General features: G+C 29.9%; 54 protein-coding genes and 1 pseudogene (1 of these 55 running past the window's edge). 14 read left to right on the top strand and 41 right to left on the bottom strand.

From position 1 onward, the window contains the following. A protein-coding gene (gene thiH / locus F553_RS0105735; RefSeq protein WP_018999350.1) for a 2-iminoacetate synthase ThiH crosses the window boundary here: on the top strand, positions 1–276 show its end. Its footprint begins 942 nt before the window's first position; only the last 276 of its 1,218 coding nucleotides appear in the window; the start codon falls outside the window, past its left edge; the stop codon is at positions 274–276. Positions 277–378: 102 nt separating this feature from the next. After that, positions 379–1,026 carry a hypothetical protein gene (locus tag F553_RS0105730; RefSeq protein ID WP_008537883.1) on the top strand — a complete coding sequence of 216 codons (648 nt, stop codon included), beginning with the start codon at positions 379–381 and terminating at the stop codon, positions 1,024–1,026. A 45-nt stretch (positions 1,027–1,071) separates the two neighbouring features. Here F553_RS0105730 and F553_RS0105725 read toward each other — a convergent pair whose 3' ends face one another. Beyond that, positions 1,072–1,308, bottom strand: a complete 237-nt coding sequence (locus F553_RS0105725) for a DUF1653 domain-containing protein (RefSeq protein ID WP_018999349.1) — start codon at positions 1,306–1,308, stop codon at positions 1,072–1,074. 32 nt (positions 1,309–1,340) lie between these two features. Continuing rightward, positions 1,341–1,961 (bottom strand): N-acetylmuramoyl-L-alanine amidase, encoded by a 621-nt coding sequence (locus F553_RS0105720; protein WP_018999348.1) that lies wholly within the window; start codon positions 1,959–1,961, stop codon positions 1,341–1,343. 316 nt (positions 1,962–2,277) lie between these two features. Between F553_RS0105720 and F553_RS0105715 the strand changes: the two genes are divergently transcribed. Continuing rightward, on the top strand, positions 2,278–4,284 hold the full coding sequence (locus F553_RS0105715) for a phospholipase D family protein (RefSeq protein WP_018999347.1): 2,007 nt from the start codon (positions 2,278–2,280) through the stop codon (positions 4,282–4,284). 28 nt (positions 4,285–4,312) lie between these two features. On the opposite strand, the gene F553_RS0105710 is transcribed toward F553_RS0105715, so the two are convergent. Beyond that, on the bottom strand, positions 4,313–5,356 hold the full coding sequence (locus F553_RS0105710) for a tyrosine-type recombinase/integrase (protein ID WP_244263935.1): 1,044 nt from the start codon (positions 5,354–5,356) through the stop codon (positions 4,313–4,315). Positions 5,357–6,002: 646 nt separating this feature from the next. Here F553_RS0105710 and F553_RS0105705 point away from each other — a divergent pair. Continuing rightward, positions 6,003–6,269 (top strand): TIGR04076 family protein, encoded by a 267-nt coding sequence (locus tag F553_RS0105705; protein WP_018999345.1) that lies wholly within the window; start codon positions 6,003–6,005, stop codon positions 6,267–6,269. A 195-nt stretch (positions 6,270–6,464) separates the two neighbouring features. Next, a complete protein-coding gene (locus F553_RS0105700; RefSeq protein WP_018999344.1) occupies positions 6,465–7,886 on the top strand; it encodes an Eco57I restriction-modification methylase domain-containing protein in 1,422 nt (473 codons plus the stop codon). Between the two features lie 33 nt (positions 7,887–7,919). On the opposite strand, the gene F553_RS11725 is transcribed toward F553_RS0105700, so the two are convergent. The 3 genes from F553_RS11725 to F553_RS0105685 are packed head-to-tail and all read right to left on the bottom strand — an operon-like array spanning position 7,920 to position 11,363. Next, positions 7,920–8,606 (bottom strand): HNH endonuclease, encoded by a 687-nt coding sequence (locus F553_RS11725; RefSeq protein WP_018999343.1) that lies wholly within the window; start codon positions 8,604–8,606, stop codon positions 7,920–7,922. Next, entirely contained in the window at positions 8,590–9,213 is a 624-nt protein-coding gene (locus F553_RS0105690) for a hypothetical protein (RefSeq protein WP_018999342.1), read from the bottom strand. The genes F553_RS11725 and F553_RS0105690 overlap by 17 nt, the downstream gene beginning before the upstream one ends. Continuing rightward, positions 9,210–11,363, bottom strand: coding sequence for an ATP-binding protein (locus F553_RS0105685; RefSeq protein ID WP_018999341.1), 2,154 nt, complete (start codon positions 11,361–11,363; stop codon positions 9,210–9,212). The genes F553_RS0105690 and F553_RS0105685 overlap by 4 nt, the downstream gene beginning before the upstream one ends. A gap of 155 nt (positions 11,364–11,518) precedes the next feature. Between F553_RS0105685 and F553_RS0105680 the strand changes: the two genes are divergently transcribed. Next, positions 11,519–12,715 carry a tyrosine-type recombinase/integrase gene (locus tag F553_RS0105680; protein ID WP_018999340.1) on the top strand — a complete coding sequence of 399 codons (1,197 nt, stop codon included), beginning with the start codon at positions 11,519–11,521 and terminating at the stop codon, positions 12,713–12,715. An 81-nt stretch (positions 12,716–12,796) separates the two neighbouring features. Here the strand turns inward: F553_RS0105680 and F553_RS12745 are convergent. From F553_RS12745 to F553_RS0105635, 7 genes and pseudogenes are all read right to left on the bottom strand, one after another. Continuing rightward, positions 12,797–13,241, bottom strand: a pseudogene (locus F553_RS12745) (IS30 family transposase); the annotation flags it as partial. Between the two features lie 1,148 nt (positions 13,242–14,389). Next, positions 14,390–14,986 (bottom strand): cytidylate kinase-like family protein, encoded by a 597-nt coding sequence (locus F553_RS0105660; protein ID WP_008537874.1) that lies wholly within the window; start codon positions 14,984–14,986, stop codon positions 14,390–14,392. Positions 14,987–15,017: 31 nt separating this feature from the next. After that, positions 15,018–16,361: an L-fucose:H+ symporter permease gene (gene fucP / locus F553_RS0105655; RefSeq protein WP_018999337.1), complete on the bottom strand. Its 1,344-nt coding sequence runs from the start codon at positions 16,359–16,361 to the stop codon at positions 15,018–15,020. A 46-nt stretch (positions 16,362–16,407) separates the two neighbouring features. Next, positions 16,408–16,848 (bottom strand): RbsD/FucU family protein, encoded by a 441-nt coding sequence (locus tag F553_RS0105650; RefSeq protein ID WP_018999336.1) that lies wholly within the window; start codon positions 16,846–16,848, stop codon positions 16,408–16,410. Continuing rightward, positions 16,842–18,317 carry a rhamnulokinase gene (locus F553_RS0105645; protein ID WP_018999335.1) on the bottom strand — a complete coding sequence of 492 codons (1,476 nt, stop codon included), beginning with the start codon at positions 18,315–18,317 and terminating at the stop codon, positions 16,842–16,844. The genes F553_RS0105650 and F553_RS0105645 overlap by 7 nt, the downstream gene beginning before the upstream one ends. A gap of 226 nt (positions 18,318–18,543) precedes the next feature. Continuing rightward, complete coding sequence (locus F553_RS0105640) at positions 18,544–19,227, bottom strand: class II aldolase/adducin family protein (RefSeq protein ID WP_008540268.1); 684 nt, start codon at positions 19,225–19,227, stop codon at positions 18,544–18,546. 39 nt (positions 19,228–19,266) lie between these two features. Beyond that, complete coding sequence (locus tag F553_RS0105635) at positions 19,267–21,060, bottom strand: L-fucose isomerase (RefSeq protein ID WP_018999334.1); 1,794 nt, start codon at positions 21,058–21,060, stop codon at positions 19,267–19,269. Positions 21,061–21,278: 218 nt separating this feature from the next. Between F553_RS0105635 and F553_RS0105630 the strand changes: the two genes are divergently transcribed. Further along, positions 21,279–22,157 carry an AraC family transcriptional regulator gene (locus tag F553_RS0105630; RefSeq protein WP_018999333.1) on the top strand — a complete coding sequence of 293 codons (879 nt, stop codon included), beginning with the start codon at positions 21,279–21,281 and terminating at the stop codon, positions 22,155–22,157. Positions 22,158–22,221: 64 nt separating this feature from the next. On the opposite strand, the gene hfq is transcribed toward F553_RS0105630, so the two are convergent. From hfq to F553_RS0105530, 20 genes are all read right to left on the bottom strand, one after another. After that, on the bottom strand, positions 22,222–22,479 hold the full coding sequence (hfq, locus tag F553_RS0105625; protein WP_008537868.1) for an RNA chaperone Hfq: 258 nt from the start codon (positions 22,477–22,479) through the stop codon (positions 22,222–22,224). 102 nt (positions 22,480–22,581) lie between these two features. Next, entirely contained in the window at positions 22,582–23,526 is a 945-nt protein-coding gene (miaA, locus tag F553_RS0105620; protein ID WP_018999332.1) for a tRNA (adenosine(37)-N6)-dimethylallyltransferase MiaA, read from the bottom strand. A 1-nt stretch (position 23,527) separates the two neighbouring features. Beyond that, complete coding sequence (locus F553_RS0105615) at positions 23,528–24,205, bottom strand: metal-dependent hydrolase (RefSeq protein ID WP_018999331.1); 678 nt, start codon at positions 24,203–24,205, stop codon at positions 23,528–23,530. 21 nt (positions 24,206–24,226) lie between these two features. Beyond that, entirely contained in the window at positions 24,227–25,933 is a 1,707-nt protein-coding gene (gene recN / locus F553_RS0105610) for a DNA repair protein RecN (RefSeq protein WP_018999330.1), read from the bottom strand. Between the two features lie 14 nt (positions 25,934–25,947). Further along, entirely contained in the window at positions 25,948–26,400 is a 453-nt protein-coding gene (gene argR, locus F553_RS0105605; RefSeq protein ID WP_008537864.1) for an arginine repressor, read from the bottom strand. Further along, positions 26,397–26,987, bottom strand: a complete 591-nt coding sequence (gene mnmM, locus F553_RS0105600) for a tRNA 5-(aminomethyl)-2-thiouridylate-methyltransferase MnmM (RefSeq protein WP_018999329.1) — start codon at positions 26,985–26,987, stop codon at positions 26,397–26,399. The genes argR and mnmM overlap by 4 nt, the downstream gene beginning before the upstream one ends. Before the next feature lie 47 nt (positions 26,988–27,034). Further along, positions 27,035–27,889, bottom strand: coding sequence for an NAD(+)/NADH kinase (locus F553_RS0105595; protein WP_015562223.1), 855 nt, complete (start codon positions 27,887–27,889; stop codon positions 27,035–27,037). Between the two features lie 14 nt (positions 27,890–27,903). Then, positions 27,904–28,713 (bottom strand): TlyA family RNA methyltransferase, encoded by an 810-nt coding sequence (locus tag F553_RS0105590; RefSeq protein WP_018999328.1) that lies wholly within the window; start codon positions 28,711–28,713, stop codon positions 27,904–27,906. Between the two features lie 17 nt (positions 28,714–28,730). Continuing rightward, positions 28,731–30,608 (bottom strand): 1-deoxy-D-xylulose-5-phosphate synthase, encoded by a 1,878-nt coding sequence (gene dxs / locus F553_RS0105585; protein ID WP_018999327.1) that lies wholly within the window; start codon positions 30,606–30,608, stop codon positions 28,731–28,733. Between the two features lie 21 nt (positions 30,609–30,629). Further along, positions 30,630–31,508, bottom strand: a complete 879-nt coding sequence (locus tag F553_RS0105580) for a polyprenyl synthetase family protein (protein WP_018999326.1) — start codon at positions 31,506–31,508, stop codon at positions 30,630–30,632. Then, on the bottom strand, positions 31,509–31,748 hold the full coding sequence (xseB, locus tag F553_RS0105575; RefSeq protein ID WP_008537857.1) for an exodeoxyribonuclease VII small subunit: 240 nt from the start codon (positions 31,746–31,748) through the stop codon (positions 31,509–31,511). Between the two features lie 10 nt (positions 31,749–31,758). Further along, positions 31,759–32,961 carry an exodeoxyribonuclease VII large subunit gene (xseA, locus tag F553_RS0105570; protein ID WP_018999325.1) on the bottom strand — a complete coding sequence of 401 codons (1,203 nt, stop codon included), beginning with the start codon at positions 32,959–32,961 and terminating at the stop codon, positions 31,759–31,761. 57 nt (positions 32,962–33,018) lie between these two features. Then, positions 33,019–33,414, bottom strand: coding sequence for a transcription antitermination factor NusB (nusB, locus tag F553_RS0105565; RefSeq protein WP_008537854.1), 396 nt, complete (start codon positions 33,412–33,414; stop codon positions 33,019–33,021). An 18-nt stretch (positions 33,415–33,432) separates the two neighbouring features. Continuing rightward, positions 33,433–33,684, bottom strand: coding sequence for a DUF2273 domain-containing protein (locus F553_RS0105560; protein ID WP_018999324.1), 252 nt, complete (start codon positions 33,682–33,684; stop codon positions 33,433–33,435). Positions 33,685–33,704: 20 nt separating this feature from the next. Then, complete coding sequence (amaP, locus tag F553_RS0105555) at positions 33,705–34,280, bottom strand: alkaline shock response membrane anchor protein AmaP (RefSeq protein ID WP_008537852.1); 576 nt, start codon at positions 34,278–34,280, stop codon at positions 33,705–33,707. A gap of 20 nt (positions 34,281–34,300) precedes the next feature. Next, complete coding sequence (locus tag F553_RS0105550) at positions 34,301–34,690, bottom strand: Asp23/Gls24 family envelope stress response protein (protein ID WP_008537850.1); 390 nt, start codon at positions 34,688–34,690, stop codon at positions 34,301–34,303. 212 nt (positions 34,691–34,902) lie between these two features. Then, complete coding sequence (efp, locus tag F553_RS0105545) at positions 34,903–35,460, bottom strand: elongation factor P (protein WP_015562232.1); 558 nt, start codon at positions 35,458–35,460, stop codon at positions 34,903–34,905. A gap of 73 nt (positions 35,461–35,533) precedes the next feature. Then, complete coding sequence (locus tag F553_RS0105540) at positions 35,534–36,613, bottom strand: M24 family metallopeptidase (RefSeq protein WP_018999323.1); 1,080 nt, start codon at positions 36,611–36,613, stop codon at positions 35,534–35,536. A gap of 3 nt (positions 36,614–36,616) precedes the next feature. Beyond that, the gene (aroQ, locus tag F553_RS0105535; protein WP_018999322.1) at positions 36,617–37,066 is read right to left on the bottom strand and encodes a type II 3-dehydroquinate dehydratase; all 450 of its coding nucleotides are present in this window, start codon (positions 37,064–37,066) and stop codon (positions 36,617–36,619) included. Between the two features lie 305 nt (positions 37,067–37,371). Next, complete coding sequence (locus tag F553_RS0105530; RefSeq protein WP_015562237.1) at positions 37,372–37,650, bottom strand: acylphosphatase; 279 nt, start codon at positions 37,648–37,650, stop codon at positions 37,372–37,374. 312 nt (positions 37,651–37,962) lie between these two features. Between F553_RS0105530 and F553_RS0105525 the strand changes: the two genes are divergently transcribed. Then, entirely contained in the window at positions 37,963–38,916 is a 954-nt protein-coding gene (locus F553_RS0105525; RefSeq protein WP_018999321.1) for a beta-propeller fold lactonase family protein, read from the top strand. Positions 38,917–38,964: 48 nt separating this feature from the next. Then, positions 38,965–40,356 (top strand): glucose-6-phosphate dehydrogenase, encoded by a 1,392-nt coding sequence (gene zwf, locus F553_RS0105520; protein ID WP_018999320.1) that lies wholly within the window; start codon positions 38,965–38,967, stop codon positions 40,354–40,356. A 66-nt stretch (positions 40,357–40,422) separates the two neighbouring features. Here zwf and F553_RS0105515 read toward each other — a convergent pair whose 3' ends face one another. The 3 genes from F553_RS0105515 to F553_RS0105505 form a co-directional block, all read right to left on the bottom strand. Continuing rightward, positions 40,423–41,712 carry an aspartate aminotransferase family protein gene (locus F553_RS0105515; RefSeq protein ID WP_018999319.1) on the bottom strand — a complete coding sequence of 430 codons (1,290 nt, stop codon included), beginning with the start codon at positions 41,710–41,712 and terminating at the stop codon, positions 40,423–40,425. 143 nt (positions 41,713–41,855) lie between these two features. After that, positions 41,856–43,775 (bottom strand): peptidase U32 family protein, encoded by a 1,920-nt coding sequence (locus tag F553_RS0105510; RefSeq protein ID WP_018999318.1) that lies wholly within the window; start codon positions 43,773–43,775, stop codon positions 41,856–41,858. An 87-nt stretch (positions 43,776–43,862) separates the two neighbouring features. Continuing rightward, entirely contained in the window at positions 43,863–44,192 is a 330-nt protein-coding gene (locus F553_RS0105505; RefSeq protein ID WP_018999317.1) for a DUF5713 family protein, read from the bottom strand. Positions 44,193–44,390: 198 nt separating this feature from the next. Here F553_RS0105505 and recA point away from each other — a divergent pair, with 198 nt between their 5' ends. Both recA and F553_RS0105495 read left to right on the top strand, forming a co-directional pair. Beyond that, positions 44,391–45,461, top strand: a complete 1,071-nt coding sequence (gene recA, locus F553_RS0105500) for a recombinase RecA (RefSeq protein ID WP_018999316.1) — start codon at positions 44,391–44,393, stop codon at positions 45,459–45,461. Continuing rightward, entirely contained in the window at positions 45,445–45,912 is a 468-nt protein-coding gene (locus F553_RS0105495) for a regulatory protein RecX (protein WP_018999315.1), read from the top strand. The genes recA and F553_RS0105495 overlap by 17 nt, the downstream gene beginning before the upstream one ends. A 54-nt stretch (positions 45,913–45,966) precedes the next feature. Here the strand turns inward: F553_RS0105495 and F553_RS0105490 are convergent, their stop codons facing one another. Continuing rightward, on the bottom strand, positions 45,967–49,401 hold the full coding sequence (locus F553_RS0105490) for a DNA polymerase III subunit alpha (protein WP_018999314.1): 3,435 nt from the start codon (positions 49,399–49,401) through the stop codon (positions 45,967–45,969). Positions 49,402–50,029: 628 nt separating this feature from the next. Here F553_RS0105490 and F553_RS0105480 point away from each other — a divergent pair. Together F553_RS0105480 and dapA are read left to right on the top strand one after the other, a co-directional pair. Continuing rightward, positions 50,030–51,445 (top strand): alanine/glycine:cation symporter family protein, encoded by a 1,416-nt coding sequence (locus F553_RS0105480; protein WP_018999313.1) that lies wholly within the window; start codon positions 50,030–50,032, stop codon positions 51,443–51,445. A 249-nt stretch (positions 51,446–51,694) separates the two neighbouring features. Then, positions 51,695–52,591 carry a 4-hydroxy-tetrahydrodipicolinate synthase gene (gene dapA / locus F553_RS0105475; RefSeq protein WP_018999312.1) on the top strand — a complete coding sequence of 299 codons (897 nt, stop codon included), beginning with the start codon at positions 51,695–51,697 and terminating at the stop codon, positions 52,589–52,591. A 64-nt stretch (positions 52,592–52,655) separates the two neighbouring features. Here the strand turns inward: dapA and F553_RS0105470 are convergent, their stop codons facing one another. The 3 genes from F553_RS0105470 to F553_RS0105460 all read right to left on the bottom strand — a co-directional run bounded on the left by F553_RS0105470 (position 52,656) and on the right by F553_RS0105460 (position 55,680). After that, positions 52,656–53,516, bottom strand: coding sequence for a DUF4261 domain-containing protein (locus F553_RS0105470; RefSeq protein ID WP_018999311.1), 861 nt, complete (start codon positions 53,514–53,516; stop codon positions 52,656–52,658). Between the two features lie 101 nt (positions 53,517–53,617). Next, a complete protein-coding gene (locus F553_RS0105465) occupies positions 53,618–53,962 on the bottom strand; it encodes a DUF1292 domain-containing protein (RefSeq protein WP_008537831.1) in 345 nt (114 codons plus the stop codon). 104 nt (positions 53,963–54,066) lie between these two features. Continuing rightward, the gene (locus F553_RS0105460) at positions 54,067–55,680 is read right to left on the bottom strand and encodes an MBL fold metallo-hydrolase RNA specificity domain-containing protein (protein ID WP_018999310.1); all 1,614 of its coding nucleotides are present in this window, start codon (positions 55,678–55,680) and stop codon (positions 54,067–54,069) included. A gap of 233 nt (positions 55,681–55,913) precedes the next feature. On the opposite strand from F553_RS0105460, the gene F553_RS11715 reads away from it, so the two are divergent. After that, positions 55,914–57,464, top strand: coding sequence for an HAD-IC family P-type ATPase (locus F553_RS11715; RefSeq protein ID WP_018999309.1), 1,551 nt, complete (start codon positions 55,914–55,916; stop codon positions 57,462–57,464). A gap of 14 nt (positions 57,465–57,478) precedes the next feature. Here F553_RS11715 and F553_RS11710 read toward each other — a convergent pair. Further along, positions 57,479–57,671: zinc ribbon domain-containing protein (locus F553_RS11710; RefSeq protein WP_018999308.1), on the bottom strand; the 193-nt coding region annotated here is incomplete at its 5' end.

The raw sequence follows: 57,671 nt of genomic DNA, 5'->3' as shown, positions 1-57,671 counted from the left end.
TTACAAGTTGTATGTGCTTATCGTTTATTTATGCCATCTGCTAGTATTACTATATCTACTAGAGAATGTGCTAGAGTTCGTGATAATCTTGTAAATATCGCTACTACAAAAATTTCCGCTGGTGTAAGTACCGCCATCGGTGAACATAGTCAAGAAAGCGAAGATAAAGGTGATGCTCAATTTGAAATTGCCGATACTCGTTCTGTAGACGAAGTATATCATGATTTAATTCATAACGGTTTACAGCCAGTTATGGCAGATTATTTATACGTATAGAATATTTTATGAATTAGACACTAGACAAAACTATATTTCTAAAGTACACTTTAATCAAAGTAAATATTTCTCTTTAATAAAATTTAGGAGGATTTGATTCGTATGCTAATATTAAAAAAGCTATCTTTGCTAGTACTTTTAATATGTTGTTTATGTTTAGTGCCAACTCCTGCTAAAGCAGCGCCTACAGATACTAGTAATTTGGCAATCAGTACGATTACTGGCTTTTTAAATCCCGAAAATGCTGCTATAAGGGATGATTTACTAGAATTATTGAAGGATTCACAGCATAGACAAGAGTTGATTGATTATATTGAAGCTACTAGACCTGTAATTGAAAAATATAAAGGCTATTTTGATACAGCTTCTAATGTAGCTATATGGTCAGAAGAAAATATACCTATTATCGGTCATTTAATAGGTAATGTAGCTATCAGTGTTACTAATTATTTTTATCAACAAGAATTGCAAGAATTAGCGACTACAGAGGTAGCACAAAAATTTGCTGAGCTTCGTCAATCAGGTATAAATATCGAGATAGATATTTTTCAGAGAGCATTATCTAATTATGTTTTAAATGATGGTATAGATTTATCTTTGATTATGAATTTACAAGAAATTATCAATGAAAGATTAGAAGTTCATAATTTTTTAAAGTCTATAATTGAAAGTTCAGATTTAGAATATAATATCATTGATGATGGTAATATCATTCCTAAATTAGATACTAGAATTAATTTTAATAAATAAAAAAATCCTATCTTTAAGTGATTTCTTAGAGATAGGATTTTTTTGTTAAATCAATTTTTCAAAACGATATTTTTGGGAAACATCAGGGTATTTTTGGCGGTCAACTTCACTCATAAACATATCTAAAGGTCTAATATAATCTTTAAAATCACCATATAAAGCTTTATAAACTACGAATTGTTCATGAGTTTCTGTATGTGTAGCTACGGTAATAATCAAATATTTTTTATCTTCACCTTTGAAGTGAACCCATATTTCCCCTGATTTAGGTAAAGCTCTCATTATATTGTGTTCTCCTTTTTAATTTTTAATTATCAAATGAAATTACTAGCCATATGGCGGAGATGATATAAATCTGCATATAGATTTTCACCAGGACAAGCAGTGGCATTAAAATCACGATGACCAAATACTGTATTTTCATTTGGACTTAAACTATACATTTGGCATAATAAACCAATCAATTTACTTGCAGAAGCAATTTGCATATCTGTAGGCATTTCATCATTAAAATTACCAGATAAACAAATACCAATACTACTATTATTATGTTGATAAGTATGTGCGCCAATATCTTCTAACGGTCTGCCAGTTTCAATTAAACCACTTTTACGAATAAACATATGATAACCTATACCAGACCAACCATTTTGCAGATGAATGCGATGGATATCTGCAGCTGTGATATCGTCGTTTCCGCCAATAGCAGAATGATGAACTATGATTTGTGATGTTCTAGGTCTAGTAGATAAAGAAGTAAAATTGAAATAATTTTCAACAATTGGTAAATCAGAAGCATATAATGTATAATCAGCTGCTTTAGCTATATTATTATTAATATTTGCTATAGAATTTAAAAAAGTGGAAATATTTGCTCCTGCAAGTAATGCTCCACCTAATTTTAATCCTTTAATTATAAAATCACGTCTATTCATATAATTTGTCCTTCCCTAAGTAGTGTATCTATAGTATAGCATCTTGAGTTAACTATAAGTCTAGTAGAAAATTTCTCTAATATAATATATTAATTGTATTGAAATGTATTTTCAAGTGTTTTAGAGAATATTTCTCAATTAATTGCAAAAAATAAAACTAAAAAGTATCTTATTTACTACACTTTGAAATTTGTAGTTGCTTATGATACAATAAAAATTAGTTTTTATAAAGCCTTGAAATATAAGGATTTATTTCTAATTTGGACTCATTTATAATTGATTATTTTTATGTTAAATTTTTAGGAGGAATTTTTTAATGGCACACCGTAAGACTAAACAACATACTGTAAATGTTGTAAAAGCTCAATTTTGTGCACCAGAAAACATATCATATTTGGATTTATTTGAAGGATTTAATGAATTATATACTATAAATATAGCTACTAATATAGATTTTTTAGCTAATCTTTTAGAATTATTCACTAAAGTAGAGATTATTTTTGGCAACCTTGCACTTGTACCATCTACTTTAGAAAATACATTTGCTATGCAAAGAAATACTTTGCAAGAATTATATAAAACAGAACATTATACTAATTTTAAAGAAAAATATGCTCAAGGTAATTTAAATATATATTTGGCAGATGCGCCATTATATCCTGAAAAATTATTTTGCTTGAAAAATACGCAGACAGGAGCAACTAGAGTAATTTTAGGTAGTAATAATCTTGACCAATTACCAGCTAATAGTGACCGCAATCAAGCTTTAGTTTATTTTGATGATGAAAATGCTTTCAATTATTATATGAACATATATAATGATTTTAAACAGAATAATAGCGAAATAGTAAATGAAAATGCATGGGAAATAACATATGAAGATACTCAAATGATCGAAAATTTACCTATTTTGCATAAAGCTAAACAAGATAGCGAACATATCTATCCAGCAGTTAGTAAGACAACTATCGTAAAAACAGCAGAATATATCTCCGATATTGAGCGTTTAGCGAAAGATTTTGTAGATATTCCTAAGGCAGACCGCAAAGGACAGGCTAAAATCACAAATGATAAGATAGATACTATTAAACGTAAAACATTAGAAAATATTCAAGTTCGCCGTGCTAAATTTGAAAAATTTATGCCACAATTAGTTATTGAACCAGAACGCAATCGTGCTTTTTATAATGAACGCGAATTTAATTTCCGCCCTTATCGTGGCGATGTAAAACGTGATGCTGAAACTTATTTACAATATATGGAAGGATTTAATACAGCTGTACCAGCTAAAAATATTGAACCATTAAAATTTGAGTATTTCAAATTGATGTCATGGTGCTTTTTATCTCCATTTTTAGCACGTGTACGTACTACAATTAGAGAAGCTACTGTAACTGATGAAGTATTTACATATCCGATAGTAGCTTTACTATGTGGTCAGTCAAATGCAGGAAAAACAATCTATGCTTCTTTATTAATGAAAATGATGACTGATTCTGCTTTATATAAAGCTTTTGGTCAAAATAACTTCACGAAGACACGTATTGATTCACTTCTTTGTGATATAAAAGGTTTACCTATATTAATTGATGATATCACTCAAACTCAATTTACTAATAACAGTGGAAATATCATTAAACAAGAAGAACGCATCATTCGCGAAACTAAACCAGAAAATTTAAATTATTATTCAGCTATTTTACTCACAGCTAATAAAGATTTAAATAGCTTAAAAAATGAGCTTACTAAACGTATGGTCGTTTTCCATGTAAACGCTAGTTGGAACAACGAATTTACACGTCAACAAAAGAGCCCATGCTCTGAATTAATTCAAAAAATGAGAAATAATTTCTATAGCGAATATCTAGCAAAAATCATTCCTCATATTAATTTATATTTAAGTCAAATTAATGATTTAGGTTCTAGTAGTATAGATTTATATAATATAAGCTCTGAAGTAATAATATCTATCTTTAAAGAATGTGGCTTAGATATTCCAAGCTATATGAGACCTCTAACCATGAAAGATTATTTTGATAGTAGAGCTGTAAATGAAATCATGATAAAATTCTTCCAAAGACAGTATCGTCTAAATCGTGATTTCTTTGAAATTAACAAGAAAAATAATCAATTAATCTTTGAAGATAAAAGCTTATCTTCTGTAGGTAAGATGACTCCTATGCGCATTGCTGAATCACTTCCACCTGAATTGGAAGCAGATGTAGTCGGCGATAAAGTGATTATGCGATTGGATAGTGCAACTAAATTCTTTAGTACAGAATTCAAAGAACAAGGTCTTTTAAATAAATTGTTTGGCAGATAAATTAATAATAAATAAAAAAAGCACACATTTATTTGTGTGCCTTTTTTTTATCTTCAGTAGTTATGTTTTCATTTAAATTAATGCCAGTAGTATAACGCTTATCCATTTTATTATAGATGTGAGCATATTTACTAGTTATATTGACATTGCTATGACGTAAAACTTGTTTTACTATTTGTAAATCTTTTGTATCTTTATAAAGTAAAGTGCCACATGTATGGCGGAGCATATGACAACTTATACCTTCTTTTTTTAATCCTGCTTTAGTCAGCCATTTATCCACATTATAGCGAATACCTCGTCTATCCATTCTTTTTCCTTTTACTTGATTAGTCAAAGTTGTAAATACTGGCTCTCCAAATTCATCAATAAAAGCAAAATCAAATGGTCGTATTTTTAAATATGCTTGTAATAAAATTAAAACATCATCACGAGGATAAATAAAATCATTATGCCCTTTACCATGAATATATATTGTCTTCATCTCCCAATTTATATCATTAACAGACATGCGATGAACTTCCACTGTTCTCAATCCTTCTAATGCCATAAGCATAATGATGATTTTATCTCTCAAATATTCAATATGTTTTTCATCGTAATCAGGTATAATATTTAATAAATCTCGTAGTTGTTCTAATGTAAGAAATTTCATGGGAGAGATTTCACTTGCTTCATGTATTTTCACACCTACATCTTTAGCAGGACTATTTTCTATTAATTTTAATTTTACAGCAATATTATAGAATTGTTTTATCGCATTTAGCTTTACCTTAATACTACCTTTTTTCATATTCATTTTTATTAAAAAATCTCGATAGTACATAAATTGATATTCTGTTATCTTTAATGGATGCACTTTATTTGTCAAACACCATTTTATATAACTATCAATAGCAGAACAATAACTTCTTAAAGTGTCTTCTGATGGTTCACCTTGAGAAAGATATCTTTTCAATAAAGTTTTATAATTCAATAATAAAGTATTTTCATTTATCTCTTCTTGTCGTAAATAATCTTTTACTAAAAAATCATTATCATCTATTTTTATTAAATTTGCCAAAAATCTCACTCCTGTTTAAATATAAGATAAAGTTATTTATTATATATTAATTCACCTATTTAATATAAATAATAATAAATATTGATTTAAAATTATTTTTATTACATATAAATTATTATTTTTATACAGCTATCTATTTTATATTAATAATTTATTAATTTTAAGTATTCATAAAAATTATTTATTATAATTATAGCTGTTTTAAGCGTTTTATTTTTCGTTTTAATATAAATATATGCAAAAGAAAATAAAACCTCTTAAAATCGATTTTAAATAAAATTCTTACATATAATGAATTTGTTTTTTCAAAAATAAGTTTTTCCTTTAAATTAACTTCCTATTTTTTATGAAATAGGAAGTTAATTTAATTATATCATCAATTTATATGATTAGTAAATAATAACCAATAAAATCCATCAATAATATATTTAATTTTCTGTATATTTTACTTTTAGTTTATTAATAATAATTATTTAATTAATATATTTATCTAAAATATAAAAATAATATTTAAATAATAGTTATTAAAATTTAATTATTATCGATTTTGAATATATAATAAATTTATGTATTATATAGGATATACCTATATAAAAATAGAGGTAATATTTTATATAATAAACAAATATGATAAAATATTTACGAGGTGATTATTATGGCAAAACGCCCTAAAATAAAAATAACATTAATCGATAGAAAAGGACCTTGCGGTTGTCATCGCGGTCATAAGATAGGTGATAGTTTTGATTTTGATACACAACGTGGTGAATTATGCCCTATGGCGATGCATGTAGCATTTCCTTATATTGATATATTGAGATATGGTGGTTCTATACCTAATCAACCAGAAGGCACAGCTATATTTTGTTGCCCAGACATAGATACCATAAACGTCTTTAGAATAGAGAAGGAAGATATTTAATTTATAAAAAAATGAAATCAAAATACTAATAATTCAAAAAAACATAAATTCAATATTATTATAATGAAAGGATATTTAAAAATTAATAAAAAAACCTTCTCTAATTTTGAGAAGGTTTTTTATACTATTTACAGACTATCAATAAATCTGCTATTATAATAATGTTTTTATTATTTCGCAGGAGCGTGAAAACTTATGAATAAACCTGAAAACTATTATGATAAATGCCAAATATTTACTCCTGCAGAAAATGTTATTGAACTATTAGATGCTGCAGGCTATAAAGAAAATCTATTTGAAAAAAAGGTATTAGAGAATGCTTGTGGTGATGGAAATATCTTAAAAGAAGTTGTAAGAAGATATATCCAAGATGCACTTAATCAAAATAAAACTCTATCAGAAATTCAATTAGGATTAGAAACTAATATTTATGGATTTGAAATAGATTCTAAACATCATCAAAAATGTATTAAAAATTTAGATGATATTGCTAATACATATAATATAAAAGATGTTCATTGGAAAATTTTCCAAAAAGATTTTCTTAAAACAAAGCTGACAAACAAATTTGATTTTGTCGTTGGTAATCCACCATATATTGTTTATAAAGAATTATCTATTGATGATCGCCAATATCTAAAAAAACATTTTGAAAGCTGTAATAAAGGTAAATTTGATTATTGTTATGCGTTTATAGAAGCTAGCTTGAATGCTTTGCATAAAAATGGTATTCTAGCTTATTTAATTCCTAGTAGTATATTTAAAAATGTATTTGCCAAAAACCTTAGACAAATACTCTTAAAACATATAACAACTATTCTAGATTATACTACTAAAAAATTATTTGAAAATGCTCTTATTGCTGCTGCTATTTTAGTATGTAAAAAAGATAGTAATTCTTCTAATTTAACATATAAAGATATCGAAAATAAAAAAACAATCAAAATAAAAAAAGAACTATTATCTGATAAATGGATATTCTCAAATGAAACGTTAATTAATAATAAAAAGCGTTTTGGAGATTATTTTAAAGCTTCTATAACTGTTGCCACATTATTAAATGAAGTTTTCATTTTAAAAGATTATAATTATAAGGATAATTATATTTTTGTTGATGGATATAAAATAGAAAAAGATTTAATCCGTGAAGCTTGTAGTCCTCGTGGTCTAAATTCAAATCGTAAAGAATTAATTATTTTTCCATATCAATATATAAATGATAAATTAATCAAATATACAGAAGATGATTTTGAAAAACTATATCCAGAAGCTACTAAATATTTTAAACATAATATTGAACGATTAAATAAACGAAAAATCGATTCTAATGTCAAATATTTTGAATATGGTCGAACACAAGCTTTATCTCATTTAAATCAAGAAAAGCTATTAACTTCTATCGTAGTAACTAATGAGGTTAAAGTATATGAATTATTAACAAAAGACATTCCTTATTCTGGTATATTTATAATTCCAATAAAAGATAAACCTTTATCAGAAGCAAAAAAATTATTGGAAAGTGATGCTTTCCTTAAGTATGTACAACAAATTGGAATTAATGCTAATGGTAAATCTATTAGAATAACCGCCAAAGATGTTAACAATTTTTATTTTTAAAATAAAAAGGAACAGTGTTTTAACTGTTCCTTTTTACTTTTGGGGTAAAGAATTGTTTCTTTTTGATTTCAACATTTCGATATTTTTTAGTAATGTTAACTCTATTTTAGGTGTTATTTTCTTTGTTTTACGTAAAGTTTCAAGAAAATGTTGCTGTTGCAATATAGAATAATCAATTCTTCTAAATTCATTTGCTAATTTTAATTTATTATAAAATTTGTTAATAAATTCATCATTAATAAATTCATCTTTTATTCTTATATTAGCTTCATCATCTCTATAAAATATATTACAAATAGAATTATCATCTGGGTTTAATAATTTTACATAATTATTTTTAATCAATAAATCACTTTTAAATCTATTACAATTACGACAAGAAAATACTAAATTTTCTATTCTTCCTGCTTCTATTTCTCCCTGATCCTTATCCCTAAAAGATGACTCGCAAATATAATGATCTATTTCATAGGTCTCCAACGGCTGTATATCAGTAGATGTTCCACAATAAGCACATTTTCTATGATAGATATTAGCAAAACCTTCAAAAAAATTATTTTTATTTTTTTTATTAGAAACTACCTTATATATTACCTTTGTTTTAGATAAATCTTTTATTTGTTGCTTTAATCGTTCTTTCTTTTCTGATGTCTGTTCTAACATAAAATTATTATCTACAGTTCTATAATCTAATTGTTTAATATTATTTTGAGTATTCATCTTTTAATTCCTTAAAACTTCGTATTAATTCATCAATATCTGATTTTGTTAATTCATCATATAAATTATTACCTTCTATTGACTCTAAAACTTTATCTTTTAAAGCTTTATCTACATTATCACTTTTTCTTAAATCATCAGCTAATTCTTCAAATTCAACAATTCTTTTTATAGCCATATCTAATACTGGTATAAGATTATCCTCATAATATTTATTTGCGTCATTAGTATCTTTTCCTGAAAATTTTTTAATAATATTATCTCCTTTTAAATTAGGATCTTGTGTTATAATTATTACTTCTATAAAAGGAAATAATTTTCTAAGAATAATCTTAAATTGTTTTCCTGAAAATTTTCCTGTTGTTGCAGAATATTCTTCGAATAAATGATTATCTATCAATATTATATTAGCACTAGATATCGCTTGATCTTTAAAAAGTACTTCATATCCATTTTTATTATCAAACAATATTTCATCATAATCTTTTTTTATAATTCTTCCATCATCTAAAGTATAAAGCCTTTTTTTATAAATTTTGTTAAGAAACCTAGATAATATACTATCCATATTATCATCAATATAAATTATTTTTACACTGGAAATCATATTTTATCACCTATTTCAAATTGAATTCTAAATCCATTATTTCCTGAAATATCTTTTATCTTCCCATTAGTCATTTCTACAGTATTATTGACTATCCACATGCCTAATCCATGACCATCTTTACGTGAAGTTTCATGTACTCCTAATATACGCATTGGATCATTTACATATTTTTCAGGAAGACCTTTTCCATCATCTTGATATATTATACTTAATTTATTAGATTCTTTTTTTACTACTATAGATATATTTATATTTGTTAGACTTTGATTTTGTTGAATAGTATTTAATATTAAATTATCAAAAATAACAAAAAATATATCTTCAGATATATTAAAGTATAAATTTTCATCTACATCTAATTTTATATTTAAACAAGCATAATCATGCTTCCAATTTTTAGATATATATTCTAATATTTTAAAAATACTTTGTTCTTTAGATAAATATCTATTTTTTTCTATTTCTTCAAGCATTATATTCATAAATGTTAAGATTTTATTATTTATATGCTTATTTTGTGCTAATAAATGAGGTACATTATTATATACATATTTAGTATTTTCAGGTAAATTTAATTCATCCCACATATTATAATCTTTTAATGCATCTACAATATATTTATAATTAACATCTATATTATTTCTATCATTTTTTAATTCATGAGCTATAGATGTAGCTTTAAGTCCTGATGTAGCTAATACATTTAATATTCTAACATCATATTTATATCTTTTCTCGGTAGCTTCTTTATCTTGCTTATTTTTATCGGATTCTTTTGTTATATTTTCAATTTCATTAACAAAATTTTGCACTTCTTCTTTCGTAAATTCTTTTATAATATCAGGCTCTTTTATTACCTTAGGAACTATATTTGTCGTTTTATTAGAAGTACTATATGTTATTTTATTTTTTTTATTAATAGCTCTTATAATACTTTGTCTATATCGTTCAAATATACTTACACCTATGCTTATAATTTTTAAAAATAATTTATAATACTCATTTTCATTTATTCCTTGTCTATTTGATAGCTCCTGTAACATATAATTTTCTTTTTTATCAATGAGTACTTTTCCTGAAATTTGATTTTCCCTTACTCTCCAAGCGCCTGTAGGATGTGTTGCTGCTGCTGGAGATTTTCTACTTCTTTTTCCAAAGCCTAACCAATCTTTATCTCCTTCATATGAAGATATTCCAAATGCATTACGATATAATACAACACCTTTTTCATATCGATCTGGTAAATCCTTATATTTATAAAGAAAAGCTTCCATATCCTTATTTGTAGATGATTTTAATGAAAAATATAAGTCAGCTGAAAAATCACCTAAATATGTTAAAAAAGTTTCTAAATGATTATCATCATAATCAATATCTTTATCTCCCATTAATTCATCTTTAATATTAATTGATTGTTTATATGATACTAAATCTATATTTGGACAAAATTTTTTAGCTTCTTCTTTAAATTCATCATTTTCAACTGAACATATTAATTGCATATTATTACTATCATATTCTAAAAATATATAACTTGTATAATTTTTCCCTATTTGAGGAGATTTATAATACGGTATTACTTGATATGTTTCTTTTTCCGATTTAATTTGTATACACATTTTACTATCATTATATGTTATTGATAAATAATCTGATAAAATTTTTATAGATTTTTCAGTCCAGTTATCTCTTAAATTTGTTATTTCAATTATTGTACCTATGTCTAATGATGTATTTTCTTCAAAGTCTAAAATAGATTCATTCCAGTCTGTTTTCCATAAAATAGCTTTGCAGTCTTTCTTTTTACTATGTAAAGATGCATTTTCTCCTAGTCTAGCTAAAGCAAATCTACCTATTCCTTTAGAGCCTGCCAATACACGTGTATTTTCATCTGTTCCTATACTATAATCTTTATCACTTCTTCCTACATGCATCCAATTTTTTCGAATAATTTCTTCATTCATGCCAATTCCATCATCTTCGAAAACTATTTTATTTTTAGTTATTGAAATAATCAGATTTTTAGCATTAGCATCATAAGCATTCTTAACTAATTCTAAAACAGCTGATTCTTTATTATTGAAATTTTGAACGCCTAATAATTGAGCAATTGTTTTATCCTCAACAACATATTTTAAATTCTCCATAGTAAATAACTCCTATTGTTATTTTTTTTCATTATAATAGATTAAAAATTCTTTTGCAATCTAATACCTTATTATAAATATTGTTTTTGACAAAAAGCTTTTTTTCTTACATACTAAAACTGTGTGTAATATAAGCATAGTTAAGGAGTTTAACTATGGCTAGAATTTATAAACAAAAAACCAAGACAAAAGGTTTTTCCTATTACTTTACCATAGAACTAGGAAAAGATAATACAGGTAAACGCAATCGTATAAAACGTGGAGGTTTTACTAGACGCAAAGATGCAGAAAAAGCTGCTTTAGAACTAGAAGCTGCTGCTCTATCTGGCAAAGTAATCAAACAAAATACAAGCATAACACTACATTATTTTATGTGGAATGTTTGGTTAGAATATCATCGTGGTTTTGTAAAACAATCTACGGCATGGCATATAGAATCTATACTTCGTAGAATAGATTGCTTCTTTAGCAGTGATGTTAAGTTAGTAGATGTTACGCCTCAAAAATGTCATTTATTTATAAAGCATATGTTTATTAAACAAAAATTAAGTAGACGAGTTGTTATAGAAACTTTTAATATTTTAAAAGCGGTGTTTACACATGCAATAAAAGTAGAAAAGATATTATCTGCTAATCCATGTGAAAATCTTAGTATCTCTAGATATTCTGCAAAAGAAAAGGAAGCTCAAATTTTAGTTGATGCTAATAAAATTCTTTATATCGAAAAAGATGATTTAGAAAAGTTTTTCATTCAAGCTAAATCTGATAAATATGCTTTCCCTTATTATACAATCAGCTTAATTATGCTCTATACAGGTATGCGTATAGGTGAAGTATTAGGACTTCAATGGGAAAATATTGATTTTGAAAACAATATTATTCATATCCGCCATGATTTATTCTGTCCTGGTGCATTAGATTGGGTATTACAAACACCTAAATCAAAATCTAGTATTAGAGATGTACTAATTTCAGATAAACTAGCTTCGATACTAAAATCGTATCGAAAACAATTCTTAGAATTTAAACTTCAATCACCAACATGGGATCAACTACAATACAATTTTATCTTTTCATCTTTCAAGTATCCTGGTCAGCCGTTGGCTAGACAAAATGTTTACTGGTGGGTTACAAGAATTGCTAAAAAAATAAACGCTTTATACATTCATCCACATTTGTTCCGCCATACACATGTATCTTTATTGGCTGAAGCTGGTGTACCTCTACCAGTAATCACTGAAAGACTAGGTCATGCAAGCACTAAAATAACAGAAGAAATTTATCTTCATATAACTAAAACAACTAAAGAAAACTATCTTCATAAATTCAATAGAATAGTAGAAAACTTATAATGGCACCAAAATGGCACTAAAATAAAAAAAGACATTGGCAATATTTACCAAAAATCCTAATATATAGCTACTTTCAAGCTTTTATACAATAAATATTGTCAATGTCTTTAAAATTGTCAATCCAAGTGCGACAATTCTTTTTGGTCTACTATTTAATAATATTAATTTTTCTATTAAATCATCTTGAATTTTCGTTGCTACCTCTTTGCCATGCTGCATAAGCATCTGCAAAATATACTTTTATATTTAATTTTTCTACTTCTTTGTAACATGCAAATTCTTTTCTTCTATCTGTTGTGAATGTTTTTAATGCCTTTTTTGGTAGTACTTTCACTAACTTTTTTATTGCTTTTAGCATTGATGGGACTGTTCTATCTTTTATTTTTATTACCACATAAAACTTTGTTTTTCTTTCTATAAATGTTGCTAAACAAGCCTTAGATTTTCCGCTACTAGATATTATGGTATCTAGCTCCCATTGTCCAAAAATTCTTCTACTTTTTACATCTTTTGGTCTAAAGGATAATGGAAAAATAAAAAATGTGCTTAATGATAGGTTGAATTATTTATTAAGTTTGTATTCCAATCCAATGATGTCTGCTAGTGAATTTAAAAAAAGTTTATAGCACAGTATATGACGTATTTATAAAAGGGTTTTGTGTTTTATATTGCAAAAATCACAAGATATGTTATACTAATTATAGAAACAGTGAAGTTCATTATAATGCACAAAACCCTTAGGAAGTGGTAGTTCCTAAGGGTTTTTACATTATTACGCTAATGCTGGAGCGTTAGGATAGTTACTCAAAAAAGTGCTTATCTATCCATTTGTAAATGAAGTAAGAGATTACATTTACCATAATAAGCACAACAATATCAGTGAAATTCATTATATGCACCTCCTCTCTGTTACCAGATTGGAGTTGAGTAACGAAAATAGTATAACATAAATTTATTAGTTAAGCACCTAAGAAGGTGCTTTTTTGTACCCATTTTTAAGATATTCAGAAAGGAAAATACAATGAATAAACGATTAGAAGAAATTTTACAAAAAAAAGAAGCAATCCGTTCTTTGTTAGCTGATGAAAAAATAAAAATTTAAATTTTGATGAGCTTGAAAAAGAAGTTAGAGACTTGACGAAGAAGAAAAAGAAATCTCTACAACTACTAGTGAATGGGTAAGAGCTAAAAATACAGGATTTCTAGCTCTTATAGATAGTGCTAATAATAAAATTCTTGATGAAATTGAAAAATCTATAAAAAAATAACTTATTACTACAAAGTAATAAGTTATGCGGTGCCATTTTAGTGTCATATAAGTGCCATAAAAAATATATTAATACATTAATAAAATAAAAAATAATCAATTTATATAATGTGTGTAATATTAAGCATTTTTATTTAATAAAAATAAAATATATAAATTAAATATCTTCCTTCTCTATTCTTTATTAATAAAAAGTATAGTCATCTAACTTAATTATATATTGACAAAATAATATTTATCCTTATATAATTAAACTAGATAAATATAAAAATATAATAGTAACAAACTACATTAATCCCTAAAATACTTGCTTCTACTGACCGCTTTTGTAGAAGCTTTATTTTTTATCTAAATAAAAAAAGATAGACAGAAGATTTTCTGTCTATCTTTTTTCTTTATTGAGAGATTTATTTTTTATTGATATATTCAATAATTACATCTGCAATATCTTCAAGGGATTTATGGCTAGTATTAACACTTAAATCATAATTTTTAGGATTTCCCCATTCTTTGCCTGTATAATAAGCATAATACTCAGCTCTTTTAGCATCTTCTTGATTTAATTCAATAACAGATTTTCCATCATATACTGTTCTACCGCGTTCTTCACGATATTCATCATTTGCACAAACAAATACAGAACATACATTTTCATTGCCTTGTAAAACAGCATCTGCACATCTACCAAGAATAATGCAATTACCATCTTTAGCTAAACGGCGAATAATTTCAGATTCTTGTTCAAACATTTTATGGTTCATTGGCTTAGCACCGCTCATACCAAAAATGTAAAATGGCATGAATTTAAGAGAAAGTGGTGGCACATTATCTTCAAATTCTTTTAATTGACTTTCACTCATGCCACTAATACCTAATTGAGCAGCAGCCATATGCACGATTTGTCTATCATATAATTTATAACCTAATTTTTCAGCTAAAATATTTGCGAGTTCACGACCGCCACTACCATATTGACGACTGATTGCTATAACATTATTTTTCACAAAAAGACCCTCTTTCAAAATTATTTATTAATTAATCATTTGTTTTGCGGAAAACTAAAGAATATCCTAAAACAACTGCAAAACATACTACAGGTAAATAGAATGCTGTTCTAATAGCTGCTTCTGCTGCGGAGAAACCACTAACCATGAAGCTTAATGCACTAGAGTCAACTAACCAACCCATGATAGGAGTGATTATTGCACCACCTAAGATAGCCATGATTAAACCTGCTGCACCGAATTTTACTTCAGCACCGAGACCACGAAGAGCAATACCATAAATTGTTGGGAACATTAAGCTCATGCAACCAGAAATTGCAATTAAACAATATACAGAAAAATCTCCTTTAATATATATTGTACCTAAACAACATAAAATACCTGCCAAAGCAAATACAGCCATCATTTTTGCAGGAACAAAATACTTCATTAGATATACACATATCCATCTAAAAATAATAAATAAAACCATTGCTACAATGAAATAATCTACAGCTTCATGTTCTACCAAACCTTTAGTAATCATTATATATTTGATAGTCCATGTCCAAACTGCAATCTGTACACCTACATAGAAGAACTGAGTGATAACACCACAATAATATCGAGGATTAGAAAATAACTTTTTAAAAGCTTCAATAACAGTCATTGCTACACGACCATCTTTTTCATTTAATTTACTTCTAAAGAAAATAACCCAAATGATAAATGCAATTAAAATCAAACCAACATAAGGAACACACACCCAGAAAAGTTCTGTATGTCGTATTTCTGCAAGTTGTTCAGATGACATAAGTAATCTTTCATCTAAATCAGCAGGATTTAAATTTGCTAATATTAAATATTTAGCTAAAAATAAGCCAGCCATTGAACCTACAGGGTTGAATGCTTGGGCAAAGTTCAATCTACGAACACTTGTTTCTGGAGCACCTAAAGATAATACGAATGGATTACATGTTGTTTCTAATACAGATAAACCACTAGCTAAGATAAAGATTGATATTAAGAATAAATTATAACTTTGTAATAAAGCTGCTGGGATATAACCAAATGCACCTATCATATAAAAACCAAGACCTACTAAAACACCAACACGATAAGAATATTTTCTAACAATAAAGGCTGCTGGCATAGCGAGTACAGCATACGCTCCATAGAAAGCAACTTGTACTAAGGAAGAATCAACTGCTTTAATCATAAAGATTTTAGCAAAAGCAGGAACTAAAGTATCATTCATGTTATTTAACATACCCCAAAGAGCAAAACAAGATACAAGTAAGAAGAAATAAATTCTATATTGGGCAGGAACTACTGGTATACTGTTGCTATTATTTGCAACATTTTTTTCGCTTAATGTATTTGCATTATTTTCCATGATAAAACCTCTCTTAAATATTTATACACGAACAAAAATCACATAATTAATCTACTACAACACCTTTTTGCAACATGATATTAGCATAAAGAGCTTTTTCACTTGTAGCGATAATAGCATAAGCTGTTTTTGCTTCTTTGTAGAAAGCAAATCTTTCAATATTGCCGATAGCATTTGCTCCACGTTCATCATGTTTAGCTACGATTTCTTTATAAGTATCCCAAATAGGAGTTTCTACTGTATCACCAGGCATTACTTCCATGAGATTAACAGGTTTATCAACATAAATATCTAATGGGAAAACTTTTAAAATTGCATCTAATAATTCAGGAACACCATGACCATCACATCTGATTACTATTGCATTTTTACCCATGGACTCTGCTGGAAAATTTCCATCAGCGATAACAATTCTATCGCTATGACCCATTTCACAAAGTACTTTTAATAATTCAGGTGATAATATTTTAGGAATATTTTTTAACATAATAGACTCTCCTTAACATTTTTATATATTTCATCCCAATTTTCATCTTTTTGAGGTTCATAAACAGTAACATTTTCAGAATTAGCAATTATCTTGCGTGCTTCTTTGATATCTTTTATTTCACCTAATGCCATTAACTGAAGTGCAATATTTCCCATTACTGTAGCTTCTACAGGGCCTGCCACTACTTTTCTACCACAAACATCAGCTGTTAATTGACATAATAATTTACTTTGGATACCGCCACCAATGATGTTTAAGGTATCATATTTTTTGCCAGTAGCCATTTCAATTTGTTCTAAAGCAAATCTGTATTTAACAGCTAAACTCTGATCTATACAACGAACGATTTCTGCTTCATTTTGAGGAACGTATTGACCTGTGCGTTTGCAATATTCTTGAATTCGTTTTGGAATATTACCTGCTGGAATAAATTCTTCATTATCTGTATCAATAAAGGAATTTATCATGCCCACTTTACTAGCCATCTGTTCGAGTTCACCGAAGCCATATTCTTTACCTTCTCTAATCCATTGACGGCGACTTTCTTGAATGAGCCACAATCCGATGATATTTTTTAAGAAGGAAGTTTTATTATCTGCTCCGCCTTCATTAGTAATATTCAAACTTGCGGAAGTTTCGTTGATTATAGGTGTTTTTAATTCTGTTCCTAATAAGGACCATGTACCACAAGATAAGAATATAAAATCATCTTCTTGAGTTGGTACTGCTACCATAGCTGATTGAGTATCATGTCCTGCTACAGCAATTACATCTATTTCATTTATTCCTAATTCTTCACTGATTTGTTTACTCAACTTACCAATTTTTGTTCCTGGTTGAACGATTTTGGTGAATATATTTTTCGGTAAATCCAAATTTTCAATAATTTCTGAAGACCAAGTTTTGTTTTTAGCATCTAATAATTGAGTTGTGGATGCTATTGTATATTCCGTACATTTTTCATTAGATAAGAAATAATTTAATAAATCCGGCATTAATAATAAAGTTTCAGCTTTTTGCAATAATTCAGGTTGATTTTCTTTCAATGCCATCAATTGGAAAAGAGTATTTAATTCCATAAATTGGTTACCTGTAATGCTATAAACAGTATCTTTATCCAATTTAGCAAAAACTTTTTCCATCATACCTTTTGTTCTAGCATCTCTATAATGAACAGGATTTTCTAAAAGTTTGCCATCTTTATTTAAAAGACCAAAATCCACGCCCCATGTATCTATACCTAGGCTTTTTATTTCACCTTCTTGTTTTGCTTTAATCAAACCAATCTTTATATCATGAAATAATCTTAATACATCCCAGTACATAGTATCTAGTAAAATCACAGGATCATTTGTGAAGCGATGTATTTCTTTTAAAGAAATTTTTTCACCATCAAAACTACCAATGATAGCTCTACCACTAGAAGCTCCAAAATCTAAGGCTAAAACCTTAACATCTTTTTTCATGTTTTCACTCCTCACTGTTAACTTTTAACCTTATTATATCAACACCTAGATATTAAATCTTGTTATATTATCACCAAAAATAGAATAATATTCACTTTTAATAAATTATTTGAAAATTTTATATAAAATCATAAAACAAAATAAATTAACAAAATAATACATAATGTTTAAAGTTAATATATATAAAAAAAACAGCCCAATGATATATTGGGCTGTTCGTAAATAATTAGTCTTCTTTATAATGTTTATAACCTGGGTGTCTGCCTTTTACGCCATAGTAGCTGCGTAAGTTGATGAGTTTATCAATATTTTCACGAGAAATTTCTTTTGGTCCACCTAAAAGATAAGCATTTAAGTTGATTTTAGCAAATAATTCTAATGTTTCCATTTTGTAATAAGCTTCCACCAAATTAGAACCAACAGTTAATGCACCGTGATTTTCTAATAATACAGCATCATGTTCTTGAATGTAAGGTGCAATAGCTTCAGGTACCTCGTAAGTAGAAGGTGTTCCATAAGGGGTGATAGGAATAGAACCTAATGCTACTACTGTTTCAATCATATCATATCTATCTAAAGGTACATGAGCTACAGCAAAGCCAGTAGCTGTTGGGGGATGTGCGTGAAGCACTGCACCTACATCTTCACGGTCAGCATAACAACGTAAATGCATTTTGATTTCAGAAGATGGTCTATATCCTTCATTAGCTTCTAAAATTTCGCCTTCTGCATTAATACGTACTAATTTTTCAGGAGTGATGAAACTTTTGCTAATTCCTGTTGGTGTAGCAAGGAAAGTACCATCATCTAATTTTACTGTTATATTACCATCATTAGCAGCAACCCAACCTAATTGCCACATTTTATGACAAATATCGCATATCTGTTCTTTTATTTCTTCGTAAGCCATAATAATAAGCTCCTCCAATTAATCTATATTATATCCTAATTATTTATATAAAGGACCATAGTTTTTGCAAGCTCTATAGTCTTGACCTTCTTTATCCATACCAAAAGCATTCCAAGCAGCAGGACGGAAGATTTTATCTTCAGGAACGTTATGCATGCATACAGGAATTCTGAGCATAGAGCATAATGTAATGAGGTCTGCACCGATATGACCATAGCTGATAGCACCGTGATTTGCACCCCAGTTATTCATTACATCATAAGCAGATTTGAATGCACCTTCACCAGTTAAACGTGGAGCAAACCAAGTGCAAGGCCAAGTGTAGTCAGTACGTTTCCAGAGTTTATCAGATACTTCATCTGGTAATTTTACAGTCCAACCTTCTGCAATCTGTAATACAGGGCCTAAGCCTTTTACAAGATTTAAACGAACCATAGTTACAGGCATTTCGCTATTTGTTAAGAAACGGGAGCTAAATCCGCCACCTCTGAAATAACCATTATCAGCAGGGCACCATTCAGTTGCATCGAGGCAAGCTTTTTGGTCTTTTTCAGTCATTTCCCAGAATGGTTTAATTACGCCATTACCATTTTCATCTTTTGCTTCACCACAAGCATCGATACAAGCAGCACCGGAGTTGATTAAGTGAATAAATCCTTTGGATTCTTTAGCAACGCCTTCTAATTCATAACCAGTAGCCTGTTTAACTGCTTCAGGGCTCCAGTATGTTCTAACGTCAGCGAAGATCTGTGCAGTATTTGTTAATAATTTACCAAAGAGCATACCTACGCCGTTTAATGTATCATTTTCTGTAGCAAGTACATATGGTTCTCTTGCACCATTCCAGTCGAAGGAAGAGTTCATCATTGCTTCTGGGAAGTCGCAGTTTGGATAGAAGTCTGTCCATTGTCTTTGACCTTGGAAACCACCAGCGATTGCATTATGACCTAATTGTTCTTCTTCGCAACCTTCTGGTAAGTTTTTATTACCATTGTAAAGGTCTTTAATGATACACATCATTTTTACAACAAATTCCCAAGCTTCTTCTTTTTCAGCATCTGTTTTACGGCAAAAATCTGGGTTTTTATCAAAGCCTTGTTTGCAGTTTTCTTTAGTCCATTTTAAAGCTTTTTCAAATTCTGCATGGTCATAAATACCTTCTGTCATACGACGGATAATTTCAACTTCATCTACAGATTCAACTCTCATACCAAGATATTCCTCAAAAAATTCTGTACTAATAATAGAACCTGCAATACCCATACAAATAGAACCAATTTGTAAGTAAGATTTGCCTCTCATTGTAGCAACAGCTACAGCTGCGCGACCAAATCTTAAAAGTTTTTCTTTAACATCTTCCGGAATTTCTGTAGCATCTGCATTTTGTACATCATGACCATAAATACCAAAAGCTGGAAGACCTTTTTGCGCATGGCTTGCAAGCACAGAAGCAAGATATACAGCACCAGGACGTTCAGTACCGTTAAAACCCCAAACGCCTTTGATTGTTTTTGGGTCCATATCCATTGTTTCAGAACCATAGCACCAGCAAGGAGTTACTGTTAAAGTGATATCTACACCTTCTTTTTTGAATTTTTCTGCACAAGCAGCACTTTCTGGCACACGACCAATTGTTGTATCAGCGATAACTACTTTTACTGGTTCACCATTAGAATATTTGAGGTTTTCTGTAAATAATTTAGCAGCAGCTTTTGCCATGCCCATAGTTTGTTCTTCTAAAGATTCTCTAACTTTTAAAACGCCTCTACGTCCGTCAATTGTAGGGCGGATACCAATTACAGGATAATCTCCAATTAATCTGTTTGTTGCCATTGTAAAATTCCTCCTAAGAAATATTTTTAATATATTTATTTTATGTTTTGGTTTGTTGTTTATTTCATGATTAAATTATAACAACTAAATATTAATAATACTTGTTATATTATCACTAAAAATATAATAATATTCACTTTTTAAAAATTGTATGAAACTTTACATTTTTAGAAATATAAGTATAATAATAATATAAAATTTTATTAGGAGAATAAATTATGAAACGTGATAGTTATAATGAACAAAGAGAACGTGGTAATTTTTCATTTCCTGTAGAATATCATTATGTAACTAATCATCATCCACGCTATAATATGCCATATCATTGGCATATTCAATATGAAATTATTCGTGTATTAGAAGGAAAAATTGTAATTTCTATAGATGAGAATGAATATATAGCTAATGCCGGAGATATAATTTTTATCACAGATGGTTGTGTTCATGGAGGAAAAGCTTTTTTAGAAAATACTATATACGAATGTATGGTATTTGATAAGAAATTATTTGAAACAAATGTAGGTGATAAAAATATTCTTCAAAAATTTTTTGAACATCATTTAATTATCAATAGTTACTTTAATAATGAATATACCGATATTCACCGCACTATATGGACTATATTTGATGCTCTAAAAGCAAAACCAAATGGATATGAATTTATCGTACTTGGCTGTTTATTTAATTTCTTTGGTTTAGTTTTAAAACACAACCTCTATACAAAATCTTTTACAAATTTTATAAGTAGTAATCAGAAAAACATTCACAAATTGAAAAAGGCATTTCATCTTATTGAAACTTCATATAGTCAACCATTAACTTTAGAAGATTTAGCTAATACTTCTGGATTATCACCGAAGTATTTTTGCCGATTTTTCCAAAGTATGACTAATAAAACACCTATTGCCTATTTAAATTATTATCGAATTGAATGTGCTTGCAGTAAATTAATCAGTGATAAAGACCAATCTATCACTGATATAGCTTATAGTTGTGGATTTAATGATTTATCTTACTTTATAAAAACATTCCGTAAATACAAAAATACAACACCAAATAAATACATCAAATCTTATTTTGAATTAACCAATAAATAGAAAAAGCTCTTATTAACCTTATAATCAAAGTTAATAAGAGCTTTTTTATTTAATAAAATCATTATTATTCGCTAACAGTTTCTGTTCTTTTATTATCTTGAAAAGAATTTTTCAATGGCTGTAAAGGGCTAATAGTAGAAATAGCATGTTTATAAACCATCATCTGTTTTCCAGCAGAATCCAAAATAACTGTGAAATTATCAAAACCTTTTACATTTCCACGTAATTGGAAGCCATTTGTTAAATGGATAATAACTCCTACATTTTCTTTTCTCACTTGATTTAAAAAAACATCTTGTAAATTTATTGTTTTGTTTGGCATCTTAAGGGTCCTCCAATTAAAATATAATTCTTTTCTTAACTAATTTAATTAGTTTATTTATAGTGCTTTTATTATCTCAATAATAAAATTATATGTCAATTATTATAAGATATTAAAATGTGCCTTGCAATCAGTCAATACAGTAGCTAACAATTCATCTTCACTTAAATGCTCTACATCATACCAAGAAATATATGGCATTTTCTTATACCATGTAAACTGTCGTTTAGCAAAATGACGAGTAGCTTTTTTCATTTCATAAACAGCAGTATCTAAATCAATATCTCCATTTAAATAACTAGCGATTTCTCGATAGCCAATTCCTTTCATGGATTGCCAATCAATCTTCGCGCCATTTTGTAGTAGAGATTTTACTTCATCTACAAATCCACAGTCCATCATAATATCAACGCGTTGATTAATTCTATCATATAAATTTTGACGACTGCGGTTCAAACCTACAATATAGGCATCATAAATTAATTCACCTGTCAATTCATAATGATTTTTTTGTGAAATCTGCTCTTTACCTAAATGATATACCTCTAAAGCACGAATAATGCGATTGAAATTATTAATATGCAATCTTTGAGCCGTCTGTGGGTCTACTTCTTGTAACATTTTATAAACATATTCTTTGCCATGTTCGCTTGCTAGTTTTTCTAAATGCTTCCTATATTCAACATCGCCAGAAGTTTCGTTAAAAATATAGCCTTCAAGCAAGGATTTTACATATAAGCCTGTACCGCCAGCTAAAATAGGAATTTTCCCTTCATTATTTATCTGTTCAATTAAAGGTTTAACCTTATCATGAAAATCACTTACATTAAAATTTTCCCAAGGCTCTAAAATATCAATGATATGATGTTTTATTCCCTTCATTTCTTCTAATGTAGGTTTAGCCGTACCTATATCAAAACCCTTATATACTAACATACTATCGCCAGAGATTATTTCTGTGGATAACTTTTGAGCTAAAGCTATGCTAAGATTTGTTTTGCCTACAGCAGTTGGCCCTAAAATAACGATTAATTTTAATTTTTCCATCTTATTTTACTAAATCCAAAGATGAACCAACAGGCACGATATCTACGCTAGCATGTGAAATACTTTCTGCATATGATTTAAAAGCTTCAGGATTTTCAGCAACAACAGGCCATGTATTATAGTGAACAGGAATAGCATGCTTTGCATTCAATAATTGAACAGCTTTAGCTGCATCTTTAGCGTCCATAGTATAATTACTGCCAATTGGTAAAATAGCATAATCAATTTGTTGTTTTTCGCCGATAAGAGCCATATCGCTAAATAAAGCTGTATCACCAGCGAAATAAACTACAGTATCATCATTGAACTTAATTACAAAACCACAAGGTATTCCACCTTCTACGCCTGCACTATGCAATGCAGGCACCATAGTTACTATACCAAATGGGAAAGTAAAAGAACCACCTAAATTCATACCATGAACATTTTCATAATCACTTGGTAATTTTGTCAAAACTTCTGGAGTAGAAATAACTTTTGCACCTGTTTTTTGTGCAATCTGTGTAGCATCTCCATAATGGTCTCCATGAGCATGAGTTAATAAAATATAATCGCATTCTACTTCATCAGCAGAAATACTTGCTACGGGGTTTCCTGTCAAAAATGGGTCAAATAATAATTTTTCATTATCTGTTTCAAGCAAGAAACAAGCATGTCCATAATATTTAAATTTAATCATTTAAAATCACCTTCTCTGAATTTATTCATCAAAATGTAATAATTCTTTTCGCTTTCTAGCATTAGTCAACATTTCTTCAGCATTTTCAAGTGAAGCTTGTGTTAAATCTATGCCTGATGACATTCTAGCAATTTCAGCGAGTTTAGCATCATAATTAATTTCATCAATGGTAGTAAAGGTTTTATTATTTTTAGTTTCTTTACTGATATAAAAATGAGCATCTGCCATCGCTGCAATCTGTGGTAAATGAGTGATACATATAACTTGTCTATATAGGGCAATGCGAGCAATTTTTTCAGCCATCATTTGAGCTGTTTTTCCGCCAACACCTGTATCCACCTCATCAAATACCATCAAATCAATATCATCTTTTTTTGCGGTAATAGTTTTTAAAGCTAAAGCAATACGAGACAATTCCCCACCTGAAACGATTTTAGCTAAGGATTTTAAATCTTCACCTAAATTAGCAGAAAATAAAACTTCCACATCATCTGCTCCATTTTCAGTGAAATCATTATTCAAGGTTAAATTTATGACGAGTTTCGCATCAGCCATAGATAAAGAAACTAATTCTTTCATGATTGCCATTTCTAAAGCTTTGGCACTTTTTTGACGTAATTCATGCAAAATTAAGGCTTCTTGGGATACATCTTTTGCTAATAAAGATAATTCTTGTTCTAGTTTGGCAAGATTATCATCATAATTTTCAATATAGGTCAATTCCTCTTTTGCTTTAGCTAAATAATTCAATATTTCCTCAATAGTATTGCCATATTTTCTTTTCAGCTTGTCGATATCATTCAATCGAGATTGCATCATATCTAACTTTTGAGGATTATAATCTATACTTTCACCATAATTGCGGATTTCATCTGCACTATCTTGTATTTGGAAATAAGCTTCATCTAATATTTGATGAACTTTAGCCATATTTTCGTCATATTGAGCTAAGTTTTCTAAATCCTTGCGCACTTGACTCAATGAACTTAAAATAGCAAATTTACCATTTTCGCCTTCATAAAGCAATTTATATGCATCTTGTGTCAATAATGATATCTTTTCTGCATTAGCTAAGACTTTTATTTCAGACTCTAATTTTTCATCTTCATCTAAAGTCAATTTAGCATTTTCAATCTCATTAATTTGCCATTTTAGCATATCTAATCGTTGAGCCATTTCTTGTGTATTTATTTTACTATCAGCTAATTTTTGTTTTATTTGTAACCACTGATAATATTTTTCTAAATACGCTTTTTTTTGCTTTTGAATAGCATCGCCATCATACATATCAATAAGTGATAATTGCTTTATAGGTTTTAGTAATGCCTGATTAGCATGTTGACCATGTATATCTACTAATAACTCACCTAGTTGGCGTAAAATAGCCATTGTCGTATGACAATTATTAATCTGTACGCTATTTTTACCATTTATATTTATCTGTCTAGTTATGATTAAATCATCATCTTCAACCAAGATATTATATTTAGTTAAAAAATCTTTGACTAAATTATTATCCAAAGTAAAAACAGCTTCTACTCGCATAAATTCACAACCACTGCGAATAGCATCAATATTTGTTCTTCGTCCAATAACCATACCCAAGGCACCTAATAAAATAGATTTACCAGCACCTGTTTCACCAGTAAGAATATTAAGACCTTTATCAAAATCTATTTGTACATGCTCAATCAAAGCAAAATTCCAAATTGATAGTGTTTTTAACATGAATATCCCCCGAATTAATTAAGCATATCCTGTAATCTTTTCATTATATCTTCTACAGCAGATATAGGTTTTACTACTATAAAAATATTATCATCACCTGCTACTGTACCTATGATTTCAGGCCATTTAGCATAATCTAAAGTAGAAGCTACTGCATTAGCTGCACCAGGAAGAGTTTTTACTACAATGATATTTTCACTGAAGTTCAAACCAACTACAGAATCTCTAAATAAATTTAATAAGCGATTTTTAGAATACATCAATTCCTTATCTGTAGGATAAGCATAACGATATCTTCCATCACCTGTAGGAACTTTTATTAGCATTAATTCTTTAATATCACGAGAAACAGTAGCTTGTGTTACTACTATATGTTGTTCTCTTAGAGCATTTGCTAATTCTTCTTGTGTTTCAATAACGGAGTGTTCAATAATTTCCTTAATTCTTGCATGGCGTGTAGCTTTCATGCATATTCACCAACTTTCTCAATCCAACATAATGCTGGAGCATTAAAATTATGATTTATCATTTTATACCAACCTACTGTAAAAGATTTTTTAGGTAAATCCTTTACAAATAGTTTTATAGACTGATACTCTTTTAAGCCTTTTTCATGACCTGGATACATAACAATTGCAACATAACCATTTATATTTAAATTGTTTAAGATTTTATCTATGGTCTTTAATGTTGTATCGTCTTTTGTCGTGAATTTATGATCTCCACCTGGTAAATATCCCAGATTAAAGATAGCTATATCTATTTTTGTCTGTATATAGTTATCAATATGTTCATGTGAATCATGAATAAATGATATATTTTCTAGTGGTAAATTTATATTATCTTTATTTTTTATTAATAAAGCTTTTGTATTTTCTATAGCTTCTTTTTGGATATCAAATGCATATATCTGAGCATTATTTAAGGCATTTTGAGCTAGAAACAGTGTATCATTGCCATTTCCAGCTGTAGCATCAACTATTATTTTTGCTTCATTTAATCTATTTTTTAATAAGCAATGTGCTAACTGAATTGAGTTACTGAGCTTTTGCATGGAAAATTCCTCTTTTTTTATTATAATTTAAAATAAAAATCTATCGCTTATAAACAGAGTTTATTCATAAATGTTTGATAGAAATTTTTATCTTCAAATCTAACTATCTGTGCTGGAAAATTCGCTTTTTCAATTATAATTTCATCATCTGGCTCAATATCAACGCCTTCTTGTCCATCTAATGTTAAGTTTACGCTTCGCTTTGTCATGCTAATGATATTAATGATATTCAAAGCGACTTTTTCACTTTCATCAATAACCATAGGGCGAATGAAACAAGAATGTGGGCATATTGGTGTCAATATAATTCCTTTTACTTTAGGATTTACAATTGGCCCACCAGCAGATAGAGAATATGCTGTTGAGCCTGTAGGAGTCGATATTATCAATCCATCAGCTTTATAATTTGTTACCATATAATCATTGATAGCTACACCAAAATGTAGCATACGTGATACACCGCATTTACTTACAACTACATCATTTACAGCACTGCCAATATAGTTTATTTTCCCTTGTCTTTTTATATATGCAGACAACATTAATCGCTCTTCTATTTTATATTGTCTATTGATGATTTTTGTCAGTTTGGCTTCAATTTCTCCTGGTTCAATATCTGCTAAAAATCCTAAATGTCCAATATTAATACCACATACAGGTATACCATTTTTAGCCAGTCTTCTACAAAGACCTAATAAAGTACCATCTCCACCGATGCTAATCGCCATATCAATATATTCTTTTTCAATGTTTTGATTGATTAATTCTTCATGATAGAAAAATTTACCTTCTTTTGGCGGTAATAATAATTCAATATTATATTGATTAGCAAATTTTATTACTCTTTCTAAAATCTCCCCAGCTCCTGATTTAGTTACATTAGGATAAATAGCTATTCTCATTAAATATTGTCCCCCTATTTATCTAATTGTGCATGTGCTTTTTGTACAATATCTTTTATCAAATTGTCATCAATATTACTTTGATGTTGTTTATCTAAATCTAATAAAATTAAATATTCAATATTTCCTTCTGGCCCTTTTACTGGAGAATATGTCAATTCTCTAGGTGCAAATTCTAATTGTGTACTTAAATCTACGATTTTTTTGATTACTTCTTCATGTACACTAGCTTCACGAACTACGCCTTTTTTACCTACTTTATCTTTTCCTGCTTCAAATTGAGGTTTTATTAAAGCAACTATTTTACCATCATCGCTAAGTAAAGTTTTAGCTACAGGTAAAACTTTATCTAAAGAGATAAAAGCTACGTCGATAGAAGCAAAGTTTATAGGTTCACCTATATCTTCTGGTGTAACATAGCGAATGTTTGTTCTTTCCATATTCACTACACGTTCATCTGTACGTAATGACCATGCTAATTGTCCATAGCCTACATCTATAGCAAAAACTTTTTTTGCTCCATTTTGTAAAGAACAATCTGTAAAACCACCTGTTGAAGCGCCAATATCTGCTACAACTAAATCTGTTAAATCTAATTTAAATTCTTGGATGGCTTTCGCTAATTTTAAACCTCCACGGCTTACATATCCTATGCTATCACCTAAAACACGGATAACAGCATCTTCTTTTACCATAGTTCCTGGTTTATCTATTTTTTGACCATTAACTAATACTAAGCCTGCCATTATAGTTGTTTTTGCACGTTCTCGACTAGATACTAAATTTTGTTCTGTTAACATCACATCTAAACGTTTTTTTGCCATTAACTTCACACCTATTTCTATTCTTCAAAATCTTTTATTGTTTGTATTATATCTTCACTTGTTAATTTACATTCTTTCAATAATTCACTACGTGTACCTTGTTCTATAAATTCATCTGGTATACCCATGCGAATTACTGGTTTATATATTTTATTTTGATTTAATAATTCTAAAATAGCACTGCCAAAACCGCCAGCTAAAATACCTTCTTCAATCGTTACTACGTATTTTACTTTTTTAGCTATATTTAAAATTAATTCTTCATCTAATGGTTTTATAAAGCGAGCATTAATAACGCTACAATTTATATTTTCTAATGATAATTTTTCACTAGCTACCATAGCTTCTTTTACCATTGAACCAACAGAGATTATTGCTACTGTAGCATTTTCCTTATCTTGTAAAATTTCGCCTTTGCCTAAAGGTAAAATCTCTACATCTTCTTCAATTGGAACACCACAAGCATTACCTCGCGGATAACGTATGCTACATGGACAATTATATTCCACTGCACTAAATACCATTTGACGAAGTTCATTTTCATCTTTTGGTGCCATAACTACCATATTTGGTATTTGACGCATATATGCTATATCAAATACACCATGATGAGTTGGGCCATCTTCACCAACAAGCCCTGCCCTATCTAAACAAAATACTACTGGTAATTTTTGTAAACATATATCATGGATAACCTGATCATAAGCACGTTGAGCAAAAGTTGAATATAATGCTACAAATGGTCGTTTACCAATACAAGCTTGACCACCAGCAAATGTTACAGCATGTTCTTCTGCGATACCTACATCAAAAAATCTCTTAGGGTAAACATCAGCAAATTTTTGTAAGCCTGTGCCTGATGGCATAGCTGCTGTAATCGCTGTTATATTTTTATTTTTGGCGGCTAAATCTATCAATGCTCTACTAAAAACAGCAGTATACGTAGGTACAATGCTATTAGAAGCTATAGGTAGTCCTGTCAATACATCAAATTTACCAATACCATGGAATTTAGATGGATTATTTTCTGCTGGTAAATAGCCATGACCTTTTTTAGTCTGCACATGAATGAGTACTGGGCCATCAATATTTGCTTTAACTTTTTCAAAAACATTTATCAAATCAGTTAAACTATGACCATTTAATGCTCCGATATAATTAAAACCTAAAGCTTCAAAAATACCACCAGGAACAATGGCATTTTTTACACCATCTTTTACATAATTAGCTGTTTTTAAAACAGAACCACCTATTTTCGGTATATTACCCAAAATACGCTGAATATCTTTTTTGGCACGTTTATACTTTTCATCAATGCGAATAAGTGATAAATACTCTGATAACGCACCTACATTTTGTGAAATAGACATTTCATTATCATTTAAAATGACTATTAGTTTACGCTTAGACATTCCTGCATTATTCAAGCCCTCAAAAGCTTCGCCACCAGTCAAAGCGCCATCACCAATAATAGCAATTACATTATAATCTTCATTGTCTAAATCACGAGCAACTGCCATACCTAATGCCGCTGAAATTGATGTACTCGCATGACCCACACCAAATGCATCATATTCACTTTCAAAGCGATTTGGAAAACCTGTTATGCCATCTTTTTGTCGTAATGTGGAAAATTTTTCTAATCTGCCAGTTAAAATTTTATGTGCATATGCCTGATGACCAACGTCCCAAACAAATTTATCTCGTGGACAAGAAAAGACTTTATGCAAAGCTAAAGTAAGTTCTACTGTTCCTAAACAAGGAGCTAAATGACCGCCATTTTGAGCTACTGTTTTTATAATTAATTCTCTAATTTGCGTGGCTACAATTTCTAACTGAGTTTCAGATAAATATTTTAGCTCTGCCGGAGAATGTATTTGCTCTAAAATATTCATATATAACACTCTTTCTTTAGTTTATTTATTTCTAGTAATTAAATAATCTACTAAAGCTCTTAAAAATTCAGCATTCTCGCCAAAATCTACTAAAGACGCTTTTGCTTTATCCACAGCTTCTTGCGCTAAAGCTTTTGCACTTTCTAATGAACCCAAAGTAACATATGTGGATTTATGATTTTTTTCATCACTACCTACAGGCTTTCCTATAGTTTTTTCATCACCAACGACATCTAAAATATCATCAGTAATTTGAAAAGCCAGTCCAAATTGACGAGCATATTCTGTCAAATTAGCTAATTGTTTTTCATCAGCACCAGCCAAGATGGCACCAGAACGAATAGCAGCACAAAATAATGCACCTGTTTTAGCAGCATGCATTTGTTTTAAAGTCTGTATATCAATTTTTTTATTTTCGGATTGCATATCTATTACTTGACCGCCGACCATACCTTCTGCACCAGCAGCCTTGCTCATTTCAGTGATAATTTTTACTTTAGTTTCTGCATCTACATTTTTATCAGTGGCAATTATTTCAAATGCCATAGTGAGAAGCGCATCACCTGCTAAAATGGCTAAAGCTTCACCAAAAACTTTATGATTAGTAAGTTTTCCTCTGCGATAATCATCATTATCCATTGCTGGCAAATCATCATGTATTAAAGAATACGTATGAATAAACTCTATTGATGTTGATAATCTCAAGAATTTTTCACCATCAACGCCTAAAGCATCAGCTGCAGCCATTATTAAAATAGGACGAAGTCTTTTTCCACCAGCCATTAAACTGTAATTCATAGCTTTAGCTAAATCTTTATTGAGTGCCATATTTTCTGTATAAATCTCATTTAATTGCTGATTTATTAAATCCATTTTTCTTTGCATGTAGGATTTCATCATTTAATAATCACCTTCTATATCTAATTTCTTTTCAATTATTTTATTATCTTTTACATCAACTTCTGCATATATAGCATCTTTCGCTCTATTTAATTCATCTAAACAGAAAGCTGATAATTTCATACCTTCATTATATTTATCTATTAATTCATTTAATGGAATATCTCCAGCTTCTAATTGATTTACAATTTCTTCTAAAGTTTCCATAGCATTTTCAAAAGTTAATTTTTTTCTAGCCATGAGAAAAACCTCATTTTTCTTTTATTTGTACAATTTTAGTTTCAACAGTACCATCACTAAGTTCGATGTTTAGTGATTTATCCATATCTATATCTTTTATATTTTTTATATATTTATCATCTTGTTTTACAATACTAAAACCTCTTTGCAATACATTTAGAGGATTTAATACTTTTAATTTTTCGGCAATAACTTCCATTTGATGAAATTTATTCACGTATTTATCAGTTACTACTTTATTTAAACGCTCATTTAAAAAATCTAATTCTTGTTGTCTACTTTGCAATAAACGTTCTTTATCGCTAAAAATACTATGTTTCCATAATAAATTAAATTTATTTTCTTTGATTGAAAAAAGATTATATGCTTTATATCTACAATCTCTTTTTAAACTTTCAATATAATTTACTAATGCATCTTTTTCTACAACAGCTAATTCTGCTGCTTGAGAAGGTGTTGCTGCTCTTACATCACTTACTAAATCAGATAAAGTATAATCTGTTTCATGACCTACTGCTGAAATTATAGGAATTTTTGAAGCAAATATCGCACGAATTACATTTTCTTCATTAAACGCCCATAAATCTTCAAGAGAGCCACCACCTCGTCCAATGATAATCACATCAACTGGACATTTTTTATTAAAAAATTCTATTCCTTGAACAATTTCTTTACTTGCGTTTTCGCCTTGTACCAAGACAGAATATAAAAGGATTTTCACCAAAGGATTTCTTCTTTTGGCTACATGACAAATATCTTTAATAACTGCTCCCGTTCTTGATGTTACAACACCTATGCGCTTAGGATAAAAAGGTAATTGTTTTTTATATTTACTATCAAATAGACCTTCATCATTCAATTTATTTTTTAATTGTTCAAAAGCTAATGCAAGCTCACCTATACCTTCAGGTACTAAACTTTGCACATATAATTGATATAAACCATCTTTTTCATAAATTGAAATATATCCACTTGCAATTACCTTCATTCCATTTTGCGGAGCAAAACGAAACTTCATAGCATTAAAACGAAATGCTACACATTTTATACTAGCTAAATTATCTTTTAAAGTAAAATAACAATGTCCAGAAGAATGGACTTTAAAATTAGATATTTCTCCCTTTAACATGATATTTTGCAAAATAATATCATCATCAAATTGTTGTCGTAAATATTTATTTAATTGACTTACTGTGTAAATTTTTCCTGCCATTATATCCTCATATAAATAAAAATGCCAGGCTGTAACTAGCCTGGCAAATAAACATTGTTATTTAATCATTGAGCCCAAAATACCATTAACAAAACGGGCAGAATCATCTGTACCGAATTTTTTGGCTAATTCGACAGCTTCATTGATTGCTATATTAGGCACCAGTTTATCTGAACTGAATTTCATTTCAAATATAGCTAGACGAACGATATTTCTGTCAATACCTGACATACGTTCGATTTTCCAGTCTTTAGACTTTTCCGCTATCATTTTATCAATAGACTCTAAATTTTCTCTAGTACCACTAACTAATATTCTTACAAAATCACAATCAGCTTCATGAAGTTTTTTATGTGATAATACATTTTCAATAGCACTATCTACTTCACATTCATTAAAATCTAATTGAAATAATGACTGTAATGCGATTTCTCTCGCTTGTCTGCGACTCATATAAAAAACTAGCTCCTTTTACCAACGACGTGAATAAGGTGGTAAGATTTTTTGGATTTTATATAAGATATTATCTGAAAACTCATCATCTTTATCTATTAAATTACCTACATAAAGACCTATTCCCATACAAATTATTACAAATAAAGTAGTGAATAAACCAAATATAAGTATAGCTAAAGAAATTATAAATCCTAAAATAACACCAATACTTCTACCACAATGTTCATGTAATTGATATTTGATAAAATTTAAAATATATTCTTTCATTGTGCACCTCAGCTAAAACTTCATACAACGCGCTTTTTGTTGTTAGTAGAATTATTAGATATGCTTTCTACATTGATATCAATTTTAGCCTTTTCAATACCGATATATTTATTTAAATATATATCGAGTTGTTGTTTTATTTCATCACTAATTGATACAATATTGCTTTCTTCACCAACAATTAATTTAAGCTTGAAATTAGGTATTAAAGTTTTATCTTTGGTTGGTGCCTTAGTCATTTTCAATCTTACTTTAACATCACGGACTCCTGTAATAGAACGGGCAATCTTATCAGCCATATCTTTTAGTGCTGTTAAGGAGATATTAACCTCTCCCATTTTCCCTTGCACAATTACAGCCTCATTTGTTGATACATCATTACTATGTGTAGATAAACTCTGTATTAATAAATATAGACTACAAATAAAAATGACTACTGCAACCACTACAGTTTCCATGCGACTACATAAATACAAAAACTCATTCCAAATTTGAGCATCGGGAATAAATCTAGCGAATAACACCATAGTCAAAATAGAAACTGCACCAAATGCCAAAGCGTAAAAGAACAGGATGATACGATTTATAACGCTCATACTACTCCTCTTTCTTATACTTAGCGAACGCGTACTTCTTCAGTTTTTACATCTTCTGGGAAACCAACGCCTTGAACATGTACATTAACTTCAACAGTGCTAAGACCTGTCATATTTTCAATAGCTGCTTTTACAGCTTCTTGTACATTTAATGCGATATCTGGAATACGTACGCCGTATTTTACGATGATATAAAGATCAATAGCTGCTTCTTTTTCGCCAACTTCAACTTTTACACCTTTAGAGAAATTTTTACGACCTAAAATTTCTGCGATACCACCAGCGATACCACCACTCATGCCTGCTACGCCTTCAACTTCTGTAGCAGCAAGACCTGCTATAATACTTACTACTTCGTCTGCAATGCGGATAGTACCTAATGCATTATTGATTCCTTTTTTTTCGTCCATGTTAAATCCTCCTTTGAAACTAAAGCAGTCTATATTGTTTTAGTTTTTATTATTAAATCAATTATAACAAAAAATTCATAAATATACAACTAACAGCTTCATTAAGAAGTTATTAAAAAATAACTAGTATTTTAAAATTATAAATCAAAATAAAATATAAAAATTGCACCTTTCCAAAATTAGAAAGATGCAATTCCTATTTTTTAATTTAATTAAGCACGTTCGATATAGTTACCAGTACGAGTATCAATTCTTAATACATCGCCTTCATTAACAAAAAGTGGTACACGAACTTCATAACCAGTTTCAACTTTTGCCATTTTAGTAGCACCAGTTGCAGTATCACCTTTAACGCTTGGTTCACATTCAACAACTTCAAGATTTACAGAGTTTGGTAAAGTAATACCAATGATATTGCCTTTGAAAGACTGTAAGCTAATATCCATGTTTTCTTTTAAGAAGTTTAATGCACTACCTAATTGATCTTTTGTAAGTTCAATTTGATCATAAGTTTCATTATCCATGAAAGTGTACATACCATCTGCTTCATATAAATACTGCATAGCTCTAGTTTCTACATGAGCTGCTGGTAATTTTTCATTAGGGTTAAAAGTACGTTCTACAACTGCACCAGTCTGTACGTTTTTAATTTTTGTACGAACGAAAGCTGCACCTTTACCTGGTTTTACATGTTGGAAATCAACAATCTGCCATACACCGTTATCAATTTCAAGTGTAAGACCTGTACGGAAATCACTGCTGGAAATCATTAAAACATTCCTCCAAAATATATTATCTAATTTATTTATATAATGTGAAATACCCGACTCTCAATTATTGCGGTCACATTATTTCAACAAGCCGTTTATCACTTTGTGTAAGTGCTTGGCATCCATTTGCAGTAACTAAAACAGTGTCTTCAATACGAACACCGCCAAAGTCAGGCACATAAATCCCCGGCTCATTAGTAACTATCATATTTTCTTTAAGCTTATCTGTTGGACTAAGTGGTGATAAACGAGGTAACTCATGAATTTCAAGACCAACACCATGCCCTAAGCCATGCCCAAAGAAATCACCATAACCTGCATTTTTTATATATTCTCTTACAGGAAAATCAACTTCCCTGCCACTTTTATTAGGTGCAATTTCTTTTAGCCCTAATAATTGTGCTTGCAAAACAATATCATAAATCTCTTTTTGTCTATCACTTGCTTTTCCTACACAAAAAGTACGTGTAATATCTGAATGATATCCCTTGTAAACAGCACCAAAGTCTATTGTAACAAATTCACCATTATTTATCAACTTATCTGTAGCAACTCCATGAGGTAATGCCCCTCTAACACCAGAAGCCACTATAGTAGTAAATGCAGGTCGTTCACTGCCTAATTTGCGCATAAAATATTCTAATTCAGTCGCTACTTCCTGTTCGCTCATACCTGCTTTTACAAATTTCAATATATGCGAATACGCTTCATCACTGATATTAATAGCTTTTTTTATCAATTCTATCTCATTTTCATCTTTTATAATGCGAAGTTCAGTTAAATCTAAAGATGTAGAAAAATCAACTTCAATATCAATTAAATTTTTAGCTAAATAATTATATTGATTAAAAATCAAAGCATTGCCTTCAAATGCTAAACTATTAATATTTAATTTCTTTATAAGTTCTACAGTTTTGCTAAGTAAACCAGTTTTTTGTTCAATAATAGTAAATGAAGTCTGTTCACTAGCTTGTTTTGTATAACGTGAATCAGTAATCAAAAAACAATTATCTAAAGTGATTACTAAAAATGTATCATCACCTGTAAAACCACTAAAATAATGTAAATTTTCTTCTTTACTTATAAGCATTGCATCACAATAATTTGCCTGCAATACTTTTCTAAGTTTTTCTATACGATTATTTTGACACATGATTTAATCCTCTTTTTGTAGTCTACTGATAGCAATAAATAGCGCAGATTTATAACTTTCTAAGCCAAAACCGCAAATCTGCCCTTCAACTACAGATGCAATTACAGAATGATGTCTAAATTTTTCCCTTTTGTGGATATTAGATAGATGTACTTCTATTACAGGTATATCAATAGCAGCTAAAGCATCACGTATAGCAATACTATAATGTGTAAATGCACCAGCATTTAAAATAATATAGCCATATTGACCACGAGCATTATGTAAAGTATCAATAATAGCTCCTTCATGATTACTTTGAAAAAAATCTATTTCGATATTATGTTCCTTAGCCTGTTTTGCTAAATCTTCATTAATATCTTGCATAGTCATACTACCATAAATTTCTGGCTCACGAGTGCCAAGTAAATTTAAATTTGGTCCATGTATAACTAATACTTTATTTATTTTCATAAAAATCACTATCCTTAAGCAAGTTCTAACATCTATATTTTACATATCAATTATAACGAAAATCCTATTAATACGTCAATACTGACAACGATTTCTCATAATTTATTATAAATTTTATGCATCATTTTAGTTTTCAAAGCTCATTTTTATCTATCAATATATTATCAAATTCACTAAAATTTTTATGTATAAATCTTATTCTTGGAAAATAAAAAAATGTCGATAATCTCCATCCCAAAGTTTATCGACATTGCTCTCTCATAATTCCTTATATAACGCATCTTTAATTTTCATATCATTTATCATTAGTATTTAATGATAAATGATGTTTCTTCAACACAGTCAATTTCTGTGCAATCAATATTATCAACTTTAATAATAAAGTTACCTTTTTTTATAGTAGCAAATAACTGATCTAATTTATCTGGATTGCCTTGTGCTTCCATTTCTACAGTTCCATCTGCCATATTTCTTACCCAGCCAGTAATACCAAGTTTACTTGCATTGTCCACAACAAAAACACGAAGACCTACGCCTTGTACATTGCCTGTGATTACTGCTTTGTAACGTTTAATCTGTTCCATAAAAAAACACTCCTTATTTTTTTATATCAATAAATATATACTTAAAATATAAATATATATCACTGATTTAAATTTAGTATAGTTTATTTTTTTTTCAAATACAAGTACATCTATTATTAATTTTTCTTATATATTTTTTTGATTTAATAAAATTTAACATATCGTTTATATAAAAAATTTTTATACCAAAGATATGACTCTTACTTGTTTATTTATAATTTATACTATATAATCAGTATATTAATGGCTTGTGCCAATTAAATACAATTTATTCTAAGTATTTAAATATAAAATTAAGGAAGTGTTTATTTTATGCTAACTGGTTATATTGGTACTTACAATACTGCATCAACAAAAGGAATATATCAATTCTCTTATGAAGAAAATTCTGGCAAAATTTCTGATATCCAATCCTTTTTGAGTATTGACGATGCAAAATGTGTTGACAGATATGAAAATATTCTTATCATCACTACTAGCAAAAACAATAAAAGTGGTATTGCTCTAGTTGATATTTCTACCAAAACTATACTAGATGAAATACTTTTGGAAAACAGTTCTCCATGTTTTGTAAAACATCATGATGATTTCATTTACACTGCAAATTACCATGATGGTGTAGTTATGGTTTATCAAATAGTCAACAACAAATTAAAATTAATCAAACAAATATCTATTCAAAACAAAGCTGGTTGCCATCAAGTAGTATTATATAAAAACTATCTTATAGTTCCTTGTTTACTACTTGACCAAGTACGTATTTTTGATATAAATAATGATTATAATTTAGTAAAAACTTTAACATTCCCTGCAAAAACAGGCCCTCGTCATGGTGTATTTAATCATGATTATTCTCATTTTTATTTAGTAAGTGAATTAAGCAGTGAATTTTTTGATTTTAGCGTAGATAATCTAGACTTTACTTTGAATACAAAATTAAATCTACTACCTAAAGATAAACTTGATAACACTTCTAGTGCTGCTATTCGTATCACAAAAGATAATCATTTCATATATATATCCACTCGTGGAGCAGACTTACTCACTGTTATCAGCCTTGAAAATGAACCTAAAATCATTCAACAAATAAACAGTGGTGGTATGCACCCTAGAGATTTTATCTTAAGTGAAGATGAACAATATCTTTTAGTCGTAAATAAAGATACTGATGATATGAGTAGCTTCCAATTAGATAAAACAAATGGCAAAATTGTTAAATTAATCAATACAGATAAAGTACCTCATGCTATAGGTATAATTTTATAATATATATTTATTTTTATTTATGAATTATTTATGAAAGAGAGAGTTAACATGTCTTTAAATAAAGCTTTTACAATTTTTGGTGGTACTGGTGATTTGACTTTTAGAAAACTTATGCCTGCACAGTACAATATGACTGCGGCAAATGCCGAAGAAGCTCAATCCAGAATTATCATCATTGGTAGACGTGATTATACTACAGAACAGTATTGTGAATTAGTTCGTGATTGGGTAAAAAAATTCGCTCGTTTACCATATGAAGAAAAAACTTTTGAAGTTTTTGCTAAACGTATCTCTTATTTTAAAATGGACATCTCCGATTTAAACGAATATGCTCGTTTATCCGAATATTATACTGCTGAAAATATTGATGACCATGTATTTTATCTTGCAGTAGCCCCAAAATTTTTCGGTGTAATTGCAAGTGGATTAAAAGCAGTAAAAGAAGCTTCTTTAGGTAAAGTTATTTTAGAAAAACCTTTTGGTGAAGATTTAGAATCAGCTAAAGAGCTTAACAAACAATTAGAAACTTTCTTCCTAGCAGAAAACATTTATCGCATTGACCATTATCTCGGTAAAGAAATGGTACGCAATATCCAAACTATTCGTTTCACTAACCCTATATTTGCTAACCTTTGGAATTCACAATATATCGAATCTGTACAGATTTCCGCTTTTGAAGATTTAGGTATTGGCACACGTGGTGGCTATTATGACACTAGTGGAGCTTTAAAAGATATGGTTCAAAACCATTTATTCCAAATCTTATCCATAGTAGCTATGGAATGGCCAGAACAATTCTCTACTACAGCTATGCATGATGCTCAATTACGTGTACTTCGTGCACTTCGTCCTGTAGAAGATGTTCGCGATAGTTTAGTTTTAGGTCAATATAAAGGCTATTGTCAAGAAAAATCTGTTCCTACAGATTCTACAACAGAAACTTATGCTGCACTTCGTTTATTTATTGACAATGAACGTTGGTGGAATACTCCGTTTTATATCCGCACAGGTAAAAAACTTCGCTGTCGTGAAATGCAAATAGCAATCGTTTTCCGTCAAACATTTATTTCTGCTCCACGTAATATCTTAATTATAAAAATCCAACCAAATGAAGGTGTACATCTTCAATTTAATGTGAAAACTCCAGGGGATACAGATGAAATTACACAAGCAAAAATGGACTTTAGCCAAAGTAGTTCCATTTCTAGCAGAATAAACACTCCTGAAGCATATGAACGCTTAATTACAGCTTGTATCAAAGGTGAACGTTCTTGGTTCTCTCAATGGGATCAGATAGAAACAAGTTGGGACTTTGTTGAACACTTAAAGGATTTATATCGTTGGGATAAACTTCCTGTATTCACATATGAACAAGGTTCTGACGGCCCTGCAGAAGCAGATAATTTATTAAAACGCTTCGGCGATGAATGGGTATTTTAATTAAAAAACTTATAAAAATAGTCCCTAGTAACATAAAGTACTAGGGACTATTTTTTATTTGTATTTTTATTTTACCTGAGACATAACATCATCAAGATTATTCAATAAATCATTGATATTTTCTTCACTGATAACAAGTGGTGGTTGGAAAGCAAGAACATTTCTAGCTATACCATTTTTACCGATGAGGAAACCTCTATCTTTCATTGTTTCTACAACAAATTCCAATTTATCTGGAGCTGGGGATTTATCTGGATTGATAAGTTCTGCACCTACCATTAAGCCTAAACCACGAACATCACCGATAAATGGATATTTTTCTTGAAGAGCAATCAATCCGTCTTTTAATTGTTTTCCACGAACACGAGCTTTTTCGACAAGATTATGTTTTTCGATATAATCAAGTACAGCAATACCAGCTGTAGAAGAAACAGGATTTCCACCTAATGTAGAAGCACCAGGACGAGTGTATTTATCTGCGATTTCACTGCGAGAAATAAAACAGCTAATAGGAGCACCATTGCCTAAAGCTTTAGCCATTGTCATGATATCTGGTTCAACATCATAATTTTCAATAGCAAACATTTTTCCAGTACGTGCAAAACCTGTCTGTACTTCGTCGATAATCAATAAAATATTGTGTTTTTCTAAAATTTCTTTTAAACGTTTAAAATATCCTTTTGGAGGTACTACGATACCTGCATTACCTTGGATAGTTTCACAAATCATAGCAGAAACATTTCCAGAAGTTGCATAGCTGATAATATCTTCTACAGCATTTGCACAAGCATAATCACATTCTGGGAATTTTTTACCCATTGGGCAACGGTAACAATAAGGGTTTGGTGCAAAATGAATACCGCCTACAGGATTTGGGTCAGTTCTCCACATGCCAATGCCAGTCAAGTTCATAGTAAGTTTTGTTCTACCATGTAAGCCATTGCGAAGAGCTAATAATTCACTTTTTCCATTATAAATATTTGCTAAAAGCAAAGCACCTTCATTTGCTTCTGTTCCTGTAGAGCAAAAGAAAGATTTTTGTAATCTGCCTGGTGTTACTTGAGCTAATTTTTCAGCTAAATTATAAATATCTTCTGTTAAATAGATATTGCAAACATGTTGTAGAGTCTGTACTTGTTTTGCTACTTTTTGCGTAATTTCAGGATTGCAATGACCACAGTTTATAACAGATACACCAGCAAAACAATCTAAATATTTTTTGCCTTCATGGTCATAAAGATATTGCATTTCACCTTTTACAAACTGAGGAGGATTAGCAAAGAAATGACCTAAACAAGGCATGATATATTTCTTTTTCTTTTCAAGACATTTTTCAGGACCTAAATACTGAGACATAATATACTTCCTTTCATTATTTTTATATTTTCTAATGTTATGTATAAATAATATTGATAATAAACATTAGAAAGAATTGTCATTAATATAATAAGCCATAAAGCCTAAAATAAAAATGACAATTCTAAAATGACTATGAATAATTAATAAGATTTTTTATGACGATAAACACCAATACCAACTGGACGAGGACTTACTTCTTTGATTTTTTCAATCATATCGTTATTTTGGCCATTATCAATAGCATCGCGATAAATTTTAGTCAACATACCAGTAACTTCTGGTGTATAATCTTGAGCTTCGATACGAAGAGTATCTGCTCCCATTAATTTATCAATATAAGGAAGAAGACATAAATCATTAGTAAATAAAATATGAATTCTACCGAATTGGTCTACACGCATAGAATGTTTTCCGCCAACTGTATCCAATAAAGCAAAATGTTTATCATTGAATTCTGGATTAGTAAGTGGGTCATATTTTAAATTCAATGCAGGAATATTTGTATCAGAAATCATAGCTTCTACATTACCATGAACAGTGATTGTCATTGGTAATTTACTACTTTCAACTAAAGTTTTTACTTGAGCATAAGGCAATTCATAAGAAGCTGTTGCATTTACAATGCCATTTTCTTGTAAAAATTCTGTAGCTACATGATTAAATACATTGAAACTATGGTCAGCATAAATAGGTAAATCTGTAAACTCACGTACAATAGTAGCTGCGCCTAAATTTCCTACCATGATACCATCTGGTTTTATTTCATTTAAATCATGACATAATTGTTCTAATTCACTACATTGATCTTTTAAAGTTGTTCTAGGAGTATTGACTATTACTTTTGCCCCAACATTATGAGCTTCTTGTAAAATAGTTTTTATATCTCCTAAAGTCCATGGAGTATGTGGTCGATAAACTTCACCTGCTACATAAAGAATGTTAGCACCATTAGCTAAAGCTTCACGAGCATGTGCTAAAGTTGCAGCTTTAACAGCAAGTTTTGGTTTATTATCAGCAGTTTTAATAGCTTCTAAATCATTGAGCCATTCACAATCTAAATCTGCTTCTTTAGCTGCATAGCTGAAAAATCTTGGTTCGCGTTTTCCAGTATAACCAATAGCTCTACTATCAGGTTTATCCATAGCAAAACAAGTGGAATAATCACGTACACGATTTTCAAAAAGATTTTTCCAATCTTCTTCATTTACATGATAACCAGCAGGATCAGCTACATAATTATCAATAGCACGACGATAAATGCTTACAATATTTGCCACGAAATCAGCACTGCGCATACGACCTTCGATTTTAAAAGAATATACACCAGCTTGAATTAAATCTGGAATATTTCTATACATACACATATCTTTTAATGCTAAACGATAATCGCCATCTGTTGTAGTTTCTTGTTCTTGACCTGTTTGTTCATCAATGATTTTATATGGCCAACGACAAGCTTTCATGCAACGACCACGATTACTACTATTGGCAAATAAAACGCCAGAATGAATACATTGTCCACTTTCAGAAATACACATATCACCATGAACAAAATATTCAAGTTCAAAATCACTGTCCACAGCTTTTAATTCACTGAGTTCTTTTAAAGACATTTCACGGCTAACAACGACACGACGAATGCCATATTCTTTTAATTTTTTTATAGCAGCATTATTATGAGAATTCATCATGATAGATGCATGCATAGTTATATTCAATCCAAGTTTTTTCACAATTTGAGCTACAGCTAAATCTTGAATTAAAATAGCATCTGGCTGTATTTCATTTAAATAAGTCAAATATTCTTCAAGCTCTGGAATTTCTTCATCACTGATTAAATTATTAATAGTAATATAAAGCATTACTCCATGAGCATGAGCATATTCTACAGCTTTTTTTAACATTTCATTATCAAAATTAGCGTCTGATTTGAGCATACGCATATTAAAATGTTTTCCACCCAAATAAATAGCATCAGCCCCAGCATCAATGGCAGCTACTAATGTTTCCCAATTGCCAGCTGGAGCTAAAAGTTCTACAGACTTTTTATTTAATAACATTAAACAATCCTCCAAATAAATAAACTACTATAAGTATAACATAAAATTTTATGCTTTTAAATTAATAACATTTATTATTAAATAGGCTTAATCCCATTCACGTTCCGCTAATGCTTCTTCTAAATTAATTGGTAAATGAAACCATTGAATAATATATTCTAAATTGCGAATAAGACATTCTCTAGCTATATTATCATATTCGCTGTCATTATCGAGAAATTCATATTGCAAACTATTGGCATTTTGAATTAAATCATAAATTTTATCACCAACATCTGCCATATTTTTTGGTTTTTGTTCCACAAAATTAATAAAATCTTCTAACAAATATTTGATTTTATCAATCAAAAAATCTGGATAAAAACTATCCTCGTATAATTCCTCTAATAAAATATACTGGTCATCAAAACTGTCCATTTAATAAAAAATATCCCTCCAATAAATAATTATATTTGATATTATACAATATATTCTAAATTAAAGCTAATTTTCTTAAAAATAATCCTGTTTATTTTGTTCGGAAATCTGAACATTTTGCTTGATTATTTAGGAATAGATAGAGTATAATTTATATATATTTCTAGATAAGATTTAAAAAGCAGGTGATTTATTCCCATGGATAAAATGGATAAAGTACAAGCACTAGAAAGTGCTTTAAAACAAATCGAACGTGATTTTGGTAAAGGCTCCATCATGAAATTAGGTGATGTTTCTGCTAATATGAATATCGAAGTAATTCATACTGGCTGTTTGCCACTTGATGCAGCTCTTGGTGTTGGTGGTGTTCCTCGCGGACGCATAGTAGAAATCTTCGGCCCTGAATCTTCTGGTAAAACAACTGTAGCACTTCATATCGTTGCTGAAGCACAAAAAACAGGTGGCGTGGCTGCATTTATCGATGCTGAACATGCTCTTGACCCAGTTTATGCAAAAAAATTAGGTGTAGATATCGACAATTTATTGATTTCCCAGCCAGATAACGGTGAGCAAGCCTTAGAAATCGCCGATGCACTCGTTCGCAGTGGCGCTATTGATGTAGTAGTTGTTGACTCAGTAGCAGCACTTGTTCCAAAAGCGGAAATCGAAGGCGATATGGGTGATTCTCATGTTGGTTTACAAGCTCGTTTAATGTCTCAGGCTATGAGAAAATTAACAGGTATCATCAGCAAATCTCGTACAACAGCAATTTTCATCAACCAAATTCGTGAAAAAGTTGGCGTTATGTTTGGTAATCCAGAAACTACAACTGGTGGTAGAGCTTTAAAATTCTATGCTTCCATTCGTTTAGATGTGCGTAAAATCGATACAATTAAACAAGGCAATGACCCTGTAGGTAGCAGAACAAGAATTAAAGTCGTAAAAAATAAAGTAGCTCCTCCATTTAAACAAGCTGAATTTGATATCATGTATGGTGAAGGTATTTCTCGTGAAGGTAGCTTAATTGATATGGGTACAGCTTTTGAAATCTTAGATAAGAGTGGTACATGGTATTCTTATCAAGGCACTCGCTTAGGTCAAGGTAAAGAAAACGTAAAAACATATTTAAAAGAACATGCTGACACAGCATTAGAAATTGAAAATAAAATTCGTGAAAAATTATTTGTTCAAGAAGAACAAACTGAAGAAAAAGTTGAAGAACCAACTAAAAAATCTAAAGTAACAGCTGATAATGAAACAGCAAAATAATACAAAAACAGCACTTATTTATGCTGTTGATTTATTAGCTACAAGACCTTATAGTACCCAACAATTAATTACAAAATTAAAACGCAAAGAATACGCACCAGAAGAAATTCAAGAAGCCATTAATCGCTTAACTGCTCGACATTATTTAGACGATATAGATTTATGCCAACGTCAATATCAAGCATATATCAATGAAAAACATCGTAGTATAAAAGCTATTAAATATAAATTAATGGAAAAAGGATTTTCTCAAAGTGATATTCAAAATGCTCAAGAAGAAACAGATATTGATGAAATAGATTATGAATATACTGTTTGTTTGCGATTATTAAATAGCCGTTATACTCCTAGCAAAGCTGACAAATTAAAATGTCAAGGCTATCTTTATCGTAAAGGATTTAATTATTCAGCTATTCGCTTAGCAATCGAAGATTTCTTTTATAACCCTTAATATAAATTTATCCCCCAAAATAGATGAGTATTTTGGGGGATTTTTAATTAAAAATTATCTTTGTTTAATTGAATTTTTGCCCAAAAGATTTTTTAGATTGTTGACTACAGTTTCACTGCCATCAATCCAAAATTCTCGATTACCTTTAATCATTTTTTTACTGCTCATAAAATACATATAAACAGGGCAAGGACCAGCATTTTCTTGCAATGTTTCTGTTATTTTGCTAAAGAAAGCATTATCTTCTTGCTCTGGTTTTACGATAATACAAAATTCTGGTGTATAATCTTCTAAACCTATTACTTTATCAGCAATGATTTTATTATTATCATCACTTTTATCTAATTTTCCTCTGACTACAACAGGAATATCTGGCACTAAATAATTGATATTATCATAAAATGCTTTTGGAAATACAATGACTTCTACTACACCTAAAAAGTCCTCGATTTCTAAAAAGCACATCATATCGCCTTTTTTTGTAGTTACTCTTTTTGCTTTGCGAATAATTCCTGCTACAGAGATATATTTTCCATCTTTTTGTTTTTCTAGACTTTCAATCGTAGTCAAATACTGTATTTTTTCTCTATATTCTTCTAGTGGATGCCCTGTGATATAAAAGCCTGTGATTTCTTTTTCCATGTTTAATAATTCTATTTTAGGAAATTCCTGCATTTTTGGCATTTCCAGTTTATCAATACTTTCTTCTTCCTCCATAAAATCACCAAATAAATCCATCTGTCCACTAGCTAAATCTTTTTGACGTCTAGAGCCTAAATCCATAGCTTGGTCTAAAACAGCCATATATTGAGCACGATTATAACCTAAAGAATCAAACGCACCACATTTTATGAGATTTTCTAAAGCTCTTTTATTGATACATCTACTGCTAACTCGTGAACAAAAATCCTCTAAAGATTTAAATAGACCATCTTTCTCGCGGATATCTACAATCGTTTTTAAAGCATTTTCACCTACATTCTTCACTGCAGCTAAACCAAAACGAATACTATTTTTATCTACAGTAAATGTATCACGACTAGCATTTATATCTGGTGGCAAAATATCAATTCCCATATGTTTACATTGTTCAATATATTCGCCAATTTTATTACTTGTCATCAAGCTAGTCAAAATAGCCGCCATAAATTCCTGCGGATAATGAGCTTTTAAATATGCTGTTCTCCATGACACAAGTGCATAAGCAGCACTATGAGATTTATTAAAACCATAATCGGCAAAATGTAATAATAAATCAAAAATAGTTTCTGCGAGTTTATCATCTACACCATTATCTTTAGCACCTTTTAAGAAATTTTCTTTTTGTGACATCAAGACATCATGCTTTTTCTTACCCATTGCACGGCGTAAAATATCCGCTTGCCCCAAAGTAAAACCAGCTAATACTTGAACTATCTGCATAACCTGCTCTTGATACAAAATCACGCCAAAAGTTTCTTTTAAAATTGGCTCCAAATCTGGATGAATATATGTTACTTTTTTTCTGCCATGTCTGCCATTGATGAAATCCGTTACCATGCCACTGCCTAAAGGCCCTGGTCGATACAATGCCATAACAGGAATTAAATCAGCAAATCCCGTTGGTTGCAAATCTTTTACCAAGGTAGTCATGCCAGCAGACTCTAACTGAAATACTGCTCCTGTTTCTCCTCGACAAAGCATTTGCGAAGTCATTTCATCTTCAAGTGGAATTTCATCTAAATTTATCTCTATACCGCGATTATTTTTTATATTTGTCAAAGCATCAGCGATAACTGTAAGCGTACGTAATCCCAAAAAGTCCATTTTCAATAGACCTAATTCTTCAACACAATCTTTATCATATTGAGTTACAAATGTACCTTCAGATATCTGAATAGGTACATAATCCGTAACAGGATCTTTAGAAATAACTACACCTGCAGCATGAGTTGAAGAATGGCGTGGCATACCTTCTACATCTTTGGCAAAATCAATTAATTTACGAACTTCAAGATTTTCTTGATATAAAGTCAACAACTCTGATGAATCTTTTAATGCTTTATCCAAAGTCATGCCTAATTCTTGCGGAATTAACTTTGCTATCTTATCCACTTCGTTATAAGGCATATTCATGACACGACCAACATCTCGCACTGCACCTTTTGCCGCCATCGTACCAAAAGTAATTATCTGTGCTACATGGTCATCGCCATATCTTCTTTTTACATATTCAATAACTTCATCTCTACGAATATAACAAAAGTCAATATCTATATCTGGCATTGTTACACGTTCAGGATTTAAAAAACGTTCAAAGAGTAAACTATATTTCAATGGGTCAATATCTGTAATTCCTAAAATATACGCTACAATACTACCAGCTGCCGAACCACGACCAGGCCCTACCGCTATATTTTGACTGCGAGCAAAATTTATAAAATCCCATACAATCAAAAAATAACTATCATAGCCCATGCGGTGAATAATAGACAATTCATAATCTAACCTTTGTTGTATTTCCTCTGTAACTTCAGCATATCTATTATGAATTTTTTCCTTACACAATTTATGCAAATACTGTTCATCAGTCATACCTTCTGGCAAAGGAAAGTTTGGTAAGTGTAAATGACCAAATTCAAAGCTTACATTACAACGATTTGCAATTTCCAAAGTATTTGTAATAGCTTCTGGTGTATCTTTAAACAAAGCAAGCATTTCAGCACCAGATTTTAAATAGAAGTCATCATTATAAAATTTCATTCTATCCTTATCATCTAAAGTTCTACCTGTTTGTATACACAAAAGTACATCATGAAAATCATTGTCTTCTTTTTTTATATAATGTATATCATTTGTAGCCACTAATTTTAAATCATATTTTTGCGCTAAACTGATTAATCCTTTGTTTGCCTTAGCTTCTTCAGGAATTTGATGATTTTGAATTTCTAAAAAGAAATTATCTTTGCCAAAAATATCTACATATTCCTGCACTAATTTTTCCGCACGTTCCATATTATCACGAATAATTGCTTGAGGAATTTCGCCCGCTATACAACTGCTCAAACAAATAATACCTTCGTGATACTGATGCAATAAATCTTTATCTACACGAGGTTTATAATACATACCTTCAATATTTGCTAGAGAAACCAATTTAATGAGATTTTGATATCCCTTATTATTTTCTGCTAACAAAATTAGATGATAATAACGTGTGCCTTCCACTTCAAAATTATCAAAACGAGATTTTGGTGCTACATAAACTTCACAACCAATAATAGGCTTTATTCCTTGTTTCAAAGCTTCTTTATAAAAAGCAATCGTTCCATACATAGTACCGTGGTCAGTGATCGCTATAGACTTCATGCCCAATTCTTTTGCGTGTGCAATTAATTTTTTTACTCTACTAGCACCATCTAATAAGCTATATTCTGTATGCACATGCAAATGAGTAAAATCTACATGATTTTCAACTACAGTATTTACATCAGATTTTTCTAATTTCATTATGACCTCTCTTTCTAAAAATAATAAAATATCTTCAAAAATAAAATTAAAGCTAATATATTAAGTAAAATAATTTTAACATATGATTATTATAAAGAAAATAAATCTATACCAAATATAAAAGCTTCTTTTTCTTCATTAAAATAACAATATAAAAAAGAAGATAATTTAAACATTCCATCAATTATCTTCTAATATAAAAATTTATGATTTAGTTTTATTTTTCACTATGTTTACAAATTATTGATAAACTATATTTTTATTTTCCATCAACTAGATAATAAGCCATAATATTTACTTATTTAACTCATTATTTTCAAAATAAATAGCATAATACCTTGTTTTTTAACTATTATTTATCATTATTAATATTTTAATCTACCTATTTTTTATCATAATCATCATTATAATTATTCAGATTAACATTTTTATTGATATTATATATTTTGAGAAATGCTTTTTCGTGTAATTTTCCATTACACAAACACCTCTTTTCAATATATTTTGTCTTTATTTTATCACAAGTATTATGTAACATAAATCTATTATTACTAATAAAATATATTTCTACCCAAAATATTGTAAATATGTTATTATATACATATTAATTTATAAAGAAGGTGTTTAAATGGAGTTATTGAATTCATTAGTCGGTCAAATCAATGATATTTTATGGAGTTATGTTTTAATTATTTTACTTATTGGTGCTGGTATTATTTTTACTATTCGTACAAAATTTGTACAAATAAGATTTATCAAAGAAATGATACGTCTTATTGCTGGCGATGCAGGCAATAAAATGGAAGGACAGCAAATTTCTTCTTTCCAAGCATTCTGTGTAAGTACAGCATCTCGTGTAGGTGTTGGTAATATTGCTGGTATCGCAATTGCAGTAGTTCTCGGTGGTCCAGGTGCTATCTTCTGGATGTGGATTATTGCTATCTTAGGTTCTGCAACTGGTTTTGTGGAAAGTACTTTAGCACAGATTTACAAAGTACCTCGCACTGATAGCAATGGCTATCTTGGTGGCCCTGCTTATTACATTAATAATGCACTTCATAGCCCTAAAACAGCTGTATTCTTTGCTATCTTAATCAGCGTTACTTATGGACTTATCTTCAATTCTGTACAATCCAATACAATTTCCTTATCTTTACAAACTGCATTCAATTTTGATGCTACTATGATTGGTATTGTTATTGCTGTATTCTCTGGAATTGTAGTATTTGGTGGTTTACATCGCATTGCTAAAGTTACTGAATACATGGTGCCTATCATGGCTGGTATTTATTTACTTATCGCTTTTGCTATCACTATATATAATATTTCAGAATTACCAACTGTTTTATCTGTCATATTCAAAGATGCTTGGGGTATTGAATCTGTAGCTGGTGGTAGCTTCGGTGCTGCTATCATGACAGGTATTAAACGTGGATTATTCTCTAATGAAGCTGGTATGGGTTCTGTTCCAAATGCCGCAGCTACTGCTGAAGTAAGTCACCCTGTAAAACAAGGTCTTATCCAAGCTTTTGGTGTATTCGTAGATACATTATTTATCTGTACTGCTTCTGCTTTTATCGTATTATTCAGCAGTGATTATCAAGCAACAGGTTTAACTGGTATTCAGCTCATTCAATACGATTTAAGTTTATATTTTGGTGATATCGCTACAACTGGTATAGCTATTATCGTTTTATTATTTGCATTCACTTCCATTATAGGTAACTACTATTATGGAGAAATCAATATAAAACACTTGTCTGATAACCCATTATATTTAAATATTTTCCGTATTCTTGTTGTAATTATGGTATTCTTCGGCTCTGTTGCTGAATTAAGCTTAGTTTGGAATTTAGCAGACTTATTCATGGCTTTAATGGCAATCACAAATATCATTGCTATTTTACTCTTAGGCAAATATGCTTTTATTGCTTTAGATGATTATACTCAACAGAAAAAACAAGGTATTAAAGATCCTGTATTTAAAGCTAGTATCTTACCAAAACAAGACGGTATTTATTGGTGGAAAGATGACAATAAATAATTATTAAACATAAAAAGACTTGATTTTAAAATTTATAAATCAAGTCTTTTTTTATATCACAAATAAATACACTTTTACAATTTATTACGCAAATAACAAAAAAGTTATAACATTACAATAATAAAAAATAAAAATAGAGAAAAATGTTTTAAAATCATGCATAAAATTAAAATATTATAGACAATATAAATATTTACCTGTATAATTTATGATAACACATCAAAAGATGGCATTAAGGAGGCTTTCTTTATGGAGAAAGATGTAATATTTAAAGGTGCAGGCGTAGCTATTGCTACTCCATTTTATGAAAACGGAAACGGTATCAATTATGATGAATTAGCTCGTTTAATTGATTTCAACTTAAACAATGGTACAGACGCTATCATAATTGCTGGTACAAGTGGCGAATCTGCTACAATGACAGATGAAGAACATGAAGAAATCATTAAATTTACTGTTGACTATGTAAATAAACGTGTTCCTGTTATTGCAGGTACTGGTTCTAATGATACTAGATATGCTATTAATTTATCTCAACATGCAGATAAAGCAGGTGCTGATGCTTTATTAGTAGTTACTCCATATTATAATAAATGTACACAAAAAGGACTTATCAAACATTTCACATCTATCGCTGATAATGTAAATGTACCTATCATTCTTTATGATGTACCATCTCGTACAGGTGTAGGTATTACACCAGAAACTTACGCTGTTTTAGCAGAACATCCACGTATTGCAGCAGTTAAAGAAGCTAGTGGCAATATCAGTCAAGTTGCTGAAACAATGTCTCTTTGCGGTGATAAACTCACTTTCTATTCTGGTAATGATGACCAAATCGTTCCATTATTATCTTTAGGTGCAAAAGGTGTTATCTCCGTACTTTCCAACGTTATGCCACAAGAAACACATGATATGTGTCAATTATTCTTTGATGGCAAAGTTGAAGAAGCAGCAAAAAAACAAATTGAATACTTCCCATTAATCAAAGCATTATTCTGTGAAGTAAATCCAATTCCTGTAAAAGTTGCACTTCGTTTAATGGGCTTTGATATGGGTCCTTTACGCATGCCACTTTGCGAAATGGAAGATGCTCATCTTGAACAATTAAAAATAGCAATGCGTAAATTTAACTTAATCAAATAATTTTATACTTAACTAAAAAACACTTTCTAACTTAGAAAATATCTAAAATTAGAAAGTGTTTTTTTTAATTTCTATCGCCAGCGGCATATTTACCAGTATCAATATCTAAAACAGGACGAAGTGGTTCGATTAAAGAATCTTCATATCTACAAATCCATTGAACTTCTGGTGTCATTTTTCCCTCATCATTCATGCCATCAATGGTATCGCCATCTTTAATCATGATATCATCATTATTCAAAATATAACGAGCTAAGCTATATGCAAGATTAGCTACTTTATTAGGGTTCATACCTTTGAAATGGAATTGTACATCACTTAAACCAATATTAGCCAATCCTACACTATCTACAATGAATTCATTTGTATTAGGCACATTGAAGAAACGAATATTAACCATACTATATAAATATTTAACTATACCAGTTTCTTTTAAATTCTTAATGGATTGTGCTAATTGTAATTTACCTGCTGATTTTATCCAAATAGCTTGACATTTAGGATATAATTTTAAAGCTACATTAAGCCAATCCACTAACATAATAGCGCGTTCTTTAGGAATTTGTCTTTGAGCATTTACATCCCATATTTTTACAGCATATTTATATTTACTCAATAATTCTTCACTGTTAGCTACATTCCAAATCTGTGTGCGTTCAAATTCACTTACAGCTACTTTATAATCAAAATCTGTTATATTTCCCATAGCAAGTACTACTGGAGAAGTTGTATTATCTTCATTATATGCTACAAATTTATCTACGCTAAATTCAATATCATTTTCATCTCTATTGATAATATTTATATCACCAAATATTTTTCTAGCTTCACGAAAAATAGCATTTGCAGTAGGTCTTGTTGGCATTTCTTCAAAAAGCAATTCAATAGCTACTGATTTACTAATATTTTCTACTAAATTTTCCATAAATCTACCTCAAATAAAAATTTATATTCACAAAAAAGAAGATACCATTTTTCTATGGTACCTTCTTTGATACGTATTAAACTTTAAACAATTTCAGATGATTATTCTTCTGCTTCAAGTTTATCCATTAATTCTTCATAAGCTTGTTGAGCAATTTCAAATTCTTCATCTGTTGGTTCAATATATTCAACTTCACCATTTTCATCTTTAACGATTTTTGCTAAGATTACATCTACTTCTTCTTCGCAACCGCATTCTTCATCATGTTCATGGCATTCGCATTCTTCATCGCCATCAATGCTAACTAAAATAGCATATTTATCGCTACCTGCATCGAAAACCATTTCTTCTACATAATTGTATTCATTACCTTCTTCATCAGTAATAACAACTACAGTACCTTCAGTATCTTCTTCAACAACGGAATTGTTTTTTAATTCTTCCATTATATAATCCTCCTAAGATTTAACTTTACTCTAATCATAACATATTTCTTTCTTCTTGCCAAAATATTTATCGTAAAAAGCAGATAAAATTTTCATTAAAAATCTTAGCTAATACCAAAATCCTTGAATAAGCGTTTAACATATCGCCAACCTTTTTGAATTGTATTCATAGCTGCTGGCATAAGTTCTGGATTTTTAACCACAAGATTAATAATTCTACGACGTAATTGTCTATAATCTGCATCAACATCAACAAAGAAGTCTTCCATATCTTTTTCCACAGATACTTGAGGTATATTAGCAGCTTTGATTTCACAAGTATTCTTTGTCATAATAGCTCTATCTGCATAAAATGGAATATATGCATTCCAGCCGAATTCTTCTTCAATCATTTCTTTTACAGCTTTACTAGCAGTAGCTTCACCATGCACTACAAATACCTGTTTAGCATTATACATAGTTAAATGTTGTAACCATTCTTCCATCTGTGAATAATCAGCATGAGCAGAAAATCCGTCCATATTTACAATTCTAGCTTTTACACTGATTTCTTCACCTAAGACTTTTACTTTTTTTGCGCCTTCTAATAATCTTCTACCTAAACTTCCTTCTGCTTGATAACCTACAAATAAAATTGTAGATTCTGGACGCCAAAGATTATGTTTTAAATGATGAAGTACACGTCCAGCGTCCGCCATACCACTAGCCGATAAAATAATATGTGAACTTTCTTCTGTATTTAAGGCCTTAGATTCATTTGCACTTTCACAAAGACGCAACTGTGGCATTTGAGGCAATTTACCATGTTTTCTAATATATTCAGTTGCTTCATCATCAAAATATTTTGTATTCTTGGCAAAAATTCTTGTAGCTTCAACAGCAAGTGGGCTATCCACTACAACTGAATAATCCTCTATGCGATTGGCTTTCCATAATTTGAATAGATAATATAACATTGTTTGTGTACGACCAACTGCAAATGATGGAATAATTAAATTTCCGCCTCTGTCCATAGTATCATTTATAATTTCTGCTAATGGAGTTTCTTTATCATAAATTTGATGTTTGCGATCACCATAAGTAGACTCAATTACTAAATAATCTGCTTCTTTTATATGTGTAGGGTCTTTTATAATAGGCTGGTCAGGTTGCCCCAAATCGCCTGTAAATACAATTTTAGTTTCTTCGCCATTTTCCGTTACATAAACTTCAATAATTGCTGACCCCATGATATGACCAGCATCTTTATAAATAGCTCGTATGCCATTTACTGGATTGATTTCTTGATCATAATCAATTGGCACAAATTGCTTTAATGAAGCCATAGCATCATCAATAGTATATAAAGGAGCTATTGGTGTTTTTCCCATACGTTGCCCTTTACGATTTGTTATTTGCGCATCAGACTCTTGGATATGTGCACTATCTGGGAGCATGATATTTACTAAATCGCAAGTCGCTTTTGTCGCATATATATCGCCCTTAAATCCTTGTTTACATAACTTAGGAATAAGACCGCAATGGTCAACATGAGCGTGAGTTAAAAGTACGCAATCTATATCTGACGGTACAAAACGAAAATCATTGTAGTTTAAATCACGTAAATTTCTCGCACCTTGAAACATACCACAATCAATCAAAACTTTATGGTCATTTGCTTCTAATAAATAACAAGAACCTGTAACTGTATGAGCCGCACCTAAAAATTGTAAATTCATAAAAACCCCTCCTTCATTAAGGATTTCGATTGTTTTATTTATACTGTATATATTCTAAAAATACAAATTAAAACCCTTTAAAACTTTCATTAAAATCTTATTAAATAATATGCTCTTTCAAATCTTTATAAAAAAGTAATAAAATCGCAAGAATTCTGCCATAGGATTAGATAAATAAATAATTTATACTTTGTTACGTGATTTATTAATTTTATTTTTATGGAGGGAGCATTGTGACAACTAATCCAAAAACACTAAAAAAAATGAACGAACAGATTATTTTTTGTGCCACCAATTCAACTAAGCTAATATTACAAGCTCTTAACACTTCTTTTACGGGATTAAGTGAACAAACCATTAAAGAACATCGTAATTTATATGGCAATAATAAAATTGTGCATGGAAAAAAATTATCTTTAACTAAACGTATTGCCAATGCTTTTATAAACCCATTTACAGCAATTTTATTTTGTTTGGCTATAGTTTCTATTTTTACTGATATTATTATTCCTATCATGCAAAACAGCCCTGATGATGTAAATCCTGTAACCGTTATTATAATTCTTACAATGGTCTTTATATCTGGCTCTTTGCGTTTTGTCCAAGAAAGCCGTTCCGGTAATGCAGCCGAAAAACTTCTATCTTTAATAACAACTACTTGCACTGTCACTAGACAATATCGCCCTAAAACAGAAATTCCTTTAGAAGATGTGGTAATTGGTGATATTATTCATCTAAGTGCTGGTGATATGATTCCTGCTGATGCTAGAATTTTAGAAGCTAAAGATTTATTCATTAGCCAAGCATCATTGACAGGTGAAAGTGAACCAGTAGAAAAATTTGCTAAAACTTATCAAGAAAAAAATCTTTCTATTACTGATTATAATAATATTTTATTCATGGGAAGTAATGTAATAAGTGGCAGTGCTACTGCTGTAGTAATCAGTGTTGGTAATAATACTTTATTTGGTTCAATCGCTTCATCTGTTTCTACTACACCTGTGGAAACAAATTTTACTAAAGGCGTCAATTCTGTATCTTGGGTTTTAATTCGTTTTATGTTATTTATGGTACCTATAGTATTTTTTGTCAATGGCATAACTAAAAATGATTGGGTAGAAGCTTTCTTATTTGCTATCTCCATTGCCGTAGGTTTAACACCTGAAATGTTACCTATGATAGTTACTACTTGCTTAGCTAAAGGTGCCGTTTCTATGTCTAAGAAGAAAACTATCGTAAAAAACTTAAATTCCATTCAAAATTTTGGTGCTATGGATATCCTTTGTACGGATAAAACTGGTACATTAACTATGAATAAAGTTGTTTTAGAATACCATTTAGATGTACTGGGAAATGAAGATAGTCGTGTCTTACGTCATGCCTACCTAAATAGTTATTTTCAAACAGGCTATAAAAATTTAATGGATATAGCTATCATCAATAAAACAGAAGAAATTGAACAAGATAATCCTAACTTAATAAATCTATCTAGTGCTTACACGAAAGTAGATGAAATACCTTTCGATTTTTCACGTCGTCGCCTTTCTATAGTAGTAAAGGACAAAAATCAAAAAAGCCAAATGATAACTAAAGGTGCAGTCGAAGAAATGTTATCTATCTGCTCTCATGTTGAATATCAAGGAAAAATTGAACCGTTAGATAAGTTTATTAAAAAAGAAATCTTAAAAACTGTCGATAAATTAAATGACAAAGGTATGCGTTTGACATACTCCCCATGCCTAAATGCAGGGGATTCTTGGATACAAACGATACTTGCCTACTAAAATAGCAGGTCTTACTATATCTCTCCAAAGAAGGTTGATGCCCCAACCTTCCATATATTTATAGCAGCATTTCTATCTCTATCGTGGCTGGTTTTGCACTTTGCGCAAATCCACTCACGAACTGCCAAATTTTTAGTTTCAGGATTTTTTGTACCACAAACATGGCAAATTTGCGAACTTGGATAGTATCTATCTATCTTTTGCACT

It is taken from the genome of Megamonas rupellensis DSM 19944, from assembly GCF_000378365.1.
GTDB lineage: Bacteria > Bacillota > Negativicutes > Selenomonadales > Selenomonadaceae > Megamonas > Megamonas funiformis.
Note: the sequence above shows the minus strand (reverse complement) of the source record. Positions and strands in the feature narration are given on the sequence as shown.

Coding starts and splice junctions, on each gene's coding strand:
- F553_RS0105730 (WP_008537883.1), top strand. CDS start 379: ATGCTAATATTAAAAAAGCTATCTTTGCTAGTACTTTTAATATGTTGT.
- F553_RS0105725 (WP_018999349.1), bottom strand. CDS start 1,308: ATGAGAGCTTTACCTAAATCAGGGGAAATATGGGTTCACTTCAAAGGT.
- F553_RS0105720 (WP_018999348.1), bottom strand. CDS start 1,961: ATGAATAGACGTGATTTTATAATTAAAGGATTAAAATTAGGTGGAGCA.
- F553_RS0105715 (WP_018999347.1), top strand. CDS start 2,278: ATGGCACACCGTAAGACTAAACAACATACTGTAAATGTTGTAAAAGCT.
- F553_RS0105705 (WP_018999345.1), top strand. CDS start 6,003: ATGGCAAAACGCCCTAAAATAAAAATAACATTAATCGATAGAAAAGGA.
- F553_RS0105700 (WP_018999344.1), top strand. CDS start 6,465: ATGAATAAACCTGAAAACTATTATGATAAATGCCAAATATTTACTCCT.
- F553_RS11725 (WP_018999343.1), bottom strand. CDS start 8,606: ATGAATACTCAAAATAATATTAAACAATTAGATTATAGAACTGTAGAT.
- F553_RS0105690 (WP_018999342.1), bottom strand. CDS start 9,213: ATGATTTCCAGTGTAAAAATAATTTATATTGATGATAATATGGATAGT.
- F553_RS0105685 (WP_018999341.1), bottom strand. CDS start 11,363: ATGGAGAATTTAAAATATGTTGTTGAGGATAAAACAATTGCTCAATTA.
- F553_RS0105680 (WP_018999340.1), top strand. CDS start 11,519: ATGGCTAGAATTTATAAACAAAAAACCAAGACAAAAGGTTTTTCCTAT.
- fucP (WP_018999337.1), bottom strand. CDS start 16,361: ATGGAAAATAATGCAAATACATTAAGCGAAAAAAATGTTGCAAATAAT.
- F553_RS0105650 (WP_018999336.1), bottom strand. CDS start 16,848: ATGTTAAAAAATATTCCTAAAATATTATCACCTGAATTATTAAAAGTA.
- F553_RS0105645 (WP_018999335.1), bottom strand. CDS start 18,317: ATGAAAAAAGATGTTAAGGTTTTAGCCTTAGATTTTGGAGCTTCTAGT.
- F553_RS0105640 (WP_008540268.1), bottom strand. CDS start 19,227: ATGGCTTACGAAGAAATAAAAGAACAGATATGCGATATTTGTCATAAA.
- F553_RS0105635 (WP_018999334.1), bottom strand. CDS start 21,060: ATGGCAACAAACAGATTAATTGGAGATTATCCTGTAATTGGTATCCGC.
- F553_RS0105630 (WP_018999333.1), top strand. CDS start 21,279: ATGAAACGTGATAGTTATAATGAACAAAGAGAACGTGGTAATTTTTCA.
- hfq (WP_008537868.1), bottom strand. CDS start 22,479: ATGCCAAACAAAACAATAAATTTACAAGATGTTTTTTTAAATCAAGTG.
- miaA (WP_018999332.1), bottom strand. CDS start 23,526: ATGGAAAAATTAAAATTAATCGTTATTTTAGGGCCAACTGCTGTAGGC.
- F553_RS0105615 (WP_018999331.1), bottom strand. CDS start 24,205: ATGATTAAATTTAAATATTATGGACATGCTTGTTTCTTGCTTGAAACA.
- recN (WP_018999330.1), bottom strand. CDS start 25,933: ATGTTAAAAACACTATCAATTTGGAATTTTGCTTTGATTGAGCATGTA.
- argR (WP_008537864.1), bottom strand. CDS start 26,400: ATGAAAGCTACACGCCATGCAAGAATTAAGGAAATTATTGAACACTCC.
- mnmM (WP_018999329.1), bottom strand. CDS start 26,987: ATGCAAAAGCTCAGTAACTCAATTCAGTTAGCACATTGCTTATTAAAA.
- F553_RS0105595 (WP_015562223.1), bottom strand. CDS start 27,889: ATGAGAATAGCTATTTATCCTAATGTAACTAAATCAGGAGCTGGGGAG.
- F553_RS0105590 (WP_018999328.1), bottom strand. CDS start 28,713: ATGGCAAAAAAACGTTTAGATGTGATGTTAACAGAACAAAATTTAGTA.
- dxs (WP_018999327.1), bottom strand. CDS start 30,608: ATGAATATTTTAGAGCAAATACATTCTCCGGCAGAGCTAAAATATTTA.
- F553_RS0105580 (WP_018999326.1), bottom strand. CDS start 31,508: ATGATGAAATCCTACATGCAAAGAAAAATGGATTTAATAAATCAGCAA.
- xseB (WP_008537857.1), bottom strand. CDS start 31,748: ATGGCTAGAAAAAAATTAACTTTTGAAAATGCTATGGAAACTTTAGAA.
- xseA (WP_018999325.1), bottom strand. CDS start 32,961: ATGGCAGGAAAAATTTACACAGTAAGTCAATTAAATAAATATTTACGA.
- nusB (WP_008537854.1), bottom strand. CDS start 33,414: ATGAGTCGCAGACAAGCGAGAGAAATCGCATTACAGTCATTATTTCAA.
- F553_RS0105560 (WP_018999324.1), bottom strand. CDS start 33,684: ATGAAAGAATATATTTTAAATTTTATCAAATATCAATTACATGAACAT.
- amaP (WP_008537852.1), bottom strand. CDS start 34,280: ATGAGCGTTATAAATCGTATCATCCTGTTCTTTTACGCTTTGGCATTT.
- F553_RS0105550 (WP_008537850.1), bottom strand. CDS start 34,690: ATGGACGAAAAAAAAGGAATCAATAATGCATTAGGTACTATCCGCATT.
- efp (WP_015562232.1), bottom strand. CDS start 35,460: ATGATTTCCAGCAGTGATTTCCGTACAGGTCTTACACTTGAAATTGAT.
- F553_RS0105540 (WP_018999323.1), bottom strand. CDS start 36,613: ATGTGTCAAAATAATCGTATAGAAAAACTTAGAAAAGTATTGCAGGCA.
- aroQ (WP_018999322.1), bottom strand. CDS start 37,066: ATGAAAATAAATAAAGTATTAGTTATACATGGACCAAATTTAAATTTA.
- F553_RS0105530 (WP_015562237.1), bottom strand. CDS start 37,650: ATGGAACAGATTAAACGTTACAAAGCAGTAATCACAGGCAATGTACAA.
- F553_RS0105525 (WP_018999321.1), top strand. CDS start 37,963: ATGCTAACTGGTTATATTGGTACTTACAATACTGCATCAACAAAAGGA.
- zwf (WP_018999320.1), top strand. CDS start 38,965: ATGTCTTTAAATAAAGCTTTTACAATTTTTGGTGGTACTGGTGATTTG.
- F553_RS0105515 (WP_018999319.1), bottom strand. CDS start 41,712: ATGTCTCAGTATTTAGGTCCTGAAAAATGTCTTGAAAAGAAAAAGAAA.
- F553_RS0105510 (WP_018999318.1), bottom strand. CDS start 43,775: ATGTTATTAAATAAAAAGTCTGTAGAACTTTTAGCTCCAGCTGGCAAT.
- F553_RS0105505 (WP_018999317.1), bottom strand. CDS start 44,192: ATGGACAGTTTTGATGACCAGTATATTTTATTAGAGGAATTATACGAG.
- recA (WP_018999316.1), top strand. CDS start 44,391: ATGGATAAAATGGATAAAGTACAAGCACTAGAAAGTGCTTTAAAACAA.
- F553_RS0105495 (WP_018999315.1), top strand. CDS start 45,445: ATGAAACAGCAAAATAATACAAAAACAGCACTTATTTATGCTGTTGAT.
- F553_RS0105490 (WP_018999314.1), bottom strand. CDS start 49,401: ATGAAATTAGAAAAATCTGATGTAAATACTGTAGTTGAAAATCATGTA.
- F553_RS0105480 (WP_018999313.1), top strand. CDS start 50,030: ATGGAGTTATTGAATTCATTAGTCGGTCAAATCAATGATATTTTATGG.
- dapA (WP_018999312.1), top strand. CDS start 51,695: ATGGAGAAAGATGTAATATTTAAAGGTGCAGGCGTAGCTATTGCTACT.
- F553_RS0105470 (WP_018999311.1), bottom strand. CDS start 53,516: ATGGAAAATTTAGTAGAAAATATTAGTAAATCAGTAGCTATTGAATTG.
- F553_RS0105465 (WP_008537831.1), bottom strand. CDS start 53,962: ATGGAAGAATTAAAAAACAATTCCGTTGTTGAAGAAGATACTGAAGGT.
- F553_RS0105460 (WP_018999310.1), bottom strand. CDS start 55,680: ATGAATTTACAATTTTTAGGTGCGGCTCATACAGTTACAGGTTCTTGT.